This is a genomic window from Blastococcus sp. DSM 46786 (assembly GCF_900109665.1).
Lineage (GTDB): Bacteria > Actinomycetota > Actinomycetes > Mycobacteriales > Geodermatophilaceae > Blastococcus > Blastococcus carthaginiensis.
This window is the reverse complement of sequence record NZ_FOAO01000011.1, coordinates 1-47,113: the sequence shown is the minus strand read 5'-3', so window position 1 is coordinate 47,113 and position 47,113 is coordinate 1. Positions and strand designations below refer to the sequence as shown.

The window sequence follows — 47,113 nt, the reverse complement described above, 5'->3', positions numbered from 1 at the left end:
ACCGACATGGACGCCACCCGCCAGCGGGCCGAGCAGGCCGTGACCGACGTCGGCAGCACGGTCGGGCGGGCGGACGAGCTCGTCGGCCGGGCCGAGGGGATGGTCGGCCGGGCGGAGCCGCTGCTCGCCGACTACGAGCCGGCCCTCGTCGCGCTGGCGCCGTCGCTGCGGCGGCTGGCGGCCGAGTTCGACGCGACGGAGGTCGACGCGCTCATCACGCTGATCGACCGGCTGCCGCAGGTGCTCGGCCACCTGGACGACCAGGTGCTGCCCGCTCTCAAGGGACTCGAGAACGTGGGCACCGACGTCCACGACCTGGTCGACACCGTGCAGGACATGCGGCAGATCGTGAAGGGCTTCCCCGGCTCGAGGTTGTTCCGCCGCCGCGGCGCCGAGGAGATCGCGGAGGACGAGGCGCGCGAAGGCGCCGGCGGCTGAGCCGGCGCCCTCGCCGCCCGTGGGTCAGGAGTCCTGCGCGGGCTCCGACGCCCCGGGACCCGGGCCGGTCTCGGTCGGGTACCCCAGGGCCCGGACGACGTCGCCGATCCGCTCGAACGTCTCGCCCTGCGGCAACCGCTCCAGCTCGGCGACGACGACGTCGGGCGCCCGGTGGTCGCGCGCGGCCTCGACCAGGTCGGGTCCGCTGCTCGGGAAGTCGGCCCGGTCCAGCCAGCGCGACAGCTCGGCGCGGGCCACCACGGCGTCCTCGTCCATGCCCACCGGCGTCCCGCCGACGAGCGTGCCCGCCGGGTCCGCGTCGATGTCCGGCTGCCCCTCGGCGACCGGCTCCACCTCGCGCCACTCGTGCGCCCGGGTGGCCCGCTCGGCCTTGAGCATGCCCTGGACCTCGTGCTCGAGCTCCTCGTCGAGCCGGGGGTTGTGCTTGGTGCTGCGCGAGGACGCGCCTGCGGACTCGGTCACGTGTGCCTCCTGTTGATCGGGCCCGGCAGCGCCGGGCCGTGGGTCCGTCCGCGAAGGATCAGGCCTCGTCGAGAGCGCCGGGCTTGTGCACCGCGGTGCGCCCGGACTTGTCGCTGCGGACCTCGTACTGCGGGTCGTCCTTGCTGGCGCGCACGGTGCGACCAGAGGCCTCGGTGTCGGACGTGATCTTCTTCTCCACCGTGCCCTCGGTCTTCGACCCGTGGCTCTTCCAGGCGACGTGGTCGCCCTTCTCGAAGTCGTCGGCCATCGTCTTCTCCTTCGTCGGACGGTGCTGCCCCTGCCGGTGCCCGCAGCGCGGTGCGCACACACATCGGAGGCCCGATCGCCTGCCCGCCTACGCTCGGACGACGTGACCACCGCGAACGACGCCGCCCTCGTGGACGGTCTGCGCCCGGTCGACGTCCTCACCGTCGTCGCGGTCACCGACGTGACCCCCTCGGTCCGCCGGGTGACGCTGTCGGGGACGCCGGACGCCGTGGCCGCCGCCGGGCCCACGGTGAACCTGCTGGTGCCGCGGGTGGACGATGCCGCTCCCCGCTGGCCGCTCCTCCAGCGCGACGGCCGCGTGGTGTGGCCCGACGGCAGCCACGGCGTGGCGCTGCGCAGCTACACCGCCCGCCGGCAGGACCCGGCCGTGGGCGAGGTGGACATCGACTTCGTGCTGCACGGCGACGGCCCGGCCGCGTCCTGGGCCGCCGCGGCACGCCCCGGCGCCCTGCTCGGCGTCGCCGGCGCCGCCTCGCTCGCCGAGCGCCCGGCCCGGTGGCTGCTCCTGGTGGCGGACGAGACGGCGCTGCCCGCGGTGAGCCGCATCCTCGCCGCCGCTCCGACCGGCACCACCGGGATCGCGTACCTCGAGGTCGCCGGCCCCGAGGAGGAGCAGCAGCTGGCCGGCCCGCCGGGGGTGGAGCTTCGCTGGCTGCACCGGGGCGCCACCCCGCCCGGGGAGAGCACGCTGCTCGTCACCGCCGTGGCCTCGCTGGAGCGGCCCCCGGGCGACGACGTGTTCGCCTGGGTGGGCGCGGAGTCGGCCGCCGTGCGCGCCATCCGCGCCGACCTGCGCGGGCGCTGGGGGCTGGGCCGGGCCCAGCACCACGCGATCGGCTACTGGCGGCGCGGGCGCGCCATGGCGCCTGCCGGCTGACCCGGGCATAGGAAGCAATACCTGCGTTCCGAGGGCTCCGGACGTAGGGAAAGCTTCCTATGCCCGAGTCGTCCAGGGAGTTCACAGGTAGCGTCCAGACCCACTGCAGCCGGCGCGCCCACCCTGGGTGCATGTCGACGGCACCGGCGCACGCCCCCGGAGGAACGATGTCCGGCACCCAGCCCACCGGGCGCACCGCCCCCGAGGCCCGCCTGCTCGTGGTGGACGACGAGCCGAACATCCGCGAGCTGCTCTCGGCGAGCCTCCGCTACGCGGGCTTCGAGGTGGCCACCGCCGCGGACGGCCAGCAGGCCCTCGCCCTGGCCGCCTCGTTCCGGCCGGACCTGCTGGTGCTCGACGTGATGATGCCCGGGCTGGACGGCTTCGGCGTCGTCCGGCGTCTCCGTGAGAGCGGCCGCCACACCCCGGTGCTCTTCCTCACCGCCCGGGACGCCGCGGAGGACAAGGTCTCCGGCCTGACGCTCGGCGGCGACGACTACGTCACCAAGCCGTTCAGCCTGGACGAGGTCGTGGCGCGCATCCGCGCCGTGCTGCGGCGCACCGCCGGCGCGCAGCGGGCCGCCGAGGCCCCACGGCTGACGTTCGCCGACATCGAGCTGGACGAGGAGAGCCACGAGGTCATCAAGGCCGGCGAGGTCATCAGCCTCTCCCCCACCGAGTTCAAGCTGCTGCGCTACCTGATGGCCAACGCCGGGCGGGTGCTCTCCAAGGCGCAGATCCTCGACCACGTGTGGAACTACGACTTCAACGGCGAGGCCAACGTCGTCGAGTCCTACATCTCCTACCTGCGCCGCAAGATCGACACGACCGAGCCGCGGCTGCTGCACACCATCCGGGGGGTCGGGTACACGCTGCGGCTGCCGCGGGGCGCATGACCGTTCCTCCCGCACCGGTGCGGGGCCCACGGGTCCCGCTCCGGGTCACCCTCGTCGCGCTGACGGTGGCGCTGCTGAGCGTCGCCCTGCTGGCGACCGGGCTGGCCACCACCTCGCTGCTGCGCGACTACCTGCAGGACCAGCGGGACGCCGAGCTGGGGCTCTTCGTCGACTACAACCTGCGCCCCGACGTGGCCGCCGCCTGCCGCCAGCCCGGCGACCCCGCGCCCAACCCCTTGTACGTCGCGTGCCTCGCGCCCGACAGCGACGAGCCGGTGGTCCTCGGGGAGCCCCAGGGGCCGCGCGGGGACGACGTGCCCGAGCTGAGCGGCAAGGCGGTGGAGCGGCTCCGGGCGGACAACCGCCCCTTCACCGTCTGGGTCGACGGCGAGCGGTGGCGGATGACCTCGGGCCAGCTGCCCGGCGGGTACACCCTGGTCGTCGGCGACGACAACGCGGGCGTGGAACGGGCCATCTCCCGCCTGGTCCGCATCGAGCTGGTCGTGGGGCTCTCCCTCCTGGTGCTGCTGGGTGCCGCCGGGTACGTGCTGGTGCGCAACAGCCTCCGCCCGCTGGTCGACGTCGAGCGCACCGCCGCCGCCATCGCCGCGGGCGACCTCTCCCGGCGCGTCCCCGTCGGCGACGGGCGCACCGAGGTGGGCCGGCTCTCGACGGCGCTCAACGGCATGCTCGCCCGCATCGAGGCCGCCTTCCGCGCCCAGCAGGCGTCGGAGGAGCAGGCGCGCGGGTCCGAGCACCGGATGCGCCGGTTCGTCGCCGACGCCAGCCACGAGCTGCGCACCCCGCTGACCTCGATCCGCGGCTTCGCCGAGCTGTACCGCCAGGGCGCCGTGCGCTCGGAGGAGGACGTCGCCCGGCTGATGCAGCGCATCGAGGCCGAGGGCGGGCGCATGGGGCTCCTCGTCGAGGACCTGCTGCTGCTGGCCCGCGTGGACCAGCAGCGGCCGCTGTCCGTGGCGCCGGTCGACCTCGCCGCGGTCGCCGGCGACGCGGTGCACGACGCCCGCGCCGTCCAGCCCGACCGGCCGATCAGCCTGCACCTGGACGAGTCGCTCACCGACGTGCCGGTCGTGCTCGGCGACGAGAGCCGGCTGCGCCAGGTGGTCGGCAACCTCGTCACCAATGCGCTCACCCACACCCCGCCGTCCACCCGGGTGCTGGTCTCCGTGGCCGAGGCCCCCGACGACCCGGATGCGCTGCTGCTGCGGGTCGCCGACGAGGGCCCGGGGATGGACCGGGCCGACGCCGAGCGCGCGTTCGAGCGGTTCTACCGGGCGGACGCCTCCCGCACCCGCGCCGCCGGCGGCACCGGCCTCGGGCTGTCGATCGTCGCGTCGCTGGCCGCCGCCCACGGCGGGTCGGCGTCGTTGGAGACCGCGCCCGGCGAGGGCCTCGCGGTGACCGTGCGGCTGCCGCGGAGCGGGCCTTCCGGGGGTGGCGCACCCGCCGCCTGAGGCCGCTTGCGACCATCGCCCGGTGACGACGAACGACGGCGCTCCCGATCCCGGCGCTCCGGCCGACGCCGACCTGATGACCGCCTCGATCGACCTGGCCGCGGCGCTGCGCGAGCTGATCGAGCTCTCGGCGACCACCACGGCGGATGCGACCGCGGTCCGCTCGGCCGCCGAGCTGGTGCGGGCGGCCACCGGGCAGCTCGAGGGCCCCCGCCGGCCGCTGTCCCAGCTGCCGCGCCTGGACGATCCCGCCGCCCGGCGGCGGACGTTCAACCCGGTCAGCGGTGTGGCCAACGGCATGGCCCCGCCGCTGCGGTTCCGGGTGACCGACGGCGTGGTCAGCGCCGAGGCCACGCTCGGCGCGGCCTACGAGGGCCCGCCCACGTTCCTGCACGGCGGGATGAGCGCGCTCTTCATGGACCAGGTGCTGGGTGACACCGCAGCCGTCAACGGGCTGTGGGGCATGACCGCGCACCTCGAGCTGGACTACCGGGGGCCGGTCCCCCTCGGCCGCCCGCTGGCCTTCCGCGGCTGGGTGGAGGAGACCTCGGGCCGCAAGTCGGTCATCGCCGGATCGATCGCGCTGGCCGACGCACCCGACCGGCCGCTGGTCGAGGCGCGCGGGATCTTCGTCATGCCACGACCGGAGAAGCTGGAGAGCTACTTCGGCTCGGTCACCGACGTCTCCGGAGCGCACCGCCCGCCGGGCAACCCCGGGGACGCCACCGTCGTGGAGCAGGTGTGACCGGCGTCGGCCGGGACGTCGAGGTCGCCCAGGCGGCGGCCCGGGCCGCGGCGGATGCGCTGCTGCCGCTACGGACCGGCGGACCGGCGGGGCGCGCGCTGGGCGACGCCGGGGACGCCGCCGCGCAGCGGGCGATCCTCGGGGTGCTCACCGGCGCCCGCCCCGGGGACGCCGTGTTCAGCGAGGAGGCGGTGGACGACGCCCGCCGGCTGACCGCCGACCGCGTGTGGATCGTCGACCCGCTCGACGGCACCCGCGAGTACTCCGACCCGGCCCGTGGCGACTGGGCCGTGCACGTCGCCCTCTGGTCCGGGGGCGAGCTCGTGGCCGCTGCGGTGGCCCTGCCGGCGCTGGACGAGGTGCACGTCACCGACCCGGCTCCCGCACTGCCGCCGCGCCCGGACGGACCGGTCCGCATCGCCGTCAGCCGCACCCGGCCCCCGGCCGAGGCGCAGGCCGTGGCCGACGCGCTCGGGGGCGAGCTGGTGCCGATGGGCTCGGCGGGCTACAAGACGCTCGCGGTCGTGCGCGGGGAGGTCGACGCCTACGTGCACGGCGGCGGCATGTACCAGTGGGACTCCGCCGCACCGGTCGCCGTGGCCCGCGCGGCGGGGCTGGTGACCTGCCGGCTGGACGGGTCGCCGCTGGTCTACAACGCCCCCGATCCCTCGCTGCCGGACCTGGTCGTGGCCCGTCCCGAGCTGGCGCCCGAGGTGCTGGCTGCGGTCGCCCCGGCCCGATAGCGGAGACTGGTCGGGAATCCGCACCGATCCGATCGGGTTGCGCCGGTCGCCGACCCGATCCCTACCCCGTGGAGCATGCGCGCGTGACGACGCCCGACTACCGGCTCAGCCAGCTGGAGACGCTGGAGGCCGAGTCCATCCACGTCATCCGTGAGGTGGTCGCCGAGCTCGAGCGGCCGGTGCTGCTGTTCTCCGGCGGCAAGGACTCCATCGTGATGCTGGAGCTGGCCCGCAAGGCGTTCGCGCCGGCCCGCATCCCCTTCCCGGTCATGCACGTGGACACCGGGCTGAACTTCCCCGAGGTGCTGGCCTTCCGCGACAAGCGGGTCGCGGAGCTGGACGTCCAGCTCGTGGTCGCCTCCGTGCCCGACGCCATCGCCGCGGGCACCGTCAAGGAGGAGCCCAACGGCTCGCGCAACCGCATCCAGACGCCGGTGCTGCTGGACGCGGTCGAGGAGCACGGCTTCACCGCGCTGTTCGGGGGCGCCCGCCGGGACGAGGACAAGGCGCGGGCCAAGGAGCGCGTCTTCTCCTTCCGCGACGAGTTCGGCCAGTGGGACCCCAAGAACCAGCGCCCCGAGCTCTGGGACCTCTACAACGGCCGCATCCACCTCGGCGAGTCGATCCGGGTCTTCCCGCTGTCGAACTGGACCGAGCTGGACATCTGGCAGTACGTCCTGCGCGAGGAGATCGCCATCCCCCCGCTCTACCTCGCCCAAGAGCGGGACGTCGTCGAGCGCCAGGGGATGCTCTACGCGGTCAACGAGTTCATCCGCCCGCGCGAGGGCGAGCAGGTCCAGCGCCGGAGCGTCCGCTACCGCACGGTCGGCGACGCCAACCTGACCGCCGCCGTCCCCTCCACCGCCGCCACGGTCGAGGAGGTCATCGCCGAGATCGCGGTGACCCGCATGACCGAGCGCGGGGCCACCCGCGGGGACGACAAGGTCAGCGACGCCGCGATGGAGGACCGCAAGAAGGAGGGCTACTTCTGATGCCCGCCGTCCTTGCTCCGGCGGCGGTGCAGCACCAGCAGCAGCCGCAGCACGACGGCGAGCAGCAGCAGCCCCGTCAGCCAGCCGGCGAGCTCCGGCGTCCCGCCCGGCCGCGCGCCCAGCAGCCCGCACACCCAGTCCGCCACGGCGAAGCCGACGACGTAGCCCGCGACCACGACGAGCAGTCCCGGGACGGCGAGGAACACGAACACCCGCTGCCTCCCCGGTCGACGGAGACCAGCGTCCGCCACGCCGCCGCCCTGCGCCAGGAGACCGCCCGATGACCGCCGCCCAGCCCGACGCCCCCGTCGACGTCCACTCGGCCGCCGCCGAGGCGGCCGCCGAGATCGCCACCGCGCGCAAGGACATCCTGCGCATCGCGACCGCCGGTTCGGTGGACGACGGCAAGAGCACGCTGATCGGCCGCCTGCTGTACGACAGCAAGGCCGTCTTCGAGGACCAGTACGAGGCGGTCGAGCGGGCCAGCAAGGGCGATTACGTCGACCTGGCGCTGCTCACCGACGGCCTGCGCGCCGAGCGCGAGCAGGGCATCACCATCGACGTCGCCTACCGGTACTTCGCCACCCCACGGCGCACGTTCATCCTCGCCGACACCCCCGGCCACGTGCAGTACACGCGGAACATGGTCACCGGCGCCTCCACGGCGGACCTCGCGATCGTGCTGGTCGACGCCCGCAAGGGCATGCTCGAGCAGAGCCGGCGGCATGCCTTCCTCGCCTCGCTGCTGCGGGTGCCGCACCTGGTCGTCGCCGTCAACAAGATGGACCTCGTCGACTGGTCGGAGGAGACCTACGAGGCGATCCGCGACGAGTTCACCGCGTTCGCCGCCAAGCTCGACGTGCCCGACCTCACCGTGGTGCCGATCTCGGCGCTGCACGGCGACAACGTCGTCCGCCGGTCCGAGAACACGCCCTGGTACCAGGGCTCGTCGCTGCTGCACCACCTCGAGCACGTGCACGTCGCCAGCGACCGCAACCTGGTCGACGTCCGGTTCCCGGTGCAGTACGTGATCCGCCCGCAGTCCGACGCGCACCACGACTACCGCGGCTACGCCGGGACGGTCGCCAGCGGCGTGCTGCGCCCCGGCGACGAGGTCCAGGTGCTGCCCAGCGGCCTGACGACGACGATCGCCGGCATCGACGGGCCCCGCGGCCCGGTCGAGGAGGCGTTCGCCCCGATGTCGGTGACCGTGCGACTGGCCGACGACCTGGACGTCTCCCGCGGCGACCTGATCTGCCGGCCCGCCAACGCCCCGCACGTGACGCAGGACCTCGACGCGCTGGTCTGCTGGATGACCGACGAAACGCTGCGTCCCCGGCAACGGCTGGCCGTCAAGCACACCACCCGGTCGGTGCGGGCGGTGGTCAAGGAGCTGCAGTACCGGCTGGACGTGAACACGCTGCACCGCGAGCAGGACGCGACCGAGCTCGGCCTGAACGACATCGGCCGGGTGCTGCTGCGCACCACCCAGCCGCTGTTCGTGGACCAGTACTCGCGCAACCGGGTGACCGGGCGCTTCATCCTCGTCGACGAGGCGACCAACGCCACCGTCGGCGCGGGCATGCTGGTCCCCGGCAGCTGACCCCTCCCGGCCCGGCCGGTGGCGTCCTGGCTCACCTGACAGGGTCCTGGCTCACCGCCGACCGTGAGCCAGGACCCCGAACGACCAGGTGACCTGATCAACAAGGGGTCAGCGGAGCGCGACCGGGAGCACCTCGAAGCCGCGCAGGGTCTGCAGGTTGCGGCGCACCGGGCGGCCGGCCACGCGCAGGCCCGGGAAGCGCTCGCCCAGCGCCTGCAAGCCCACGGCGCCCTCCAGCCGGGCCAGCCCCGCGCCCAGGCAGTAGTGGATGCCCCCGGAGAACGCCAGGTGCTCCCGCGCGTTGGCCCGGGTGACGTCGAACCGCGCCGGGTCGGGGAAGACGTCGGGATCGCGGTTCGCCGCGCCCAGCAGGAGGGTCACCCGCATGCCGGCGCCCACCCGCCGGCCGGCGAGCTCGACGTCCGCGCGCGCCGTCCGGCCGGTCAGCTGCACCGGGCTGTCCAGCCGCAGCACCTCCTCGACGGCATCGTCCCAGCTCGCCTCGCCGCAGCGCAGGGCGTCCCACTGGTCGCGGTGCGCGTCCAGCAGCACCACGGCGTTGCCCAGCAGGTTGACCGTGGTCTCGAAGCCCGCGCCCAGGAGCAGCAGCACCGTGGCGTGCAGCTCCCGGTCGTCGAGCGCCTCGTCGGGCGGCAGGGTGACCAGCCGGCTGACCAGGTCGTCGCCGGGCTCCCGGCGGAGCCGCGTGAAGTGCTCGCCGAGGAAGCGGTGCATCGCCCGCAGCGCCCGCTCCGCGGCCAGGAAGCGGCCCAGCGGCAGGCCCGGGTCGAGGGTGGCGGCCGCCGCCGCGCCCCAGCGGAGGAAGTCCTCGCGGCGCGCGACGGGGACGCCCAGGAGCTCGGTGATGACGAGCACGGGCAGCTGCGCCGCGTAGGCCTCGACGAGGTCGACGACGCCGTCCCGGCGCTCGAGGTCGTCGAGCAGTCGCTCGGCGGTGCGCCGGACGGCCGGCTCGAAGGCCGCCGTCGCCCGCGGGGTGAAGGCGCGGCTGACCAGCCGGCGGAACCGGGTGTGGTCGGGTGGGTCGACGACGAGCATGGACGGCGGTTCGGCCACCCCGGCGGCGGCAGGGTCGTCGCCGAACTCCAGCGCCCAGCGGACGACCCGCGGGGCCGTCGAGCGGTCCCAGCCCACGCCGAAGCGGTCGCTGCGCAGCACCTCCTGGGCCACGGGGTGGGACGTCGTGACGAGCCCCAGGCTGCTGCCGGTGAGCGGTCCGCGGGCGCGCAGCTCCTCGTACAGCCCGTAGGGCTGCTCGCGGAGGGCCGGGTCGCGCATCAGCCGGCCGACGGCGTCACCCCGGCGGGCGCTGCGGGAGAGGTACACCGCCGGCAGGCCGTGCCGGACCGCCCAACGGGCCGCGGTGCGGGAGGGCCGGCTCAGCTGCTCCGCTGTGGCGCTCATCACCGCAGTGTGCCAACGCCGGGCCCGGACGCGGCACCGCCCCCGGCCGGGGAACGGGACGGGGGCGGTGCGGGGTCGGTGCGGGGCGCTCAGGCCTGGTCGCCGGGGGCCGGTGCGGACCCCGGGTCGCCGTCCCAGTCCTTGCCCGCGACGTCGGCGTTCTCCGACGCGCTGTCGGTCTGGCCCGCCACGGTCTCGATCATCTCCTCGTCGGAGACGTCCTCACCGGCGGCGTGGGTGTTCGGCTCGCTCATCGCGCGGTCCCTTCCTTCGGCTGGCTTCCTCCTCGCCGGTCCCCGATCGGCGAGCGCGGCAAACCAGCCGGTGCGTCACAGCCGGGGCGGGCGCAGCTCGAACCACACGCGCTTGCCGTCGCGGTGGTCCTCGCAGCCCCACCGGTCGGCGAGCACCTCCACCATGAGCATCCCCCGGCCCCGGGAGCGGTCCGGGGAGAACGGCTGCACCGCTGGGCGGGCGGGCGAGCAGTCGACGACGGCGAGGCGCAGCCAGTCCTCGGACAGGGTCGCCTCCACGGTGAGGCAGGCGGTGCCGCCCACGTGGTCCACCACGTTCGCCACCAGCTCGGTGACCAGCAGGGCGGCGTCCTCGTGGTCCTGGCGGGCGCCCCAGGACCGCAGCAGCTCGCGGACCAGCCGCCGGGCCACCGGCACGCTGGCGGCGACCGGGGGGAGGTCGAGGCTGGCGCTGAGCGTGGACATGCGGCGTTCCGTTCTGGCAGTGGGCGAGGGAGCAGCGGGAAGGCCCATCGCTGACGACATCGGCAGGGCGGCCCAGGAACTCAATACGTTGCCCACGACTATCCCCAGCGCCACCAGAATGCGCAACCCCCATTGCATGCAACCGCCGCTGCATGCAACACGCGTTACATCTAGACTGCGCACGTCCTTGTCGCCTACACCTCGAGGAGCGCGCATGAGTGCCCCCCGGCCATCCGGAGACGACACGGCACTCGATGCGCTCGAGGAGCTCGTCCGGCGCATCGACGAGTCGGTGGACGAGCTGGCCAGGGCGCGGGCGCGCGCCGAGGCGCTGCTGGCCGCCCGCCGGGCCGGCCGGCCGTGGCTGGAGCTGGTCACCGAGGAGTCCCGCCCGCTCGTCGTGGAGAGCATCTCCACGGTGCTGTCCTGCCTGGCGACCGCCGGTTCCCAGTGGCGCCGCGAGGAGGCGGCGGCCCTGCAGCGCGAGCAGGTGAGCATCAACCGGATCGCCGCCCTCTTCGGGGTCACCCGGCAGCGCATCTCGGCGTTGCTGAAGGAGAACGGGGCCGGGCCGGGGTCCTAGACGCCGATCGCGTCGATCGCCTTGTAGATCCGCTGCTCGGACACCGGGCGGGGCGTGCCCACGTTCTGGGCGAACAGCCCCACCCGCAGCTCCTCGAGCATCCAGCGCACCCGGGTCACCGGGTCGTCCGGCGCCCCGGTCGGGGGCACCTGCCTCCGCAGCTGCTCGTACTCCGCGGTCACGGCCGCGACCTGCTGCATCCACAGCTCGTCGCGCACCGCGTTGGCCGGCAGCTTCTCCAGCCGGTGCGCCATCGCCGTCAGGTACCGGACGACGTCGGGCAGCCGGCGGCGGCCGGTCGCGGCGACGAAACCCCGGTGCAGCAGCCCGGTCATCTGCCGCCGCAGGTCGGCCACGGCCGCCTCGGGCACCCGGCGGGCGGGCGCGCCGCCGATCGCGACCGCCACCTCGCGCGCCCGGGTCAGCACCGCCTCGACGCGCCCGACCGTGTCGACGGTGAGCCGGTGCAGCTGCCCCTTCGCCGCGGCGACCAGGGCGTCGAAGGAGGCCGCGTCGCGGGGCGGCCCCCCGGCGGCGGCGATCAGCTCGTCGGCGGCGGCGTCCACGCAGTCGGCGACCAGGTCGGGGATCTCGCCGTCCGGGTTGAACTGCAGGGCCAGCCGGGTGGCCGGGCCCAGCCCCTTGACCACCTGCTTGACCGGCGAGCCCGCGACCAGGACCAGCAGCCGGCGGGCGCCGCGCCAGGTCAGCCGGGTCGCCTCGGCCTCGGTCGGGACGACGCGGATCCCCACCGTCGTCCCCTCGTCCACCAGCGCGGGGTACGCCGTGACGACGTGGGCGCCGCGACGCACCTCCACGGTGCGGGGCAGCTCGCCGAACTCCCAGGACGTGCACCCGGTGCGCTCGAGGTCCGAGGCCGCCCGCGCCAGACCGGCCCGGGCCTGCGGGGCCACCTGCGCCCTGAGCGCGGCGAGGTCCTTGCCGGTGGCCAGGGGCCGGTGCTGGTCGTCGAGCACCCGGAAGGTGGCGCGCAGGTGGTCGGGCACCTGACCGGGCTGCCACGCGTCGGGCGGGACCACCACGCCCGCGGCCCGGCGCAGCTCGCGCTCCAGCGCCGGCAGCAGCGGCTCCCCCGGGTCGATCCCGGGCAGCACCGCCCGCACCCGGTCGGGGATGGGCACCAGCGCCCGGCGCAGGCCCTTGGGCAGGGTGCGCAGCAGCGCCGTCACCAGCTCCTCGCGCAGGCCGGGCACGGTGAAGGCCAGCGACTCCCCCGACGTCCGCTGGGCCACCGAGTCCAGCACGCCCAGCGGCACGTCGACCGTCACGCCGTCCTCGGCGCTGCCGGGGGCGAACGCGTACGACAGGGGCAGCGTGAGCGCCTGGGACAGCCGCACCTCGTCGGGGAAGTCCTCCGGGCGGACCTGCGCCGCAGCGGCCGCGTTGGTGAGCATCTCCGGCGTGAAGGTGAGCGGGTCGGGCTGCTCGTGCCGGGCCCGCTTCCACCACGTGTCGAAGTGCCGGGTGGAGACGACGTCGGCGGGGACCCGCGCGTCGTAGAGCTCGAACAGCGTCTCGTCGTCGACGCCGATGTCGCGCCGGCGGGCGCGCTCCTCCAGCTCCGCGACCCGCTCGATCGCCCGCTGGTTCTCCGCCCAGAAACGGTGGTGGGTGGTCCACTCCCCCTGCACCAGCGCATGCCGGATGAACAGCTCCCGGGAGACGACCGGGTCGATGGAGCCGTACTGCACGCGACGGCCGACCACCAGCGGCAGCCCGTACAGGGTGACCCGCTCGGTGGCGACGACGGAGCCCCGCTTGGCGTCCCACCGCGGCTCGGAGTACTGGCGCTTGACCAGGTGGTCGGCGAGCTTCTCCACCGTCTCGGGGTCGATGCGGGCGACCGTGCGGGCGAACAGCCGGCTGGTCTCGATCAGCTCCGCGGCCACCACCCAGCGCGGCGGCTTCTTCGCCAGCGGCGTGCCGGGGGCGAGCACGAAGCGGGTGTTCCGCGTGCCCAGGTACTCGCGGCCGGGCCGACCGGGCTTCCCGTCCCGCGTCTTCACCGCCTCCGCCTGCATGCCGACGTGGCTGAGGAGGCCGGCGAGCAGGGCGGCGGTGATGCCGCGCTCGTCAGGCTCGGTGGCGGCGCCGTTCAGCGTCATGCCGAGCCGGCGGGCGGTGCCGCGCAGCTGGCCGTGCAGGTCCTGCCACTCGCGGATGCGCAGGTAGTGCAGGAACTCCCGCTTCACCGTGCGGCGGAACTGGTTGCCGGACAACGCCTCCTGCTGCTCACCGAGGTAGCGCCACAGGTTCAGCAGGGCGAGGAAGTCGGAGTTCTCGTCGGCGAACCGGGCGTGCATCTGGTCGGCCGCCTGCTGGTGCTCGGTCGGCCGCTCGCGTGGGTCCTGGATGGTCAGCCCGGCCGCGATGACCAGCACCTCCTCCAGCACACCGCGCCGGTCGGCCTCGACCACCATGCGGGCCATCCGCGGGTCCAGCGGCAGTGCGGCCAGCGCCCGGCCGGTCGGGGTGAGCCGGCCGTGCTCGTCGAGCGCGTGCAGCTCCTCGAGCAGGGCCAGCCCGTCGGCGACCGCCCGCCGGTCCGGGGGGTCGACGAAGGGGAAGTCCTCCACCGCGCCGAGGTCGAGCGCGGCCATCTGCAGCAGCACCGACGCCAGGTTGGTGCGCAGGATCTCCGGGTCGGTGAACTCGGGGCGGGACTCGTAGTCGGCCTCGGGGTAGAGCCGGATGGCGATGCCCGGCCCGAGCCGCCCGCAGCGACCGGAGCGCTGCCGGGCCGAGGCCTGGCTGACCGGCTCGATCGGCAGCCGCTGCACCTTCGTGCGATGGCTGTACCGGGAGATGCGCGCCGTGCCGGGGTCGATGACGTAGCGGATGCCCGGCACCGTCAGCGAGGTCTCGGCGACGTTGGTGGCCAGCACGATGCGCCGGCCGGTGTGCGGGGCGAAGACCTTGTGCTGGTCGGCCGCCGACAGCCGCGAGTAGAGGGGCACGATCTCGGTGCCCGGCAGCGCGCGGTCGGCGAGCGCGTCCTGGGTGTCGCGGATCTCCCGCTCGCCGGCGAGGAACACCAGGATGTCACCGGGCCCCTCGGCCACCAGCTCGTCGACGGCGTCCAGGATCGCCGTCACCTGGTCGCGGTCCTCGTCGGAGTCCGGGTCGTCCGGGTCGACGACCGGGCGGTAGCGCACCTCGACGGGGTACGTGCGGCCGCTGACCTCGATGATCGGCGCGCCCGCGAAGTGCGCAGCCACGCGTTCGACGTCGATCGTCGCCGACGTGATCACCAGCTTGAGGTCGGGACGCCGAGGCAGCAGCTGGGCCAGGTACCCCAGCAGGAAGTCGATGTTGAGGCTCCGCTCGTGGGCCTCGTCGATGATGATCGTGTCGTACTGGCGCAGCAGCCGGTCGTGCGCGATCTCGGCCAGCAGGACGCCGTCGGTCATCAGCTTGACCAGGGTCGCGTCCGACACCTGGTCGTTGAAGCGCATCTTGTAGCCGACGGTCTCGCCCAGCGGCGTCCCCAGCTCCTCGGCGATCCGCTCGGCCACGCTGCGCGCGGCGATCCGCCGGGGCTGGGTGTGCCCGATCCGCCCCCGCACGCCCCGGCCGAGCTCGAGGGCGATCTTGGGGAGCTGGGTGGTCTTGCCCGACCCGGTCTCGCCGGCGACGACGACGACCTGCGCGTCCCTGAGGGCGGCGGCGATGTCCTCGCGCCGCGCGCTGACCGGCAGGTCCTCGGGGTAGGAGATCGCCGGCACGGCCGCCCGGCGCCGGGCGATCCGCTCCTCGGCAGCGGCGACGTCGGCCGCGATGCGCTCGCGCTGCCGCTCGCGGGCACGCGCGTCCCTGGTGCGGCGCAACCCGTCGAGCCGGCGGCGCAGCCGGTGCTCGTCGGCCAGCGTCAACCCGGACAGCCGCGACCGGAGGTCGTCGTGCGGTGCGCTCACGGTTTGTCCCGGCGTCCTCTCCGTGCGATGGCCCCGCGGCCCTGACCGGACGGCGGGCAACCCGCCCAGGATCCCACCTCCGGCGCCGTGGCCGGGGACACACGACCAGATCGATGCATGCGCCTAGCAACAAGGTGTAGGTTGCATGCAGTTTCCTTAAGGCACGCGAGGTTCCCCATGTCGACGTCCCCGTCCGAGGGGCGCCGCGATTCCGGGCTGCTGGCGCTCAGCGAGCAGATGCCCCGGTTCATGCGGCTCATCCACGGCATCAAGGCCCAGCACACGGCCGAAGGTGGCCGTGACCGGGCTGCGTCGGTCCTGCTCTTCCCGCTCCAGCGACTGGGGCCGTTGCGGCAGAGCGCGCTGGCCGAACTCGTGCACGCCGACCCGTCCACCATCAGCCGGCACATCACCCTCCTGGTCGAGCGCGGACTGGTGGTCCGCGTCGCGGACGAGTCCGACGGCCGGGCCAGCCGGCTGGTGCTCACCGACGCCGGTCACAGCGAGCTGGACGAGCTCCGCGCCGAGCGGGTGGCCTTCCTGCGCACCGTCGTCGCCGACTGGACCGACGACGAGCTGGCGACCTTCACCGGGCTCTTCGACCGGCTGCTCGACGGCATCGCCGCCACCCTCCCGAACGACCAGAACCCCGCTTCCTCCCGGACGGTGTCCGCATGACCTCCACCCGCAGCACCGCAGCCGAGCGCAGGGGCGCCCGTGCAGCGGCCGCCGCACCCGACGCGAGCGGCGTCTTCAGCCACCGGCAGATCGTCACGATCCTGGCCGGTCTGATGGTCGCGATGTTCCTGGCCGCCCTGGACCAGACCGTGGTCGCCACCGCGATCCGCACGATCGCGGACGACCTGCAGGGCTACGACCTCCAGGCCTGGGCGACCACGGCCTTCCTGATCACGTCGACGATCGCGACACCGCTGTACGGCAAGCTCTCCGACATCTACGGCCGACGGCCGTTCTACCTCTTCGCGATCGTGATCTTCGTGGTCGGCTCCGCGCTGTGCGGCCTCGCCGACACGATGTACCAGCTGGCCGCGTTCCGCGCGGTGCAGGGCATCGGCGCCGGTGGCCTGATGTCGCTCGCCCTGGCGATCATCGGCGACATCGTGCCGCCGCGGGAGCGCTCGCGGTACCAGGGCTACTTCATGGCCGTCTTCGGCACCTCCAGCGTGCTGGGCCCGGTCATCGGCGGCTTCTTCGCCGGCCAGGGCTCGCTGCTCGGCGTCGACGGCTGGCGCTGGATCTTCTGGATCAACGTGCCCCTCGGGCTGCTCGCCTTCGCCGCGGTCTGGCGGGTGCTGCACCTGCCGCACGAGAGCCGCCCGCACCGGATCGACTGGCCGGGCGCCCTCGCGCTGATGACCTTCCTGGTGCCGCTGCTCGTCGTCGCCGAGCAGGGTCGCGTCTGGGGCTGGACCTCCTCCGGTGCGGTCACCTGCTACGCCATCGGCGCCGTCGGTTTCGCGCTCTTCGTGCTGGCCGAGCGGGCCTACCGGGACGACGCGCTGCTGCCCCTGCGGCTGTTCCGCAACCGCAGCTTCGCCGTCAGCGGCATCGGCTCGATCGTCATGGGCGCCGGGATGTTCGGCGGGCTGCTGCTGCTCCCGCAGTACCTGCAGATCGTGCAGGGCTCCAGCGCGACCGTGGCCGGGCTGCAGATGATCCCGCTGGTCGCCGGCATCATGGTCGGCGCGATGAGCTCGGGCATCGCGATCTCGAGGACGGGGAAGTACAAGGTCTTCCCGCTGGTGGGCATCGCCCTCATGGTCACCGCGCTGCTGTCCATGTCCTTCCTGGTCGGCGCCGACACCTCGGTGTGGACGCTGGTGCCGTTCATGGTGCTGCTGGGCCTGGGGCTGGGCTTCAACTTCCAGCCGGTCATCCTCGCCGTGCAGAACGCCGTCTCCCCGCGGGAGATGGGCGTGGCCACCTCCTCGGTCACGTTCTTCCGGCAGATGGGCGGCACCATCGGGACGGCGGCGTTCCTGTCCATCCTGTTCACCCGGCTGCCGCAGGACATCGACGCCGCCGTCCAGGACACCGTGCGGGCCAACCCGGAGCTGGCCCCGCAGTTCCAGCAGCTCGGCGCCGGCAGCGGGGGTGCCCTCGACGACACCTCCTTCATCCAGGAGCTGCCGGCCGCGCTGGCCGAGCCGTTCAAGGTCGGTTTCTCGAACTCGATCGACCTGGTGTTCCTCATCGCCGCCGGCGTCGTGGCGGTCGGGTTCCTCGTCTTCCTGTTCCTCCCCCAGCTCGCGCTGAGCACCCAGTCGGGCATCCAGGCCCGGCAGGGCCAGGCGGCCGGGACGGCGACCAGCGACCCCGGTGACCCGGCCGAGGAGGCGACCGAGGCCGTGGGCGCGGCCGCACCCACCTCGGTCCCGCCGCCGGTGGGGCAGCCGGGCGGCACCCCCCGCGCTCCCCGCTGACCCCGGCAGCCGACGACCCCTTCCCGCACCGCGGGAGGGGGTCGTCGCGCGCCATGGGACGGCACCCCGGGGCGGTGACCCCGAGCGGGACATCCCGGCCGGCCGGATGTCCGCCCCAGGGCCACCGCCGGGGCAGCCCTCCCGTCAGGGCTGGAAGACCGCCCGCACGCAGCTGTCGTCCTCGTCCTCGAACAGCTGCGACCGCTCGGCGCGCGGCATCACGTCCGGGCCGGTCCGTGCTCCTCGGATCGGCTGCGGGCGCTCCCCGCCTTGCCCCCGCCGGGCCGCCGGGCAACCGGCCTAGTGTGAAGTGGTTCGCACCTCGCCGCCGTACCCGCGCCTGGAGATCCCGTGCCGTCGTCGTCGCTGATCCTGTCCCGCCGTGACCTGGACTTCCTGCTCAACGAGTGGCTCGACGTCGAGTCCCTGACCAAGCGGGCCCGGTTCACCGAGCACTCGCGGGAGACCTTCGACGCGGTGCTGGACCTGGCCGAGCAGATCGCCACCGAGCACTTCGCCCCGCACAACCGCAGGGCCGACGAGAACGAGCCGCGGTTCGTCGACGGCAAGGTCGAGCTGATCCCGGAGGTCGCCGAGGCGCTGCGGGTCTTCGCCGACGCCGGGCTGATGGCCGGCGAGTTCGACGAGGAGTTCGGCGGCATGCAGCTGCCGCACGTGGTCGGGCAGGCCGTCTTCGCCTGGTTCAAGGCGGCCAACGTGGGCACCTCGGCCTACCCGTTCCTGACGATGGGCAACGCCCGCCTGCTGCTGGCGCACGGCAGCCGCGAGCAGATCGACACCTTCGTGGCGCCCGAGATCGAGGGCCGCTGGTTCGGCACCATGGCGCTCTCCGAGCCGCAGGCCGGCTCCTCGCTCGCCGACATCACCACCAGGGCCGTTCCCCAGGACGACGGCACCTACCGGCTCAGCGGCAACAAGATGTGGATCTCCGGCGGCGACCACGAGCTGACCGAGAACATCGTGCACCTGGTGCTGGCGAAGATCCCGGGTGGCCCGCCCGGGGTGAAGGGCATCTCGCTGTTCATCGTCCCCAAGTTCCTGGTGGACGACGACGGCTCGCTGGGCGAGCGCAACGACGTGGTCCTGGCCGGGCTCAACCACAAGATGGGCTACCGGGGGACGACGAACACGCTGCTCAACTTCGGCGAGGGCGTGCACACCCCGGGCGGCCGGCCCGGCGCCGTCGGCTACCTGGTGGGCGAACAGCACAAGGGCCTCACCTACATGTTCCACATGATGAACGAGGCCCGGATCGGCGTCGGGATGGGCGCCACGGTGCTGGGCTACACCGGCTACCTGCACGCGCTGGAGTACGCGCGCTCCCGCACGCAGGGCCGCCCGGCCGGCGCCAAGACCACGGCATCCACGGACGTCGCCTCCCCGATGGTGCCGATCGTCGAACACCCGGACGTGCGCCGGATGCTGCTGGCCGCCAAGAGCTACGCCGAGGGCGGGCTGGCGCTGGGGCTCTACTGCGCGAAGCTGGTCGACGAGGAGCAGACGGCGGAGACCCAGGAGGAGCGGGACCGCGCCCACCTGCTGCTGGACATGCTCACACCGGTCGCCAAGGCGTGGCCCTCGCAGTGGGGCCTGGCCGCCAACGACCTCGCCATCCAGGTGCACGGCGGCTACGGCTACACCCGCGACTACCCGGTCGAGCAGTTCTACCGGGACAACCGGCTCAACCCGATCCACGAGGGCACCCAGGGCATCCAGTCGCTCGACCTGCTCGGCCGCAAGGTCGTCATGCAGGGCGGCGCCGGGCTCGCACTGCTGGGCGAGACGATCAGCGCGACGACCGCCCGCGCCGCCGGGACGCAGTGGGCGGGCTTCGCCGCCGACCTCGACGCCGCGGTGGCCCGGATGGGTTCGGTGACGGCGACCCTGTGGGGCACCGGCGACCCCGACCTGGCCCTGGCGAACTCGCACGTCTACCTGGAGGCCGCCGGGCACGTCGTCGTCGCCTGGCTGTGGCTCGAGCAGGCGCTGGCCGCCGAGGCGGGCAGCACCGACTTCCACGAGGGCAAGCGCGCCGCGGCCCGGTACTTCTGGCGCTGGGAGCTGCCCCGCACGCGGGCCTGGTTCGATCTGCTGGAGTCGCTGGACCGCACGGTGCTCGACGCCCGCGACGCCTGGCTCTGAGACGACGACGCCCCGCCGTCCAGCAGGACGGCGGGGCGGTCGAACTCCTTCTCTCAGGCGCGCACGGCCCCCACGGACTCGGAGCCGGCGTGGCGCGCCTTCGCGGCGCGGGTCGCCGCGCGCTGCTCCTTCTCGTACCGGGCGGTGGACTGGGTGCCCATCGCGATGACCAGGGCCGTCAGGACCAGGAACCCCAGCAGGGTCACGGCCGGCCACAACATCATCAGATCGCTCTCCTCGCAGAACTCGCGGATGCCGCCACCGGGTCACGGGAAGCGGCACGTCGTCGGGGCTCACTGTCCCCCGATCGACGCCGTCTCAATCGTCGGTTCCGAGAGTTCACCTGAGGGGGTGTGACACGTTGCACAGCCGTCACCCGCGCCGAGCGGGTATGCCCGGCGTGGTTGCATCAGGACGTGCCCGAACCCACAGCAGCCCCCGGGATCGGTGCAGGTCGCGGCACCCGTCCGGTGGCGCTGGTCCTGGCGCTCTCCCTCGGCGTCACCACGCTCTCGCTGCTGCAGAGCCTGGTCGTCCCGGCGCTCGGGCGGATCGAGGAGCAGCTCGGCGTCTCGCCGAGCGCGGCCGGCTGGGTGCTCACGGCCAACCTGCTGGCCGCCGCCGTCCTGACCCCGGTGCTGGGGCGGCTCGGTGACCTGAGGGGCGCGCGCCCGGTCATCCTGGGCATCCTGGTCGCGGTCGCGCTGGGCACCCTGCTGATCGTCCTGACGGAGTCGCTGCCGCTGCTGCTGGTCGGCCGCGTCCTCCAGGGCGCGTCCTACGGCCTCTTCCCGCTGTCGATCAGCGTGCTGCGCCGCGAGCTCCCCGAAGCCCGGCTCAGCGTGGCGATGTCGGTGGTGAGCAGCACGCTGGCCGTCGGCGGCGTCGCCGGCCTGGTCGCCACCGGGCTGCTCACCGGGGACGGCGGCGACTACCGGCACGCCTTCTGGCTCGGGCTGGGCATCACCCTGCTCGCCCTCGTGCTCGCCGCCTGGCTGCTCCCCCGTCGCCCGGCCTCCGCCCGCGGGCGGATCGACTGGTGGGGTGCGCTGGTGCTGGGCATGGGCCTGGTGCTCCTGCTGCTGCCACTCTCCCAGGGCCCCACCTGGGGCTGGGTGTCGCCGGGCACGATCGGCTGCGGGATCGGGGCGGTCGCCGTCCTCGCGGGGTGGGTGGTGCTGCAGCGGCGGACCGCGGAGCCGCTGGTGCGGCCGGCCATGCTCACCGACCGGCGCACCGTCGTGCCCAACGTGGCCGGCGTCATGAGCGGTATCGCGCTGTTCGCCTCCTTCCTCGCCGTCCTGCAGTACGTGCAGGCCGACCCCGCGGTCACCGGGTACGGGTTCGACGCGAGCGTCCTGGAGGCGGCGGTCGTGTACCTGCTCCCCGGCGGGGTGGTGGGCATCCTGCTCGCGCCGTTCGCGGGCCGCGTCGTCGGCCGCGTGGGGGGCCTGCCCACGCTGACTGCAGGGGCGGTGTTCGGGGTGGCGGGCTTCGGGCTGCTCGCCGGGGCGCGCGGTGAGCCGTGGCTGGTCATCGTCGCCGGCCTGCTCACCCAGGTGTCGGTGACCGTGGCCTACGCGGCCCTGCCCGCGCTCGTCGTCGACGCCGTCCGGGAGGACGAGACGGGCGTGGCGAACGCGGTGAACTCGATCGCCCGTTCGGTGGGCCAGGCGCTGGGCAGCACGCTCGCCGTCACGCTGATCGCGGGCACCCTCGACCCGGCCACGGGCCTGCCGCGGGCCCTGGCCTTCACGCTGGTCGCGCTCATCGGGGTCGGCGCCTCCCTCGTCGTCGTGCTCGTGGCCCTGATCGGCATGCGCGGCGACCGGCGCGGGGCGCCGCACCGGCGCCGCGACCCGCTCGCCGACGTGGAGGAGGCCACCGCGGGCGCCGGTGAGTGGTCGCCGGTCTCCGGGGTGCGCTGAGGGCGTCGCGCACCGGCGTGATCGAACCGCTACGGGCGCGTCCGGCATGGAACGGCTCCGTCCGGGGCATCGAGAGGCGCGACCGCCCTCGTCCCCGGAGGACCTCCCATGGCTCGATCCACCGGCTCGTCCAGCCGCTCGAAGGCTGACACGCGCTTCACCGACAACCGCGCAGGCGGCGATCCCGCACCGCAGGACGACAACGTCAGCGGCACGCGGGCCGACTACGCGCCCACCGGCGCCGACCCCAAGCCCACGACGGGCGGCACGCTCAAGCGCACGCTCAAGGAGTTCAGCGAGGACGACCTCACCGACTGGGCGGCCGCGCTGACCTACTACGGCGTGCTCGCGCTGTTCCCCGCGCTGACCGCCCTGGCCGCCGTCGTCGGCCTCTTCGCGACTCCCCAGCAGCTCACCGACGCCCTCACCGCGGTGGTGCCCCAGTCCGCGGCGGAGACCCTCAACCCGGTGATCCAGCAGGTCGCGGGGAACAACAGCACCGCCGGCTTCGCCCTCGTCCTCGGTCTCGTCGGTGCGCTGTGGACCGCGTCGGGCTACGTCGGCGCCTTCACCCGGGCCGCGAACATCGTCTACGAGACGCGCGAGGGCCGTAAGATCTGGAAGCTCAAGCCGCTGCAGATCCTGATCACCCTGGTCGGCATCCTGTTCGCCGCGCTCATCGTGGCCATGCTGGTGCTGAGCGGCCCGGTGGTCGACGCGATCGGGCAGGCGATCGGCCTGGGCAGCACCGTGCTGACCATCTGGACGTGGGCCAAGTGGCCGGTCATCCTCGTGGTCCTCGCGCTGATGATCGCGGTGCTCTACTACTCGACGCCGAACGCCAAGCTGCGCGGCTTCAAGTTCGTGAGCCCCGGTGCCGGAGTCGCCATCCTGGTGGCGGTCGTCGCCTCGGCCGCCTTCGCCTTCTACGTGGCGAACTTCGGCAGCTACAACGCCACCTACGGGGCGCTCGCCGGCGTGGTGATCTTCCTCATCTGGTTCTGGCTGATCAACCTGTCGCTGCTGTTCGGCATCGAGCTCGACGCCGAGGTGGAGCGCACCAAGGAGCTGAAGGAGGGCGTGCCGCGGGCCGAGAAGGAGATCCAGCTCGACGCCCGCGACGAGCCCAAGGACAAGCAGACGACGTAGACGCGGCACCGCCCACCGACGGCCTCCTCCCGTTCCGGGAGGGGCCGTCGCGGCCGAGTGCGACGAACTCGTGGTCATCGAGGGCTGATGACCACGAGTTCGTCGTACTCGGTGAGGCAGGGCGCCGCACGTGGTCGCGGCGCCGGCGGGTGAGCTCGCTGCCCGGCCCGCCCAGCTCCTCGGTGGTCTGGTCGGCGATGGATCTGGTCACGGCGCCCCGCCGGTCGGTGGGTCCGGGCTCGGGCCCGGTGCACCCGGGGCATGCCTCGGTTGCTCCCACCTCCCCCGGGTAGGTGCAGGCCACCGATCCCCACCCAGGAGGCCGCACCGCGATGAGCGACCCGTCGACGATCACGTCGGACTTCTACGACCTCGAGGCGCTGCTCGACGAGGACGACCGGGCGCTGCTGCACCGGGTGCGCTCCTTCATGGACGAGCAGGTCACCCCGATCATCAACGAGTACTGGACGCGCGCAGAATTCCCCCGCCAGCTGATCCCCGCCATGGCCGAGCTCGGCATCGCCGGCACCGCGATCCAGGGCCACGGCTGCCCCGGCCGATCCTCCCTGGTCGACGGGATGATCGCGATGGAGCTGTCCAAGGGCGACCCGTCGATCTCCACGTTCATGGGCGTGCACGGCGGCCTGGCGATGGGGTCGATCGACCTCTGCGGCTCCGAGGAGCAGAAGGAGCGCTGGCTGCCGGCGATGGCCCGCATGGAGCTGATCGGCGCCTTCGGCCTGACCGAGCCCGACCACGGCTCGGACGTCGCCCGCGGGTTGCGCACCGCCGCGCGCCGGGACGGCGACTGGTGGGTGCTCGACGGCGAGAAGAAGTGGATCGGCAACGCCAGCTTCGCCGACCTGGTCATCATCTGGGCGCGCGACGTGGAGACCGACCGCGTGCTCGGCTTCGTCGTCGAGCAGGGGACGCCGGGTTTCACCGCCGTCGACCTGCAGGACAAGATCGCGCTGCGGGCGGTGCAGAACGCGCACATCACGCTGGAGGGCGTGCGGGTGCCGGAGGAGAACCGGCTGCAGGAGGCGCACAGCTTCCGGGAGACGGCGAACGTGCTGCGGGCGACCCGCGCCGGGGTGGCGTGGTCGGCCGTCGGGTGCTCGCGCGGGGCCTACGAGCACGCGCTGCGCTACGCCCTGCAGCGCGAGCAGTTCGGGCAGCGCATCACCGGGTTCCAGCTCGTGCAGGACCTGCTCGTGCGGATGCTCGGCAACATCACCGCCTCGGCGGCGATGTGCGCCCGCCTGTCCCAGCTGCAGATGGCCGGCACCATGACCGACGAGCACGCGTCGCTGGCCAAGGCGTTCTGCACCATGCGCATGCGGGAGACCGTCGGCTGGGCCCGCGAGCTCATGGGCGGGAACGGCATCCTGCTGGAGAACCACGTGGGCCGGTACGTCGCCGATGCCGAGGCGATCTACTCCTACGAGGGCACCCGCGAGGTCAACACCCTCATCGTCGGGCGCGGGGTGACCGGGGCGAGCGCCATCGTCTGAATGCTGCTACTGGGCGTCCCACCAGGCGCGCGCGGCCTCGGCCGGTGTGCGACCGTCGAACTCGACCGCCCGGTTCAGCTCGACCAGGTCGCCGGTGGTCAGCCGCGCGCTCGCGCCGTCGAGGGCATCCCGCAACGGCTCGCCCCACCGGTCGAGCACCTGCGCCCGGACCATCGGCACCACGTTCTCCCGGGGCTGCAACCCGCGGTCGTCCGCCAGCAGGACGACCGGCGCCACGGCCAGCCGCGCATCCGTCGTCTCCAGCATGCCCACCTGCACCTGGCCCGACAGCAGCGCCTCGAGCGTCGCCGCCCGCGACGGCATGCTGGTGACGGTCCCGAACCGCAGCCCGTAGACGTGCTCGAGGCCGAGCAGGCAGAACGGCCGGTCGGGGCACTCCGGCGGCCCGCCGAAGGCCAGGTCGCCGGCGAGCGGTGCGAGGTCGGACAGCCGGCTGATCCCGTGCGCGGCGGCGAACTCCCCGGTGACGACGAACCCGTTCTGATCCTCCGCCGCGGCGGGGGTCAGGACGTCCACCCCGCGCCCGCCCATCGTGCGGGAGAGGACGGCGTGCATCTGCGCGGGCTCCTCCGGGGGGCGGGGGAACCGCGGGCGGGCGAAGGAGAGCGCCGTCCCGAGGTAGTCGACGACGACGTCGACCACGCCCTGCTGCAGCGCCGGGGACACCACCTCCCGGGTGCCGATGCCGTGCTGCACCGAGACCGGCAGGCCGCGGCGGCGGGCGGCCTCGGCGTAGACCTCCACGAGGATCTGGTTCTCGGGGAAGTCGTAGGAGGCGAACCGGATCACGTCCGGGTCGGGCGGCGGAGTCTCCGCGCGGGTGCAGCCGGTCAGGACGGCGAGCGCCAGCAGCACCGCTCCCACGGCCCGGCCAGCGCGCACGGCAGCCACCTCTCGCCGCTCCCGGCCACGTGCCGCCCCCGGTCCGGGGACGACCGCGCGCGGCCGCCACCGTAACGCCGGACCGGGGGAAAAGGGATGGTCCGCACCCGCGCGGAGGTGGAGCATCTCCGCATGGCGTCGCTCCCGCAGGCGCTGCCGGAGCCACGGGCGACGGGGCCGGTCGAGCACCCCGCCCCGCCCCCGATCGCCCGCGTCCGCCGCCGTCGCCGCCCCTCGGGCGAACCGCCGCCGCTCCCCCGCCAGCTCCGCGCCTCGGGCCGGTGGTGGCTGGCGCTCAGCGCCCTCGTCCTGCTCGCCTGCCTCACCGTCGTGGTCACCGGCACCATCCGGTACGTCGACGTCGCCGACACCCGGATCCTGCAGGCGATCGCGAGCGTCCGCTCGCCCGCGCTGACCACGGTGGCCGATCTGGCCGGCATGCTGGCCAGCGCGGGGGCGCTGCACGCCCTCTGGCTGGCGGACCTGGTCCTGCTCGCCGCCTTCCGCCGCTGGCGGCACCTGCTGGTGTGGCTGGGCGTCGGCCTGCTCGTCATCAACGTCGGCACCGCGATGGCGACCACCCTCCAGCGGCCCCGGCCGTTCGAGGTGGAGGTGCTCGGCGACTGGTCGGGCTTCGCGATGCCGTCCCTCCCGGTGACCCTGCTGGCCGCCCTGCTGGTCAGCACCCTCTACTCGCTGGTCCCGCCCGGCCGGAGGCGGGCGATCGGCAAGTGGGTGGTCTGCGGGCTGCTGGTGGTCACCGCCGCCTCCCGGCTCTACCTGGTCCAGGACCACCCGACCGGCGTCCTGGCCGGCGTCGTCCTCGGCGTCGCCACGCCGCTGGCCGCCTTCCGGCTGCTCACGCCCAACTCCGTGCACCCGGTGCGCTACACCCGCGCGCGGCCGGCCCACCTCGACGTCTCCGGCGAGCGGGGCACGGCCATCGTCCGGGCGCTGCAGGACCAGCTGGGGCTGGTGGCCACCGCCGTCACGCCGTTCGGCCTGGCCGGCTCGGGCGGCTCCACACCACTGCGGATCACCGTCAAGGCCCACGACCCGCAGGGGGACGGCGAGAGCAGCGTGTTCGGGAAGCTCTACGCGGCCACCCACGTGCGCTCCGACCGCTGGTACAAGCTCGGCCGGACGCTGCTGTACGGCCGGCTGGAGGACGAGAAGCCGTTCACCAGCGTCCGGCGGCTGGTCCAGTACGAGGACTACGTGCTCCGGGTGCTTTGCGACGGCGGGCTGCCGGTCCCGCAGCCGCTCGGCATCGTCGAGATCACGCCCGAGCGGGAGTACCTGCTCGTCACCGAGTTCATCGCCGGGGCGAAGGAGGCCGGCGACGCCGAGATCGACGACGCGGTCATCGACCAGGGGCTCGCGGCCGTGCGGCGCATGTGGGAGATCGGCATGGCCCACCGGGACATCAAGCCGGCCAACCTGCTGGTGCGCGACGGCACGCTGTACCTCATCGACTCCGCGTTCGCCGAGGTGCGCCCGAGCCCCTGGCGGCAGGCCGTGGACCTGGCCAACATGATGCTGGTCCTGGCGCTGCGCACCGATGCGGAACGGGTGTACCGGCGGGCGCGGCTGCACTTCTCCGACGAGGAGATCGCCGAGGCCTTCGCCGCCACCCGCGGGCTGACCATGCCGTCGCAGCTGCGGCGCATGCTCCGCCAGCAGGGGCGGGACCTGCAGGAGGAGTTCCTGGCCCTGCTGCCGTTCCGGCTGCCCCCGGTGCGCATCCAGCGCTGGACCTGGCGGCGGGCCGGGCTCACCGTGGTCACCCTCGCCGCCGCCGGGATCGCCGTCTACGTGTCGGCCGGCCTGCTCGGATCGCCGCTGTGACCGCGGGGGCGCACCGGGCCGCGCTGCTGCTGCTCGGGACGGCCCTGCTGGCCGGGTGCGGGCAGCCGGTGGTGCTGGGCGAGGAGACGCTGGCCTGCGAGCGGGGCGACGAGGGACACCCCGCCAACGGCGTCGTCCTCATGGCCCAGTCGGTGCCCAGCGCCGGCTGGGTGCCCTGCCTGGAGGCCATGCCCCTGGGCTGGGACCTGGCCGGGCTGGAGGCCGACGAGACCTCCGCGCGCTTCTGGCTGGACTCCGACCGCGACGGGGTGCGCGCGCTGGAGGTGGCGCTGACCGCGTCCTGCGACACGACCGCGGCGACGGAGATCCCCAGCGAGCGGGAGGGGATGCGCCGGTGGGAGCGGGTCGGCCAGGTGAGCCCGCGGTACGTCGGCACCCGGTACTACGTCTTCGCCGGCGGGTGCGTGAGCGTGCTCTTCCGGCTGTCCGGCGAGAACCGCTCCGAGCCGCTGGCCGTGGCGACGCAGGGGATCGGCGCGGTGACCCGTGACCAGGTGCGGGCCGCCGTCCTCGACCAGACCGACGGGGAGCTCCAGCTCGACCCCCCGGCCGGTGGCCGGTGAGCGGCGCCACCGCCCCGGCGGGCGGCCGGGCTCCTCGCCCGTGGTCCCGCGCCCTCGGCCCGCTGCTGTCGGCGGGCCTCGTCGTCGCCGTCTTCGCCTGGTTCCTGCCGCAGTTCACCAGCCTGTCGCAGGTCTGGGCGGCGATCGCGGGCATGACGTGGGTGGAGGTCGTGGCCCTGCTGCTGGCTGCCGGCTGGAACCTGGCGACCTACCAGTTCGTCGTCGTCGCCACGACCCCCGGCCTGACCCTGCGGCAGGCCACGGTGGCCACCGAGGCCGCGACCGCCGTCTCCAACACCGTGGTCGGCGGGGCGGCGGTCGCCGTCGGCCTCACGTACGCGATGAACAGCTCGTGGGGCTTCTCCCGCTCGCGCACCTCCGTGGCCCTGCTCGTGGCCGGGCTGTGGAACAACTTCGCCAAGCTCGGCCTGCCGGTCCTCGCGCTGGCGCTCCTGGCGTTCTCCGCCCCGCCGTCGGCCGGGCGGTGGGTCGCGGGTCTCGTGGCGCTCGGCGCCCTCGGGGCCACCGTCGCGCTGCTGGGGGGCGTGCTGCGCAGCGCCACCGGGGCGGCCCGGTTCGGCCATGCGGCCGCCCGGGCGGCGACGGCCGCGCGCCGCCCGTTCGGCCGCGGCCCGGTGGAGGGCTGGGACCGGGCGACGACGAAGTTCCGCGAGCGCACCGTCCTGCTGCTCCGGGCACGCTGGCACTGGATCACCCTCGCCACGCTGGTGAGCCACCTGTCGCTGTTCCTCCTGCTGCTGCTCTCGCTGCGGTTCACCGGCGTGAGCGCCGACCAGGTCGGCGTGGCCGAGGCGCTGGTCGTCTTCTCCTCCGCCCGGCTGCTCACGGCCGTCCCCCTCACGCCCGGCGGGCTCGGAGTGGTGGAGGTGGCGCTGATCGCCGGCCTGGCGGCCGCCGGGGGGCCGCGGGCGCCGGTGGCCGCGGCGGTGCTGCTGTTCCGGGCGCTGAGCTACGTCCTGCCGATCCCGCTCGGCCTGGGCTGCTACCTGTTCTGGCGGCACAACCGCTCCTGGCGGCGGGAGCCCGGCGCCGCCCCCCGCACCGACCTGGTGCCGGAGGCGGCGTGACCACCGGTGCTCCCCGGCTCGCGGCGCGGGCCGGCCGTCAGGAGCGCGCTGCCGGACCTCCCGGGCTGTGGTTGAGTGTTCGAGGTCACAACCGCGTCCCGGGGGCGGCACCGTCGTCTACCCGGGGCAGCGCGTCGTAAGGAGACCGCGATGGCCCAGCCCGCGACCGACCCGCCCCGCAGCGCCGCGAAGCCGCGCGCCGTCACCGAGGGCGCCCCGGCCGACGCGGGCCCCGAGCAGGCGGTCGAGGCGGCCACGGGCCTGGACATGGTGCTCGTGGACGCCGCCTCCGGGCCGCTGCGCCGCCTGATCCCGCCGGCCGGGACCGTGCTGCGGTTCGGGGCCGCCCTGGCCCGCCGGCCCGACGCGCTCGCCCGGCGGGGCGGAGAGCTGGCCCGGGAACTGGGCAAGGTCGCGCTCGGCCGCTCCGAGCTGGCACCGGGCAAGAAGGACAAGCGGTTCGCCGACCCCGCGTGGAGCGGCAACCCGCTGCTCCGGCGGACGATGCAGGCCCACCTGGCGACGGCGCGGGTCGCCTGGGAGCTGATCGAGGACGCCGACCTGGGCTGGCAGGACGACGAGCGCATCCGCTTCACCGCGACGAACCTGGTCGACGCGCTGGCACCCAGCAACGTGCCGGTGCTCAACCCGCTGGCCCTCAAGGCGGTCATCGACACCGGCGGGAAGAACGCCGTCGAGGGCGTGCGGCGCATGGTCCACGACCTGGCGAGCCCGCCGCGCGTGCCCTCGATGGTCGAGCCGGACGCCTTCACCGTGGGCGAGGACCTCGCCGTCACCCCGGGGGCCGTGGTCTTCCGCACCGACGTCTTCGAGCTCGTCCAGTACCGGCCCACGACGGAGACCGTCCGGTCGGTGCCGCTGGTCATCGTGCCGCCGACGATCAACAAGTACTACATCACCGATCTCGCGCCCGGCCGCAGCATCGTGGAGCACTACCTGTCCGGTGGCCAGCAGGTGTTCATGGTCGTGTGGCGCAACCCCGACGAGCGGCACGCCGGCTGGGGCCTGGACACCTACGGCCAGGCGGTCCTGGACGCCCTGGACGCCGTCGAGCGGATCACCGGTCAGGAGCAGGCGAGCGTCCAGGCCTTCTGCTCCGGCGGGATCATCACCGCGATGGTGCTGGCGCACCTGGCCGCGACCGGGCGGCAGGACCGCGTCCGCTCGGCCAGCTTCGCCGTCACCGTCCTGGACTGGGAACGCGCCGGCACCCTGTCCGCGCTCATGGACCCCGAGGCGGTGCAGGCCGCCATCGAGCGCTCGCGCAAGAAGGGCTACCTCGACGGTGCCCAGCTCGCCGAGGTGTTCGCCTGGCTGCGCCCGAACGACCTGATCTGGAACTACTGGGTCAACAACTACCTGCAGGGCAAGCCGCCGCCGAACTTCGACATCCTCTTCTGGAACGCCGACACCACCCGGATGAGCGCCGCGCTGCACCGCGACTTCATCGAGGTGGCGCTGGGGAACGCGCTCACCGAACCGGGCCGGGCGACCATGCTCGGCTCACCGGTGGACCTGTCGGCGGTCACCGTCGACTCCTACGTCACCGCGGGTGTCGCCGACCACCTCTGCCCGTGGCAGGCCTGCTACCGGACCACCCAGCTGCTCGGCGGCGAGAGCCGGTTCGTGCTCTCGACCAGCGGCCACATCGCCTCGCTGGTCAACCCGCCGGGCAACCCGAAGTCGACCTTCCAGGTGGCGCCGTCCACCCCGCCGGACCCCCAGGAGTGGTTCCGGCAGGCGGAGACGGTCAAGGGCTCCTGGTGGCCGGACTACGTGGCCTGGCTCGGCGAGCGGTCGGGCGAGGAGATCCCCGCCCCCCGGCAGCTGGGCGGCGACGGCCTCGAGCCGCTGGCCGATGCACCGGGCACCTATGTCTTCGACAAGTAGCAGCCGGGAGGTCGTCCGCAGCCTGACCATCGGCGGGCGGACGCTCCGCACCGCCGTGCGGCCGGGCACCGACGACGCCGTGCCACCGCTGCTGCTGATGAACGGCATCGGCGCCAGCCTGGAGGTGCTGCAGCCCTTCGTCGACGCGCTGGACCCCCGGCGCACCGTCATCCGGTTCGACGTGCCCGGGGTGGGCGGCTCGCCCCCGCCCGTCGTCCCGTACCTGCTCTCCACGCTGAGCCCGGTCGTCGCCGGGCTGCTGGACCGGCTGGGCCACCACCGCCCGGTCGACGTCCTGGGTCTGTCCTGGGGTGGTGGGCTGGCCCAGCACTTCGCGGTGCAGCACCGGCGCCGGTGCCGGCGGCTCGTGCTGGCCGCGACGGCGACCGGCTCGCTCATGGTGCCCGCCAGCCCCCGCGTGCTGGCCCACATGCTCACCCCTCGGCGGCACCGCGACCCCGAGTACGCCCGCCGCATCGCCGGGCAGATCTACGGCGGCTCGGTGCGCACCGAGCCCGAGCGGGCCGCGGCGGCGCTGCACGCCCACACCCGGGTCGGCCCGCAGCGCGGCTACTACTACCAGCTCGCCTCGAGCACCGGCTGGAGCAGCCTGCCGTTCCTGCGGCTCATCCGGCAGCCGACGCTGGTCGTCGCCGGGGACGACGACCCGATCATCCCGGTGGTGAACGCGCGGGTGATGGCCCGGTTGATCCCCCGGGCGCAGTTGCACGTGTACCGCGGCGGGCACATCGCGCTGGTCACCGAGGCCGACGAGCTGGCCCCCGTGGTCGAGTCGTTCCTCGACCGCTGACCGGGCCGGGTCAGCCGCGCGCGACCCGGCCGTCGACGTGCTGCTCGAAGCGGTCCATCACGTCGTCGATCAGCTGCGCGTGGGTGAAGTTCATGACGTCGTAGCCGACGGCACCGTCCCGGCCGCCCGGCTCGACCTGGACGTCGAGCCGCGAGGCCCCCGGGTCCGACGACGGCCGGGCGCCGCCGCGGTGCGGGACGCGCCCGGGCCGGATGCGGTAGCGGAACGGCGAACCGTCGTCGGTCTGCGCGGTGAGCTCGACGCAGGGCGTCCCGGCGTCGTCGACCACCCACCGCGTGTCCGACGCGAGGTGCCGCGCGCGCAGTTCGGCCGCCGCCTCCGCGAGGGCCGGCCGCGCCGTCTCGTGCAGGTACTGGTCGACCCGCTCACGGCCCGTGGGACCCGGGGTGCGGCGACGGCGCAGCCGGGCCCGGCGTCGTGCGGCCGGCCGGCCCGACGGGGCGATGCGGTGCCGGTACACGGCGCGGTCGGCCTCGCTGCGCAGCGCGCGGTAGAGCCCGACCATCACCAGCACCATGACGAAGCCGAACGGCAGGCCCATGATGATGGTCGCGTTCTGCAGCGCCGGCACGCCGCCGACCAGCAGCATCGCGGCCGTGAGGACGCCGGTGGCGACGGCCCAGACGATGCGCACGCCCGGTGCCGCGTCGTCCTGGGGACGGCGGAGGCGCGAGGAGAGGTTGGCCATCACCAGCGCGCCGGAGTCGGCCGACGTCACGTAGAAGAGCAGCCCGATGAAGGTCGCGATCGAGGCGATGAACGGGAAGGCCGGGTAGTCGGCCAGCAGCGTGTAGAAGCCCCGCTCGGGGAGGTTCATCGCGGTCTCCCCGAACGCCGCGTCGCCCTGCCGGATGCGGTCGATCGCGCTGTTCCCGAAGATCGACACCCACATGAGGATGTAGCTGAACGGGAGCAGCAGCGTGCCGGCCACGAACTGGCGGATCGTCCGACCGCGCGAGATCCGGGCCAGGAAGAGCCCGACGAAGGACGCCCAGGCGATCCACCAGGCCCAGAAGAACAGCGTCCAGGCGCTCAGCCACTCGTCGGGCCGGTCGTAGGCGAAGGTCTCCGTCGTCAGGCCGGGGAAGCTGCTCACGAAGTCGCCGACGTTCTGGACCAGCCCGTTGAGCAGGAACGCGGTGTTGCCGGTGACCAGCACGAAGCCGGCCAGGCCCAGGGCGAGGACGACGTTGAGCTGGGAGAGCCGCTTGATCCCCCGGTCGACGCCGCTCACCGCCGACACCGTCGCCACGCCCACGGCCAGGGCGATCAGGCCGAGCTGGGCGGCGCGGCCCTCGGGGATGCCGAACAGCACCGACAGCCCGTAGTTCAGCTGGACGACGCCGATGCCGAGCGAGGTCGCGACGCCGAAGATCGTGCCGAGGACCGCCGCGATGTCGACGGCGTCGCCCAGCGTCCCGTGCACCCGCTTGCCGAAGATGGGGTAGAGCACCGAGCGGATCGCCAGCGGCATGTTCATGCGGTAGGCGAAGTAGGCCAGGGCCATGCCCATCAGGGCGTACATGCCCCACCCGTTGATGCCGTAGTGGAACAGCGTCCACACGGTCGCGTCGGCGGCGGCCTCCGCGGTCCCGCCCTCCCCCACCGGCGGGGCGAGGAACTGCGCCACCGGCTCGGCGACGGCGAAGAACATCAGGTCGGTGCCGATACCGGCGGCGAACAGCATCGACGCCCAGGCGAAGGTGCTGAACCGCGGGGTGGAGTGCTCGGGCCCGAGCTTCACCTTCCCGTACCGCGAGAAGGCGATGGCCAGCACGAAGACCAGCACCGCGGTCGCGAAGGCGATGTAGAACCAGCCGAACCACTCGGAGGTCCAGCCGACCAGGGAGCCGATGGTGCTCGCGGCCGACGTCGGGCTCGCCGTCGCCCAGAGCGCGATGGCGAGGACCCCGGCGACCGACCCGTAGAAGACGCGGCGCTTCAGCCCGTTCCCGGCCTCGTCGGGCCGGACGTCGGTGTCGCTCACCTCCGCTCACCCCGCCCCGTTGCCGCGGGGGGCGCTGCCGACTCCGTTGTAGCGCTCACCGGGCGCATCGTGGCACACCCCACCGCGGGAGGCAGCGGCACGAGGGGCCGCCCGGCCTCTCAGGCGGGGTGGTGGACCGCGCCGCCCCGGTGCAGGAGCGCGCCGGCCTCGGCCGCGGGCAGCGGCCGGGAGAGCAGGTAGCCCTGCGCCCGGTCGCACGCCTCGGCCCGGAGCCGCGCCAGCTGCGCCGGCTCCTCCACCCCCTCGGCGACGACGGTCAGGCCGAACGTGTGCGCCGCGCGGATCATCAGCGCCACCAGCTCGAGGTGGGCGGGCTCCGCCGACGCCACGAAGCTGCGGTCGATCTTCAGCGTGTCGACGGGCATGCTGCGGAGCTGCCCGATCGAGGTGTACCCGGTGCCGAAGTCGTCGATGGCGATGCCGACGCCCATGTCCCGCAGCTCGGTCAGGTGGTCGTAGGCGGCCGGGTCGTCCACCAGGACGGTCTCGGTGACCTCGAGGACCAGCAGCCGTGCCGGGAGCCCCGAGGCGGCGAGCGCCTCGGCCACGTCGGCGACCACCCGCCGGTCGGCGAGGTGCCGGCCGGAGATGTTGACCGCGACGGTCGGCTCCGGCCGGCCCGGGGCCGCCGGGGCGGTGGCCAGCCACTCGGCCAGCTGCCGGGTGGCCTCCCCCAGGACGAAGCGGTCGACGTCCCCGATGAGGTCGGAGCGCTCGGCCACCGGGACGAACCGGTCGGGCGGGACCAGGCCCACACCCGGACGTTCCCAGCGCACCAGCGCCTCGTACCCGGTGAGCCGTTCCGAGGCCACGTCGACGACCGGCTGGTAGACCAGGTGCATCTCGCCGCCGGCCAGGCCGCGGGAGATGGCGGCCTCGAGCTCGGCCTGCCGGGCGAGCTGGAGCCGGAGGGTCTCGTCGAAGATCTCGGCCCGGCCCCGGCCGTGGGCCTTGGCCCGGGAGGCGGCGGTGTCGGCCTCGGCGAAGAGCACGTCGGCGTCGGTGCCGCCGTCGCGGCTGACCGCCACGCCGATGCTCGCGCCGATGCCGGCGGTCGCCGTCCCGACGGGGACCGGCCGGCTGATCGACGCGATCAACCGTTCGGCCAGGTCGATCAGGTCGTGCTCGGCGTGCACCGGCTCCACGAGGACGACGAACTCGTCCCCGCCGAGGCGGCAGACGACGTCGCCCGGCCGCACCGCGGCGCGCAGCCGGGCCGCCACCTCGCGCAGCACCTGGTCGCCGGCCGCGTGGCCGTGCGCGTCGTTGACCGCCTTGAAGCCGTCCAGGTCGACGTAGAGCAGCCCGGTCATCTCGCCGGACCGCCGGCCGCGGTGCAGGGCGGAGGTCACCAGCGTGACCGCCTGGGCGCGGTTGGGCAGCTCGGTGAGCGGGTCGTGGGTGGCCTGGTGCGCGAGGGCGAACTGCAGCTCCTCGCGCTGGCGGACCGAGGTGACGATCGCCTTGACCGAGGCGTGCACGACCTCGCCCAGCGGTCCGGGCAGGGGCTCGTCGAGGAGCGCGTCGTCGAGGTCCCCGCGCGCCACGGCCTGGGCCTGGTCCTGGATCCGCCGCAGCCCCGCGACGGCCGACCCCAGGGCGGCCGAGACGGTCCGGACCTCCCGCGGGCCGGCCACCTCGACCTCGACCAGCGAGCCCTCGCTGATCTCGGTCGCCTGGGCGGCCAGCAGCCGGAGCGCCCGGGTGACGCTGCGGCCGAGCAGGACGGCGCCCAGCACCGAGCCGGCGAGCAGGCCGGCGCCCATGACGAGGACGGCCTGGAACCGGTCGTCGGCGCGCTCGCGGTCGGCGGCGACGAGCAGCTGCGCCTGCTCGACCGCCGTGCCCACCAGCCCGGCCAGCAGGGCGCTGCGTTCCTGGCTCTGGAAGAGCGCGGCGACCAGGTCGGGGAGCGGCAGGTCCCTGACCTCGCCGGCGCGGCCGCGGGTGAGCAGCCCGTCCAGGTCCGCGACGACGTCGGAGGTGCGCACCTGCTGCCAGGCGTCCCGCAAGGGCTGCCCCGACAGGGTCTCCATCCGGCGCTGGGCGTCCCGGTAGTCCATCCAGGAGGTCTCCCAGGCGGTCCGGGAGCCGATCAGCTGCTCCGGGCCGTCGACCAGCAGGGAACCGAGGAACAGGGGCATCTGCCGGGCGGCCGCCTGCGCCAGCTGCGCCACGGTCTGGACGTCGCGGACGGCCCGCAGCGTGGCGCCGGGCACGCCCGCGGAGGCCGCCGTCGCCGCCGCGTCCGCCTGCGCGGTCATCAGGTCGTTGGAGACGGCGAGGAACCGCAGGTGCAGTTCCTCGATGTCCAGCCGCTGGGCCTCGTAGGCGCGGCGCAGCTTCACCAGGTCCTCCGCGGCGCGCGCCGCCGCCTCCGCGCCGACCGGGCCGTCGGTGATGCGGTCCAGCGCCCGGTCGGTGACGGCGCGCGCCCGGACCGCCTCGTCGAGTGCGGCCTGCTCCTGGGCACGCAGGAAGAACGTGGGCAGCCCGAGGGCCGCCGCGGCCGCCGGGGCGCTGATGACCGCCAGGGACAGGGCGGGGATCATCTCCTGCTCCACGCCGCTGCGTGCGGCGTCGAGCAGGGCGAGCGCGCGCACCGCCCCCTCGGCGCGCTCGGCGCCGGCGACCTCGGCCGCCCGCGCCTGGGCCGCCGCGACGGTGAGGACGACGACACCGACGAGCGGCAGCAGCACGAGAGCGGCCAGGTACCGCCACAGCGGCACCCCGCGCCGCCGTCGGTGGTCCGCGTCCGGGGATGTGCGCACGCTGCTCCTATCGGCGGTCGTGCGGAACGCTTGAGAGGACCCCCACCCGTGCAGGTGAGACGCGTCACGGATCGGGAATGCCAGGCACTTCGCAGCCGGTGTGGGGAAAACCGTCAGACCCACCGGGGAGGCTGGCGGCACACCGCAGCCCCGAGGAGATCCGTGATCGACCTGCCCGTCCGCTCCGCCCACCCCGACGCCGTGCGTCTGCCGTCGGCCGGCCGCCGCCTGCCGGCCCGGCTGCGCAAGCGGCCCGTGCTGGTCGTGCCGCCCGCGCCCGAGGCCGAGCGCCGGCACTGACCGCTCCGGCGCCGACCCGGTCAGCGGCCGGCTGCGGTCACCAGGTGGCAGCCGGGCGAGCCGAACTCGACGACCCCGAAGCCCATCTGCCCCAGCACGGTGGCCACGGCGGCGGTCATGGTCCGCTGCACGGCGATCTCCAGCGCACCGCCGCGCGCTTGGTACACGCTCATCCGGTCGTGCTGGCGCCACGTCACGAGGACGCCCGCCCCGTCCGGGTGCGGCGTCAGGCAGACCCCGCCCGCGGCGTGCCCGGCCCCCTCCCGGCCCTCGCAGTGGTGCAGGGGCAGCCCGGCCTCGAGCAGCGCGGCCGTGACGTCCACGGCGAGCGTGGTGAGCACGTCCTCGTCGTCGACCATGAACGGGTCCCAGTCCTCCGGAAGCCGGTCGAGCTGGTCGCCGAGGTCGGCCAGCCACTCCCGCTCCTCCGGTGCCTGCCGGCGCACCACCCCGCCGTCGGGGCGCCGGCCGCCGTGCACGACGCGCGTGGTGTCGGTCAGGTCCGCCGAGAGCCGCGCCCACCCGGCGTCGATCGCGTCGGCGAAGGGGCCGGCCACCGCGGCGCCGTCGTGCTCGGCTACGAGCCACCAACCGGTCGCCGACGGGCCGGCGGGGAGGCGCGGCCCCCGCGGGTGGGTGGCGAGCCCGACGGCCGACCGCTCCACCACGGGCCGCTCGACGTCGCTCCTGCCCGCCTCGGCGGCCGGGACGTCACCGGAGGCACGAGGCGGCCCCGTCGGCTGAGCGGCCCGGACCGCCGCCCGCTGCTGCGCCTGCACCGCGTTGCGCTCGAACTCGTAGCGGGCGGTGGAGCTGGCGCCCAGCACGACGACGACCGCGATCAGCGCGCCGCAGCCCAGCACCGGTGCGAGGACCGCCAGCAGCTCACCAGGCACGCCAGGCCCCCTGCGGCCCCTCGCCCCAGGCCGACGCGCGGTGGGTCCACTCCTGCACCCGGGCGGTCCACCCGGGATGGGGCGGGCGGGGTGCCGGCGGCGCGGCGGCCGGCTCGTCCACCATCAGCTCGCTCAGCAGGGCCAGGCCGTCGTCGGCGCCCTCCGGGGCGTGGGAGGACGGCTTGCGGACCGGTGATGCGGTGGCGTGCACAGGAGGCTCCTCGCAGGTGGATCTCCGCGGCTGGGAAGCACCGCGGACGTCCCGAAGGCTAGGGACGGGAAGGCCCCGTGGCGGCCCCTGCGACGGGTTCCGGACCAGGCCCGTGTCCTATTCGTTGCGCAGCCCCTCCCGGGCGGGCGGTGACCCCTCCTCCGGGCCGCCGACCTGTCGACAAACCGCCCGTCCGCGAGCGTGGCGGGGGCTCGGGGAGAGGTCGGTCATCCCGCGGCCGCCCCGGCGCGCCGGCGTGTCGTGGATCAGCCCAGGGCGGCGAGGAAGGTCCGCACCCGCTGGAGCACCTGCGCCGCGGCGGCCGCGTCGTGGTCGGCGAGGCTCCGGTCGGTGAACAAGTGCCGGTCCCCCGGGTAGAGGAACAGCTCGGCGCCGTCGACCGCCGAGGCGAGCTCGCGCGCGACGTCGACGTCCCCCCAGTCATCGGCGTCCATGACGTGGAACTGCACCGGCACCCCGGCGGGCCACTCGTCGGCGAGCTCCCCGAGCGGGACGGCGGCGTGCATCAGCACCGCTGCGGCGGCTCCCGGGCGGGTCTGCGCCAGCAGCTGCGCCGGCATCACGCCGAGGGAGAAGCCCGCGTAGACCAGCCGGTCGGGCAGCTCCTCCGCCGCCGCGCGGCCGCGCGCGAGCACGGTGCCGAAGCCGATCTCCTGCGCGTGGGCGACGCCGTCGTCGAGGGTGGCGAAGGTGCGCCCCTCGTACAGGTCGGGCGTGTGGACGACGTGCCCGTCCGCCCGCAGGTCGTCGGCGAACGCGCGGACCCCGGAGGTCAGCCCCTGCGCGTGGTGGAACAGCACCATCTCGGCCATGAACGGACGCTAGCGGGCCGGGGTGGCCGCGCGGGCGGCCGAACGCGCCGCGAGCTCACCCGCCCCGGGTATCGCGGCGCTTCTTCCTCCTGCCGGTCAACCGTGCGAGCAGCACGTACCGGCCGACGATCAGGACGACGACCAGGACGCCCAGGCCGATCGCCAGCATCGTCTCCATGAGCACGGCTCCCTCCGTCGACTCGCCCGGTGAGCGAGCGGCCTGCAGCCTTCCCGATCAGGTGCGTAGCCGCTGCCGCGGGGTTGCTGAACGAACACTCAGGGACGCGTGACCTCGGACGACACCCGGCGGTTGTGCTGCCGGACCACGAGCGCCTGACCGACCCAGGAGAGAGCAACGCCGAGGGCGCCGAGGCCCACCATGCCACCGTCGGTCTCGGCCAGCTTCCCCGACGCGACGACGATCAGGAACGGTCCCGCCAGCCAGACGAGCCACGTCCACCCGGGGATCCGCTGGGGAGGTCGCACCGCGAGCCCCAGCCGAGGTACGTAGCACGGTGAGTTGGACGCCGTCCTCGTTGGCGTCAGCGGCGGGCTGACGCCATCGCCCTGCAGGGGCGGCTGCCCGGCTGCTCGGCGCGCCCGCCATGGCCCTTGGTTGCACCAGGCCGACCGTCTCGCAGCCGCCGTCGGGACACCGGAAGACGTACGCCCGACACCTGAGGCACGCTCATCCTCGTCGGCTGTCGGCCCCCGGGGCGCCCGACGACCAACACTGGAGGCGAGCAAGATCACGAGGCGGCACACCTCGTGCACCGGCGATCTCAGCTACTCGTCGTCACGAGCAGGCGGCGCTGACCGTGGATGTCATGCGGCGTCGTGGGCGACGATCCAGCCCATGGCCAAACGACACGGTGAGCACCCGGACGTCCTCCACCGGGCAGCGCAGACCGCGATCCTGACCGGCCTCGCCGGCGGGATCGACGATGCCTCCGAGCTCATGCTGTCGGTCCAGCCGTATGACATCCGCAGCCACTTCACGCCGGACGTCGCACTGCTCGAGGTGGCAGCGGCGGCGCTCGGGCTGGCCTGCCCGCCCGGAAGCGAGCGGCTGGAGTACGACGGGCTGACGGATCGCTACCTGGCCGACCTCGTGCTCGACGGCCGCACCGTGCGCCGGCGGACGCAGTACGCCATCTACGCGGCCGCCTGCATGCGCGGCGGACTGCATCCCGACCTGCTGATGGAAGCCGGCAGCTGGGAGCCGAAGCTGTGGACGTACGCCGTCTCGGCCGTCGTCCTGTACAGCCGAGCTGCCGCCGACCACCTCGGGGTGCCCCTGTCCGAGGTCGCCTCGAGGGTCGCTGAGGAGCTCGGCCTCGAGTTGCCCGAAGAGGTCTGAACGAAGCAGGAGACTGCAGCCCCTTCTCCGGCCCGGGGCTTGACCTGTCCTGCGACGACACACGGTGGGCCCCGAGGGGATCGAACCCTCAACCCGCGGATTAAAAGTCCGCTGCTCTGCCAGTTGAGCTAGAGGCCCGGGAGTGCGCGACCGACGGGTCGGCGGCACCCGGCGGAAGGCTACCGCCGGTGGCCCGACGCATCCTGGCGCCAGGACGGAGACGGCCAGGCGGCGGTCGCGGACGAGGGCCGGTGGGCCGGATGGCGGACGTGCTGGATCGGCCCGCGCAGCAGCCCCGGCAGAGGCGGTCCTAACCTTGAGGGGCTGCGCCCACGAGGCGCGGTGACATACCTCATACGCCCGCGATCGCATGCAACGGCCGAATCCGGCCGACGATCGAAGAGGAGGCGCCGCGGCGCCGGGCCGAGCACACAGCCAGAGAGGCAGACGTGACTTCCGAGCGCAGCGTTCCCGACAGCGCGAACCCCGACGTCGTACTCGTCGGCGGCGGCATCATGAGCGCCACGCTGGCGCAGCTGCTGCACCTCGTCGCCCCTGAGTGGAGCGTGGCGGTCTTCGAGTCGGGCAGCGCCGTCGCCGGTGAGAGCTCGGGCCCCTGGAACAACGCCGGCACCGGGCACGCCGCCCTCTGCGAGTTGAACTACACGCCGGCCGGCCCCGACGGGCAGGTCGACCCCAGCAAGGCCGTCACGATCAACGAGCAGTTCCAGGTCTCGCGCCAGTTCTGGTCGCACCTGGTCCGCGCCGGCATGACGGGCTCGCCCAAGGACTTCATCTCGCCGGTCCCCCACCTGAGCTTCGTCAGCGGCGAGCAGGGGCGCACCTACATGCGCAACCGGTACGCCGCCCTCAGCGCCCAGCCCCTGTTCGAGGGCATGGAGTACACCGAGAGCCAGGCCGAGATGGCCGAGTGGCTGCCGCTGATGATGGCGGGCCGCGACCCCGAGCAGATCGTCGCCGCCACCCGCTCGGTCGCCGGCACCGACGTCAACTTCGGCGCCCTCACCCGCCTCATGCTCGACGACGCCGCCACCCGCGGCGTGAACGTCCACGTCAACCAGCGGGTGGACGCGCTCGATAAGGAGAGCGACGGCCGCTGGAAGGTGACCGTCCGCGACACCCGCTCCGGCGACCGCGTCACGATGCGCACCCGCTTCGTCTTCGTCGGCGCCGGCGGCGGTGCGCTCCCGCTGCTGCAGCAGGCCGGCATCCCCGAGATCCGCGGCTTCGGCGGCTTCCCGGTCAGCGGCATGTTCCTGCGCACCCGGTCCCCCGAGCTGGTCAGCCGCCACCAGGCCAAGGTCTACGGCCAGGCCGCCGTCGGCGCCCCGCCGATGTCGGTGCCGCACCTGGACCTGCGGCTGATCGACGGTGAGTACTCGCTGCTGTTCGGGCCCTACGCCGGCTTCTCGCCCAAGTTCCTCAAGGCCGGCTCGATGTTCGACCTGCCCAAGAGCGTCAAGCCCAACAACCTGGGCTCCATGCTCGGTGTCGCCCGCAAGGAACTGGCGCTGACCAAGTACCTGATCGGCGAGCTGCTGCAGTCCCGCTCGGCCCGGCACCGCACCCTGCAGGCCTTCGTGCCCACCGCCGAGAAGCGCGACTGGGACATGGTCACCGCCGGGCAGCGGGTCCAGGTCATCAAGCAGGACCCGAAGAGCGGTAAGGGCGTCCTGCAGTTCGGCACCGAGCTCATCGTCGGCGGGGACGGCAGCATCGCCGGCCTGCTCGGTGCCTCGCCCGGCGCCTCGACCGCCGTCTCGGCGATGCTGACGCTGCTCGAGCGGTGCTTCCCCCAGCGCCTCGACGCCTGGCGGCCGCGCCTGCAGGAGGCGATCCCCTCCTACGGCCGCCCGCTCAACGCCGAGCCCGCGCTGCTGGCGCAGGTGCGCGCCGACACCACGCAGACGCTGGAGCTCAACGGCTGATCCACCGCACGGCCCCGCGCCCGAGTGACCGGTCCCTCACGGGACGGGTTCCCCGGGCGTCGTCGTCACAGCACGTCGAACGCCAGCAGCAGCACGAGGGTCAGCAGCGCCGACACGAGCAGCGACCCGAGGCAGCCCAGACGGCTGGAGAAGAGGAAGAACACCCTCCACCGGTGCCCGCCGACCCCGGGGGCCCACACCTCATGTGCAGGGCGTCACCCCGGTAGGGGCCGGACCACCCGATCAGGGGATCGCGGCCGACCCGGACGATTACGTACCGTCATCGTCGTTCGGTCGGGAGCGCGACACCGCGCCCCGTCCGCCGCATCGTCCGCTCCCGCGCCCCGGCGCCGGGCGGGTACGACCCCGGCCCGGCTGACCCGTTCCCCCCGGGGCGGCCGGGCCGGCTTCTTCCCCGGGGCCTCAGGCGCGCCGGCACACCTGCCGCACGAGCTCGGTGAGCGCGTCCCGCAGGCCGTCGTCGACCGGGAGGTCGACCACCACCTCCGGCCGCTCGCCGATCCGCACCCCCACGGGGAACAGGTGCGGCTGCTTCGCCTCGGCCAGGACGTGCGCGTCGCAGGTGGCCGGGGTGAACGTCACGCTGCCGGCCGTCGTCGCCGCGCCCGCGGGCAGCTCGAGGGGCAGCTCCGCCGCGACGTCGAACTGGACGTTGCCCCCGACGCGGCCGACGACGACCTCGTCGTCGGCTCCCAGCCGGGCCAGGGCCAGACGGCCGGTGAGCCGCTCGGGGCCCGCCTGCAGCCCGTCCACCCGGAGCTCGACCGCCTCGGCCACCGCGCGGGCCCTGCACTCCTCCGCGTGCACCCGGGTGAGCGCGTCGCCCTCCAGCGGCACCCGCACCTCCTCCACCGAGCCGTCCGGCCGGGCGAGCGTCAACCGCGCCGCCGGGGCCCCGCTGCCGGCGGGGCACACCGCCTCGCCGTAGGGGGTCGGTAGGTCGATGACCCGTCCGGGTGCGAACGCGGCGGTCACCCCGGACGGCGGGAGCGGCACGAACCCTGGCGCGTCCAGCGCCACCCCGGTCACCGTGTACGGCGCACCCCCGGTGTGGGTGACCCGCACCTGGACCCGTCCGCCGACGGCTTCGTCGGTGCGCAGGCGGACCGCCTGGACGGCGATCCCCGGCACCCGTGGCTGGGCGGTGGGCGCGGCGCTCGTCGGCGCGGGTGCCGACCGCGGCTCGACGGGCTCGGCGCCGCACGCGGCGAGGAGCAGCGCCCCCGCCAGCAGCACGGCCCTCCGCCCCATGGCGCCGCAGCGTAGGGCGGCGGCCGCGTCAGCGGTGGCGGCTCGGCACCCGGGCCTTGACCCGGCCGGCGTCCATGCGCACCTCGAGCTTCTCCTGCGGGTTGGCCGCCGGGCCGCGCCGCGGCTCGCCGTCGTCGAGGTCGAACGCGGAGCCGTGCCACGGGCAGACCAGGCACTCGCTACCCCGCACCGTCTCCACGGTGCCCTCGTCGAGCGGGCCCGACAGGTGCGAGCAGGCGCCGACGAAGACGTCGACCCGCGCGCCGCGGCGCACGACCGCCAGCGGCACCGACATGCTGCCGCCCTTGCCGGTGCGCATCGTCGGCCGGCCCTCGGGCAGGTCGTCGAGCGGCCCCAGGTCGACCCAGTCGGTGGTCAGCGCGCGGACGGCGGTCGCCGCGTGCGACGCGCCGGAGGACTGCGCGTAGGACATGTGCCCGCCGATCGCCGCCGATCCCCCGGCCAGGCCCAGACCCGCGTAGGCCAGCGCACGGCCCAGCGTCCCCCGCCCGCGCGCGCGGGCCACGAGCGATCCGCCGTAGAGCCCCACCGCCGCGGTGTTCATCACCGCGTGCAGCGCACCCAGCCGTCGGACCCCGGCGCCCTGCTCCGACCAGTCCGCGGCACCGGACAGCGCGGCGGGGACGGAGACGGCGACGCCGGTGCCGATCAGCACGGTGGCGGCGGGTCGCAGCGGCGGCACGGCGTCCAGCAGGGCGGCCGAGACCCAGCTGCCCACCGGCACCTGCACCAGCACCGGGTGCAGCGGGTGCCCCAGCCAGGTGCCGTGCAGGACGTCCTTGACCGCGCTCGGCATGCCCTGGACGGCACGCCGGGCCGGCTCGATGGCCTTGTCGAACGCCGTCACGTCCGCGATGCGGTCCAGGAAGCCCATGAGACTCATGGGCGCCTCCTACCCGCACGACCCCGGCCCGACGCACGGGACGACGACGACTGCGCCGGGGCACGCACAGGTGACCGTGAGCAAGGACACGGGTGGATCTCAGCTCGACCAGGCATGTTCACAGGTGACAGCGGTTCTGCCGAGGTGAATCCTTGTCCCACCGTCCCGCCCACCTGCTGAAGGACCCCCGTGACCTGCGCGTCCCTGCTCCGCCGCGGCCAGGCCGCCGACGCCGTCGGTGACCTGCCGGACGCGCCGGTGCCCGGAGAGCGCCCGGTCTCCGACCGCCTGACCGCCTGCCTGCGCGGGGACTCGATCCCGGCCCAGTTCCTGCGCTTCGTGCTGGTCGGCGGGGCGAGCACCGTCGTCTACGCGCTGCTCTTCGTCGCCGGGCACGGCTGGGGCTACCTGACGGCGCACCTCGTGGGGACGGCGGCGTCGACGGTGCTCGCCAACGAACTGCACCGCCGGCTGACCTTCCACGCCGACGAGCGGGTGCACTGGTTCACCGCGCAGTGGGAGGCCGGCGGCGTCACCGTCCTGGGCCTGCTGGCCACCAGCACCGCCCTCGGCCTGCTGGACGCCCTCACCGGGGACAACCACCCCGTCCTGCAGATCGCGACGGTCGTCGGCGTGACCGCCTTCATCGGTCTCCTGCGATTCATCGCGCTGCGCTGGATCTTCCGCCCGGCGCCGGCGCGGGCCTGACACGCGCCGCCGGGACCTGAACCACGGTCCGGACATCGCTTAGCGTGTGCCCGGTGAGCGAGCCCACCGCGTCGACGTCCCCGTGGCCGGGCCGCGCCCGCGTGGCCGCGCTCTGGTCGGCGCGGGTCGCGCTCGCGCTCGTCGGGGCGCTCGTCGCCGTCCTGCTGTTCGCCAAGGTCTCGGCCCCCATCGGCCCCTTCGACGCCACGTTGTCCTTCCGCCCCGCGTCCGGCGGGGCCGAGGTCGCCGTCCCCCCGCTGGGCTCCCTCGCGGTCGACGCCTACGACGGCCCGCTCCGGCTGGACATCTCGCTGGAGTCGGTGGACCAGGCCCGCGCGCAGGCGCTGGCCAACGACCCGGTGCGGCTGGCCGGCGTCGTCGACCGGGTGACGGAGAACCTTCAATCGGCTGTGGTCCGGCTGGTCTGGGTCACCGTGCTGGTGGCGCTCGCCGGCGCGGCGCTCACCTCCTGGGCGGTCCTGCGCCGGCGTCGCGAACCCCTGATCGCCGTCGGCATCACCGCGGCGCTGCTGGCCGGCACGGGCGGCCTCGGCGCCGCGACGTGGCGACCGGAGGCACTGTCCCAGCCGACCTACACCGGCCTGCTGGTCAACGCCAACAGCCTCATCGGCAGCGCACAGGACCTCGTCGCCCGGTTCGACGCCTACCGCGCGTCGCTGGAGGACCTGGTGGCCAACGTGGGCACCCTCTACGCCACGCTGTCCGCCCTGCCCACCCCGAGCAACACGGGGGACTCGGTGGTCCTGCTGCACGTCTCCGACATCCACCTCAACCCGGCCGGCTTCGACCTGGTCCGGCAGGTGGCGGAGAAGTTCGACGTCGACGGCATCCTGGACACCGGTGACATCACCGACTGGGGCTCCGAGCCCGAGAACCGGCTGATCACCTCCGTCGGCGACCTCGACGTCCCCTACGTCTACATCCGCGGCAACCACGACTCGGCCACCACGGCGGGCATCCTGGCCGCCCAGCCCAACGTCACGGTCCTGGACGACTCGGCCGTGACCGTCGCCGGCATCCGCGTCGTCGGCACGCCCGACCCGCGCTTCACCCCCGACAAGAGCACCGGTGACGACGACGCGGGCGCCGACGTCCTGGAGCGCTCCGGCGAGGAGCTGGCCGACTACACCCGCACGCTCGCCGAGGACCCGGCCATCGCGCTGGTCCACGACCCGGAGCAGGCCCCGCCGCTCGACGGGCTGGTGCCGCTGGTGCTGGCCGGGCACACGCACGACCGGCAGGTCGAGGAGCTCGAGGACGGCACCCTGCTGATGGTGCAGGGCTCGACCGGCGGTGCCGGCCTGCGGGCGCTCGAGGGCGAGTACCCCGAGCCGCTCACCTGCACCGTGCTCTACCTCGACCCGGAGACCGGTGCGCTGCAGGCCTACGACGACATCACGCTCGGCGGGCTGGGCGCCACCCAGGTGACCGTGGAGCGGACGCTCGTCGCCGCGGACCCCTCGGCGAGCGGGGCGGGATCCCCCGCCGGCGGGGTGGAGCTCCCGGCCGACGGCGGCACGGCCGGCCCGCTCCTCCCGGCCGACGAGCCGCTCGTGCCGACGTCCCCGCCCGGCTGAGCACCGGGTCCTACGCTCGGCTCATGACGTCGACGACCCGAGCCGCCCGGTTCGCCGCAGGAGCCCTGGCCGGTGGCCTGTCCCTCGCCGCCCTCACCGGGTGCAGCTTCTCGTCCCAGAACGTCTCCTGCAGCGGGGGCACCTGCACGGTGACCCTCTCCGGCGCCGGCGCGGAGGCCGAGATCCTCGGCACCACGGTGTCGGTCGGCAGCGTCGAGGACGGCCGGGCCTCGCTGAGCGTCGGCGGGACCACGGTCTCCTGCGCGCAGGGCGAGAGCGTGGCGGCCGGCCCCCTGGAGCTCGCCTGCTCCAGCGTCACCGACGACTCGGTGGAGCTGCGGGCCACCGTCGGCTGAGCGCTCCGGCTCAGCTTGCCGTTTAACCCCTGACCTGTTGGTTGTGGGTGTCGGGATGGTCCCGTGTGGTGATCTTGCCGATGCCGTGGCGGGTGGCGCGTTGTCGGTTTTTGGCACCGGGAGGGCGTCCCGGGCCCGGGCGGGTGGGTTTCGGCGCGCTGGCCGGCTGGGGGATCTTCACGCGGAGGTGGCGAAACCCTCGTCGGACCCGGGCGGGGGTTAATCGCTCGGGAGGCAGGGGTCTCTCCCAGGGCCGGCGCAGATCCGCTGCGAGGTGGCGGGCCAGGCGCAGTTGGGTGTGGGAGGCGAGGACCAGCCAGGTCCAGCGGTCGGCCGCCTGGGGAGAGCGGATCTTCGGGGCCGTCCACCCCAGGGTCTGCT

Annotated in this window: 43 protein-coding genes, 1 tRNA gene and 1 pseudogene; 26 read left to right on the top strand and 19 right to left on the bottom strand. The window is 74.2% G+C overall.

Annotated features, from left to right (window positions below; translation table 11 throughout):
- Positions 1 to 438, top strand: a pseudogene (locus BMW62_RS11510) (hypothetical protein); the annotation flags it as partial.
- Between the two features lie 24 nt (positions 439 to 462).
- Here the strand turns inward: BMW62_RS11510 and BMW62_RS11505 are convergent.
- Together BMW62_RS11505 and BMW62_RS11500 are read right to left on the bottom strand one after the other, a co-directional pair.
- Positions 463 to 921, bottom strand: a complete 459-nt coding sequence (locus BMW62_RS11505; protein ID WP_091931005.1) for a DUF2795 domain-containing protein — start codon at positions 919 to 921, stop codon at positions 463 to 465.
- Between the two features lie 58 nt (positions 922 to 979).
- Positions 980 to 1,189, bottom strand: coding sequence for a hypervirulence associated TUDOR domain-containing protein (locus tag BMW62_RS11500; protein ID WP_091931004.1), 210 nt, complete (start codon positions 1,187 to 1,189; stop codon positions 980 to 982).
- 102 nt (positions 1,190 to 1,291) lie between these two features.
- Here BMW62_RS11500 and BMW62_RS11495 point away from each other — a divergent pair, with 102 nt between their 5' ends.
- The 6 genes from BMW62_RS11495 to cysD all read left to right on the top strand — a co-directional run bounded on the left by BMW62_RS11495 (position 1,292) and on the right by cysD (position 6,937).
- Positions 1,292 to 2,086, top strand: coding sequence for a siderophore-interacting protein (locus BMW62_RS11495; RefSeq protein WP_091931003.1), 795 nt, complete (start codon positions 1,292 to 1,294; stop codon positions 2,084 to 2,086).
- 167 nt (positions 2,087 to 2,253) lie between these two features.
- A complete protein-coding gene (locus BMW62_RS11490) occupies positions 2,254 to 2,982 on the top strand; it encodes a response regulator transcription factor (RefSeq protein ID WP_091931002.1) in 729 nt (242 codons plus the stop codon).
- The gene (locus BMW62_RS11485) at positions 2,979 to 4,457 is read left to right on the top strand and encodes a sensor histidine kinase (RefSeq protein ID WP_091931001.1); all 1,479 of its coding nucleotides are present in this window, start codon (positions 2,979 to 2,981) and stop codon (positions 4,455 to 4,457) included. Before BMW62_RS11490 ends, BMW62_RS11485 begins: the two co-directional genes overlap by 4 nt.
- Before the next feature lie 22 nt (positions 4,458 to 4,479).
- A complete protein-coding gene (locus tag BMW62_RS11480) occupies positions 4,480 to 5,202 on the top strand; it encodes a PaaI family thioesterase (protein ID WP_244523984.1) in 723 nt (240 codons plus the stop codon).
- Positions 5,199 to 5,945: an inositol monophosphatase family protein gene (locus tag BMW62_RS11475; RefSeq protein ID WP_091930999.1), complete on the top strand. Its 747-nt coding sequence runs from the start codon at positions 5,199 to 5,201 to the stop codon at positions 5,943 to 5,945. Before BMW62_RS11480 ends, BMW62_RS11475 begins: the two co-directional genes overlap by 4 nt.
- An 83-nt stretch (positions 5,946 to 6,028) precedes the next feature.
- Entirely contained in the window at positions 6,029 to 6,937 is a 909-nt protein-coding gene (gene cysD, locus BMW62_RS11470; RefSeq protein ID WP_091930998.1) for a sulfate adenylyltransferase subunit CysD, read from the top strand.
- Here cysD and BMW62_RS11465 read toward each other — a convergent pair.
- Positions 6,928 to 7,149, bottom strand: a complete 222-nt coding sequence (locus tag BMW62_RS11465) for a hypothetical protein (protein ID WP_091930997.1) — start codon at positions 7,147 to 7,149, stop codon at positions 6,928 to 6,930. The two genes, cysD and BMW62_RS11465, sit on opposite strands and share 10 nt — an antisense overlap.
- A gap of 68 nt (positions 7,150 to 7,217) precedes the next feature.
- Here BMW62_RS11465 and BMW62_RS11460 point away from each other — a divergent pair, with 68 nt between their 5' ends.
- Positions 7,218 to 8,540, top strand: coding sequence for a sulfate adenylyltransferase subunit 1 (locus BMW62_RS11460; RefSeq protein WP_091930996.1), 1,323 nt, complete (start codon positions 7,218 to 7,220; stop codon positions 8,538 to 8,540).
- 108 nt (positions 8,541 to 8,648) lie between these two features.
- Here BMW62_RS11460 and BMW62_RS11455 read toward each other — a convergent pair whose 3' ends face one another.
- From BMW62_RS11455 to BMW62_RS11450, 3 genes are all read right to left on the bottom strand, one after another.
- On the bottom strand, positions 8,649 to 9,965 hold the full coding sequence (locus tag BMW62_RS11455; protein WP_091930995.1) for a cytochrome P450: 1,317 nt from the start codon (positions 9,963 to 9,965) through the stop codon (positions 8,649 to 8,651).
- 89 nt (positions 9,966 to 10,054) lie between these two features.
- Positions 10,055 to 10,219, bottom strand: a complete 165-nt coding sequence (locus BMW62_RS22630) for a hypothetical protein (RefSeq protein ID WP_170852344.1) — start codon at positions 10,217 to 10,219, stop codon at positions 10,055 to 10,057.
- A gap of 75 nt (positions 10,220 to 10,294) precedes the next feature.
- A complete protein-coding gene (locus BMW62_RS11450) occupies positions 10,295 to 10,684 on the bottom strand; it encodes an ATP-binding protein (RefSeq protein ID WP_091930994.1) in 390 nt (129 codons plus the stop codon).
- A 214-nt stretch (positions 10,685 to 10,898) separates the two neighbouring features.
- On the opposite strand from BMW62_RS11450, the gene BMW62_RS11445 reads away from it, so the two are divergent.
- A complete protein-coding gene (locus BMW62_RS11445) occupies positions 10,899 to 11,267 on the top strand; it encodes a hypothetical protein (RefSeq protein ID WP_091930993.1) in 369 nt (122 codons plus the stop codon).
- On the opposite strand, the gene hrpA is transcribed toward BMW62_RS11445, so the two are convergent.
- Entirely contained in the window at positions 11,264 to 15,202 is a 3,939-nt protein-coding gene (gene hrpA, locus BMW62_RS11440) for an ATP-dependent RNA helicase HrpA (RefSeq protein ID WP_091930992.1), read from the bottom strand. The two genes, BMW62_RS11445 and hrpA, sit on opposite strands and share 4 nt — an antisense overlap.
- A 177-nt stretch (positions 15,203 to 15,379) precedes the next feature.
- On the opposite strand from hrpA, the gene BMW62_RS11435 reads away from it, so the two are divergent.
- The 3 genes from BMW62_RS11435 (at position 15,380) to BMW62_RS11425 (ending at position 19,809) form a co-directional block, all read left to right on the top strand.
- The gene (locus BMW62_RS11435) at positions 15,380 to 15,880 is read left to right on the top strand and encodes a MarR family winged helix-turn-helix transcriptional regulator (protein WP_091930991.1); all 501 of its coding nucleotides are present in this window, start codon (positions 15,380 to 15,382) and stop codon (positions 15,878 to 15,880) included.
- Entirely contained in the window at positions 15,877 to 17,646 is a 1,770-nt protein-coding gene (locus BMW62_RS11430) for an MDR family MFS transporter (RefSeq protein WP_091930990.1), read from the top strand. The genes BMW62_RS11435 and BMW62_RS11430 overlap by 4 nt, the downstream gene beginning before the upstream one ends.
- Before the next feature lie 351 nt (positions 17,647 to 17,997).
- On the top strand, positions 17,998 to 19,809 hold the full coding sequence (locus BMW62_RS11425) for an acyl-CoA dehydrogenase (protein WP_091930989.1): 1,812 nt from the start codon (positions 17,998 to 18,000) through the stop codon (positions 19,807 to 19,809).
- 53 nt (positions 19,810 to 19,862) lie between these two features.
- On the opposite strand, the gene BMW62_RS22625 is transcribed toward BMW62_RS11425, so the two are convergent.
- The gene (locus tag BMW62_RS22625; protein WP_170852343.1) at positions 19,863 to 20,033 is read right to left on the bottom strand and encodes a hypothetical protein; all 171 of its coding nucleotides are present in this window, start codon (positions 20,031 to 20,033) and stop codon (positions 19,863 to 19,865) included.
- Positions 20,034 to 20,225: 192 nt separating this feature from the next.
- Here BMW62_RS22625 and BMW62_RS11420 point away from each other — a divergent pair, with 192 nt between their 5' ends.
- The 3 genes from BMW62_RS11420 (at position 20,226) to BMW62_RS11410 (ending at position 24,400) form a co-directional block, all read left to right on the top strand.
- Positions 20,226 to 21,737, top strand: a complete 1,512-nt coding sequence (locus BMW62_RS11420) for an MFS transporter (protein ID WP_244523983.1) — start codon at positions 20,226 to 20,228, stop codon at positions 21,735 to 21,737.
- A gap of 108 nt (positions 21,738 to 21,845) precedes the next feature.
- Positions 21,846 to 22,886 (top strand): YihY/virulence factor BrkB family protein, encoded by a 1,041-nt coding sequence (locus BMW62_RS11415; RefSeq protein ID WP_091930988.1) that lies wholly within the window; start codon positions 21,846 to 21,848, stop codon positions 22,884 to 22,886.
- A gap of 332 nt (positions 22,887 to 23,218) precedes the next feature.
- The gene (locus tag BMW62_RS11410; RefSeq protein WP_091930987.1) at positions 23,219 to 24,400 is read left to right on the top strand and encodes an acyl-CoA dehydrogenase family protein; all 1,182 of its coding nucleotides are present in this window, start codon (positions 23,219 to 23,221) and stop codon (positions 24,398 to 24,400) included.
- A 6-nt stretch (positions 24,401 to 24,406) separates the two neighbouring features.
- Here the strand turns inward: BMW62_RS11410 and BMW62_RS11405 are convergent, their stop codons facing one another.
- On the bottom strand, positions 24,407 to 25,303 hold the full coding sequence (locus BMW62_RS11405) for an ABC transporter substrate-binding protein (RefSeq protein ID WP_091930986.1): 897 nt from the start codon (positions 25,301 to 25,303) through the stop codon (positions 24,407 to 24,409).
- 132 nt (positions 25,304 to 25,435) lie between these two features.
- On the opposite strand from BMW62_RS11405, the gene BMW62_RS11400 reads away from it, so the two are divergent.
- From BMW62_RS11400 to phaZ, 5 genes are all read left to right on the top strand, one after another.
- Complete coding sequence (locus BMW62_RS11400) at positions 25,436 to 27,151, top strand: phosphatase PAP2 family protein (RefSeq protein WP_091931112.1); 1,716 nt, start codon at positions 25,436 to 25,438, stop codon at positions 27,149 to 27,151.
- Positions 27,148 to 27,735, top strand: coding sequence for a hypothetical protein (locus tag BMW62_RS11395; RefSeq protein WP_244523982.1), 588 nt, complete (start codon positions 27,148 to 27,150; stop codon positions 27,733 to 27,735). Before BMW62_RS11400 ends, BMW62_RS11395 begins: the two co-directional genes overlap by 4 nt.
- The gene (locus BMW62_RS11390) at positions 27,732 to 28,823 is read left to right on the top strand and encodes a flippase-like domain-containing protein (protein WP_091930985.1); all 1,092 of its coding nucleotides are present in this window, start codon (positions 27,732 to 27,734) and stop codon (positions 28,821 to 28,823) included. Before BMW62_RS11395 ends, BMW62_RS11390 begins: the two co-directional genes overlap by 4 nt.
- 150 nt (positions 28,824 to 28,973) lie before the next feature.
- Positions 28,974 to 30,734, top strand: coding sequence for a PHA/PHB synthase family protein (locus BMW62_RS11385; protein WP_091930984.1), 1,761 nt, complete (start codon positions 28,974 to 28,976; stop codon positions 30,732 to 30,734).
- Positions 30,718 to 31,545 (top strand): poly(3-hydroxyalkanoate) depolymerase, encoded by an 828-nt coding sequence (phaZ, locus tag BMW62_RS11380; protein ID WP_244523981.1) that lies wholly within the window; start codon positions 30,718 to 30,720, stop codon positions 31,543 to 31,545. The genes BMW62_RS11385 and phaZ overlap by 17 nt, the downstream gene beginning before the upstream one ends.
- Positions 31,546 to 31,555: 10 nt before the next feature.
- Here phaZ and betT read toward each other — a convergent pair whose 3' ends face one another.
- Both betT and BMW62_RS11370 read right to left on the bottom strand, forming a co-directional pair.
- Positions 31,556 to 33,553, bottom strand: a complete 1,998-nt coding sequence (gene betT, locus BMW62_RS11375) for a choline BCCT transporter BetT (protein WP_091930982.1) — start codon at positions 33,551 to 33,553, stop codon at positions 31,556 to 31,558.
- A gap of 119 nt (positions 33,554 to 33,672) precedes the next feature.
- The gene (locus tag BMW62_RS11370; RefSeq protein ID WP_139206250.1) at positions 33,673 to 36,345 is read right to left on the bottom strand and encodes a putative bifunctional diguanylate cyclase/phosphodiesterase; all 2,673 of its coding nucleotides are present in this window, start codon (positions 36,343 to 36,345) and stop codon (positions 33,673 to 33,675) included.
- Between the two features lie 162 nt (positions 36,346 to 36,507).
- On the opposite strand from BMW62_RS11370, the gene BMW62_RS22620 reads away from it, so the two are divergent.
- The gene (locus BMW62_RS22620; protein WP_170852342.1) at positions 36,508 to 36,645 is read left to right on the top strand and encodes a hypothetical protein; all 138 of its coding nucleotides are present in this window, start codon (positions 36,508 to 36,510) and stop codon (positions 36,643 to 36,645) included.
- A 20-nt stretch (positions 36,646 to 36,665) separates the two neighbouring features.
- On the opposite strand, the gene BMW62_RS11365 is transcribed toward BMW62_RS22620, so the two are convergent.
- The 5 genes from BMW62_RS11365 to BMW62_RS11350 form a co-directional block, all read right to left on the bottom strand.
- Positions 36,666 to 37,541, bottom strand: coding sequence for a hypothetical protein (locus tag BMW62_RS11365; protein ID WP_244523980.1), 876 nt, complete (start codon positions 37,539 to 37,541; stop codon positions 36,666 to 36,668).
- Entirely contained in the window at positions 37,531 to 37,752 is a 222-nt protein-coding gene (locus BMW62_RS11360; RefSeq protein ID WP_091930980.1) for a hypothetical protein, read from the bottom strand. The genes BMW62_RS11365 and BMW62_RS11360 overlap by 11 nt, the downstream gene beginning before the upstream one ends.
- 266 nt (positions 37,753 to 38,018) lie before the next feature.
- Positions 38,019 to 38,585 (bottom strand): dienelactone hydrolase family protein, encoded by a 567-nt coding sequence (locus tag BMW62_RS11355; RefSeq protein ID WP_091930979.1) that lies wholly within the window; start codon positions 38,583 to 38,585, stop codon positions 38,019 to 38,021.
- A 55-nt stretch (positions 38,586 to 38,640) separates the two neighbouring features.
- Entirely contained in the window at positions 38,641 to 38,763 is a 123-nt protein-coding gene (locus BMW62_RS23475) for a hypothetical protein (protein ID WP_280138644.1), read from the bottom strand.
- A gap of 98 nt (positions 38,764 to 38,861) precedes the next feature.
- Complete coding sequence (locus BMW62_RS11350; protein ID WP_091930978.1) at positions 38,862 to 39,071, bottom strand: hypothetical protein; 210 nt, start codon at positions 39,069 to 39,071, stop codon at positions 38,862 to 38,864.
- 370 nt (positions 39,072 to 39,441) lie between these two features.
- Between BMW62_RS11350 and BMW62_RS11345 the strand changes: the two genes are divergently transcribed.
- A complete protein-coding gene (locus BMW62_RS11345; RefSeq protein ID WP_091930977.1) occupies positions 39,442 to 39,945 on the top strand; it encodes a hypothetical protein in 504 nt (167 codons plus the stop codon).
- 65 nt (positions 39,946 to 40,010) lie between these two features.
- Here BMW62_RS11345 and BMW62_RS11340 read toward each other — a convergent pair.
- Positions 40,011 to 40,083, bottom strand: a tRNA-Lys gene (locus BMW62_RS11340).
- A 311-nt stretch (positions 40,084 to 40,394) separates the two neighbouring features.
- On the opposite strand from BMW62_RS11340, the gene BMW62_RS11335 reads away from it, so the two are divergent.
- Entirely contained in the window at positions 40,395 to 41,894 is a 1,500-nt protein-coding gene (locus BMW62_RS11335; RefSeq protein WP_091930976.1) for a malate:quinone oxidoreductase, read from the top strand.
- Positions 41,895 to 42,317: 423 nt separating this feature from the next.
- Here the strand turns inward: BMW62_RS11335 and BMW62_RS11330 are convergent, their stop codons facing one another.
- Together BMW62_RS11330 and BMW62_RS11325 are read right to left on the bottom strand one after the other, a co-directional pair.
- Entirely contained in the window at positions 42,318 to 43,166 is an 849-nt protein-coding gene (locus tag BMW62_RS11330) for a hypothetical protein (protein ID WP_139206249.1), read from the bottom strand.
- Positions 43,167 to 43,194: 28 nt separating this feature from the next.
- The gene (locus BMW62_RS11325) at positions 43,195 to 44,070 is read right to left on the bottom strand and encodes a Rieske (2Fe-2S) protein (RefSeq protein ID WP_091930974.1); all 876 of its coding nucleotides are present in this window, start codon (positions 44,068 to 44,070) and stop codon (positions 43,195 to 43,197) included.
- Between the two features lie 189 nt (positions 44,071 to 44,259).
- Between BMW62_RS11325 and BMW62_RS11320 the strand changes: the two genes are divergently transcribed.
- The 3 genes from BMW62_RS11320 to BMW62_RS11310 are packed head-to-tail and all read left to right on the top strand — an operon-like array spanning position 44,260 to position 46,732.
- Positions 44,260 to 44,778, top strand: coding sequence for a GtrA family protein (locus tag BMW62_RS11320; RefSeq protein ID WP_244523979.1), 519 nt, complete (start codon positions 44,260 to 44,262; stop codon positions 44,776 to 44,778).
- 53 nt (positions 44,779 to 44,831) lie between these two features.
- Positions 44,832 to 46,376 (top strand): metallophosphoesterase, encoded by a 1,545-nt coding sequence (locus BMW62_RS11315; RefSeq protein WP_091930973.1) that lies wholly within the window; start codon positions 44,832 to 44,834, stop codon positions 46,374 to 46,376.
- Between the two features lie 23 nt (positions 46,377 to 46,399).
- Complete coding sequence (locus BMW62_RS11310) at positions 46,400 to 46,732, top strand: hypothetical protein (protein ID WP_091930972.1); 333 nt, start codon at positions 46,400 to 46,402, stop codon at positions 46,730 to 46,732.
- Positions 46,733 to 47,113 lie beyond the last annotated feature (381 nt).

Excerpts from the sequence above, each read along its gene's own strand:
- BMW62_RS11500 (WP_091931004.1), bottom strand. The coding sequence starts at position 1,189 with ATGGCCGACGACTTCGAGAAGGGCGACCACGTCGCCTGGAAGAGCCAC.
- BMW62_RS11490 (WP_091931002.1), top strand. The coding sequence starts at position 2,254 with ATGTCCGGCACCCAGCCCACCGGGCGCACCGCCCCCGAGGCCCGCCTG.
- BMW62_RS11485 (WP_091931001.1), top strand. The coding sequence starts at position 2,979 with ATGACCGTTCCTCCCGCACCGGTGCGGGGCCCACGGGTCCCGCTCCGG.
- BMW62_RS11460 (WP_091930996.1), top strand. The coding sequence starts at position 7,218 with ATGACCGCCGCCCAGCCCGACGCCCCCGTCGACGTCCACTCGGCCGCC.
- BMW62_RS11455 (WP_091930995.1), bottom strand. The coding sequence starts at position 9,965 with ATGAGCGCCACAGCGGAGCAGCTGAGCCGGCCCTCCCGCACCGCGGCC.
- BMW62_RS22630 (WP_170852344.1), bottom strand. The coding sequence starts at position 10,219 with ATGAGCGAGCCGAACACCCACGCCGCCGGTGAGGACGTCTCCGACGAG.
- BMW62_RS11450 (WP_091930994.1), bottom strand. The coding sequence starts at position 10,684 with ATGTCCACGCTCAGCGCCAGCCTCGACCTCCCCCCGGTCGCCGCCAGC.
- BMW62_RS11445 (WP_091930993.1), top strand. The coding sequence starts at position 10,899 with ATGAGTGCCCCCCGGCCATCCGGAGACGACACGGCACTCGATGCGCTC.
- BMW62_RS11435 (WP_091930991.1), top strand. The coding sequence starts at position 15,380 with ATGTCGACGTCCCCGTCCGAGGGGCGCCGCGATTCCGGGCTGCTGGCG.
- BMW62_RS11430 (WP_091930990.1), top strand. The coding sequence starts at position 15,877 with ATGACCTCCACCCGCAGCACCGCAGCCGAGCGCAGGGGCGCCCGTGCA.
- BMW62_RS22625 (WP_170852343.1), bottom strand. The coding sequence starts at position 20,033 with ATGATGTTGTGGCCGGCCGTGACCCTGCTGGGGTTCCTGGTCCTGACG.
- BMW62_RS11415 (WP_091930988.1), top strand. The coding sequence starts at position 21,846 with ATGGCTCGATCCACCGGCTCGTCCAGCCGCTCGAAGGCTGACACGCGC.
- BMW62_RS11410 (WP_091930987.1), top strand. The coding sequence starts at position 23,219 with ATGAGCGACCCGTCGACGATCACGTCGGACTTCTACGACCTCGAGGCG.
- BMW62_RS11400 (WP_091931112.1), top strand. The coding sequence starts at position 25,436 with ATGGCGTCGCTCCCGCAGGCGCTGCCGGAGCCACGGGCGACGGGGCCG.
- BMW62_RS11385 (WP_091930984.1), top strand. The coding sequence starts at position 28,974 with ATGGCCCAGCCCGCGACCGACCCGCCCCGCAGCGCCGCGAAGCCGCGC.
- phaZ (WP_244523981.1), top strand. The coding sequence starts at position 30,718 with ATGTCTTCGACAAGTAGCAGCCGGGAGGTCGTCCGCAGCCTGACCATC.
- BMW62_RS11355 (WP_091930979.1), bottom strand. The coding sequence starts at position 38,585 with ATGGCCGAGATGGTGCTGTTCCACCACGCGCAGGGGCTGACCTCCGGG.
- BMW62_RS23475 (WP_280138644.1), bottom strand. The coding sequence starts at position 38,763 with ATGGAGACGATGCTGGCGATCGGCCTGGGCGTCCTGGTCGTCGTCCTG.
- BMW62_RS11345 (WP_091930977.1), top strand. The coding sequence starts at position 39,442 with ATGGCCAAACGACACGGTGAGCACCCGGACGTCCTCCACCGGGCAGCG.
- BMW62_RS11330 (WP_139206249.1), bottom strand. The coding sequence starts at position 43,166 with ATGGGGCGGAGGGCCGTGCTGCTGGCGGGGGCGCTGCTCCTCGCCGCG.
- BMW62_RS11325 (WP_091930974.1), bottom strand. The coding sequence starts at position 44,070 with ATGAGTCTCATGGGCTTCCTGGACCGCATCGCGGACGTGACGGCGTTC.
- BMW62_RS11310 (WP_091930972.1), top strand. The coding sequence starts at position 46,400 with ATGACGTCGACGACCCGAGCCGCCCGGTTCGCCGCAGGAGCCCTGGCC.